We start from the raw sequence: 57,671 nt of genomic DNA on the forward strand, positions 1-57,671 counted from the left end.
CAGCAGGGCCCACAGCCCCACTATCTCGGGTGTCCACTCAAACTGGGGAACCTCACCCGATTCTCTACCGGCCGCGTGTAATACTCCTTATTCGCCTCCAACGCCACCCGCACATCCGCCGGAAACTCACTACGACTCCCCGACACCACACCTGCTGCGCCACCGGCTCGCCGCGCTCACCCCGGAGCAACATCTGCCACGCCCGCGCCCACTGCTCCAGATACGGGTCAAACCACACCCCCTCCTCCACCGACGCCCGCATCCACTCCACCTCAAAATCCCGCAACGCATCCAACAACCCCCGATCCCGAGCCACCAACCCCAACCACAACCCAGCCAACCAATCCGGCGCCATCGTGTACGGATTCGGACCCGACGACCCCGTCTCCAAATGCCGTCCCAACACCTCAAACGACAACCGAAGCTCACCCTTCGGCAACGACGCCCGCACAAGCTGCAACCGACACACCTCACACGCCGCATCCAACGCAGACCACACCTCCTCACCCACCACACCACCCGAACCCACCAACGACCACACACACAAATCGATCAACTCGACCTGAAGATCATGAATCCGATCACTATTCCACGGAAGCCCAAGACCCAACAGGTCCTCAACATCCTCTTGCGCCTCATTCCAGCGCCGCTCCACATAATCTTCGGGGCCCCACTCATGCCCCCGCTCAACATCCACGATATTCACCATCAGGCAGAATTCTCCTACCGCAATCGATCGCGACGATCGAACACCAACGCAGCCGGTAAATACTGCGACTGCACCCCCACCTCAAACCCCGAATCCACCGCCGCACACACCGGACCCAAAATCCGCCACGGCACAAACCCCTCCTCCGCACGCACCCGATTCTCCACCGGCCGAGTAAAGAACTCCTTATTGCCCTCCAACGCCACCCGCACATCCGCCGGAAACTCACTACGACTCCCCGACACCACATCCCACAACAACCGCACCGACGGAAACACCCGCTGCAACACACTCTCGGCCCCCGCCAACGGCGCCAACTCCGGATCCGTCAACCGCATCACCTCCACCACCTGCTGCGCCACCGGCTCACCCCGCTCACCCCGCAACAACATCTGCCACGCCCGCGCCCACTGCTCCTGATACGGGTCAAACCACACCCCCTCCTCCCTCGACGCCTCCCGCCACTCCGGTTTGAAATCCCGCAACGCATCCAACAACCCCCGATCCCGAGCCACCAACCCCAACCACAACGCCCCCAACCAATGCGGCGCCATCGTCCGCGGATTCGGACCCGACGATCCCGTCTCCAACGACCTCCCCAACACCTCAAACGACAACCGGCGCTCACCCTTCGGCAACGACGCCCGCACAAACTGCACCCGACTCACCTCACACGCCGCATCCAACAACGACCACACCTCCTCACCCACCACACCACCCGAACCCACCAACGACCACACACACAACTCAATCAACTCGACCTGAAGATCATGAATACGATCACTATTCCACGGCCGATCCAACTCCAAAGAAAACTCAAGCCCCCGACGCGCACCACCAATCCTCATCTGCACATAATCGGGATCCCACTCATGCCACCGCTCGACATCCACCATCAGCCAAAAACTCCATCCATTGAACTTAAATTCTTGCCGTTCGCTATCGATCTTATGTCAAACTCTCGGTGACGGTACCCCGAATACGATCCACTGGAATCCACGGTCGCCCGAACTAGTTCATAACGCAAATCCCCACTCTTGCTCGAGTTTCTAATCTTCTCTGCGAGCTCGAGCTGGTCTGCGTCACCGCTCTCCTTCATTGCGACTAGCACAGACTCCAGATACTCCTTTCGCCCCTGCTGATAATGCAGGTCGTCTAATCCGCGCCGGTGCCCCAGTTCCGCATGCGGCCCCTTTGCCTCCACCACGACCAAAATCGGGCCGGTGATTCCTTCCTCGTTCTTCACGCCTTCCCGCGGAGTAACCCTGAACACTCCATCGACACCTCCGGCACCCCGGGAACTGAGAGGCAGCAAGGTATCGACCTCAAACTGTCTGGCGCGGTATCGATTTGGGATTGCCTCCGCTGTCGCGTGCAGACCCGCCTTTTCGCCGGCGTCTGTCATGATCCGGAAAGCACTCTTTCGCTCAGCATCTGTCGCGTCCAGCTTGTTCAGAACGTGCTTCAGCTGAGCGCGCGCCCAATCCCGCAAGCGACGCAATTCGTCCGCCACCCGGTGAGCCCCATAGGTCACTTTCTCGTCGTAGGCCCCGTATGCGGCTTCCTCGACCTTGACCATCTTCTCGGTCGTGATCTCATCGTGCTCATCAAGCAGCGGAATCCGATCACCGTCCGCGTCCAACGCCCCCTTGATGTTTCGATCCCACCGCGGTCTCCCGTCGTGGTGGGTCCGATGGTAGTACTTCTCCAGGTACCGACGATCGGCAACTTTGTCGACAACCGACTTACCCGAGTGCTCCAGGCCATCGATCGGCTCCCTGGGATCTGTTTTTCCCCTGCCCGGAGCATCGGTCGGGTCCGGTTGCTCCGTGCCCGGGTCGTGCTCGCCGTCGCGAGGCTGACCGGGATCGCGGTGCGGACCGTCTACATCTCCCGCCCGCGCATTCTCGGCAGATCGATCTCCGTCCACGCGCTCCGTCGGTACGTCCGACTCGCCATCACGCGCGAGCCTTTCCGACGAGAGTGGCACGCCCGCGTCATCGCGCTCGCGAGAACGCCCTGCATGACCGTTGAGGTCGGCGTCGGCCTCAACCGCTGGTGCTCGCCTCGTGCCCGACCCGCCGCCGTCGTCTCGGGCCCGACGAGTCCCACTCCGCTCCCCGTCGTACTGTTCAGTGCGCTCGTCGTGTTCAGTGCGCTCGTCGTGTTCAGTGCGCTCGTCCCGGAATTCGCCCTGCCGCGGCCCCCCGCGCCTGGTCCCGACCAACTCGTGATCGCCAAATACCTTGCGGCCGCCCAACTCGGCTCTGGGATGCGTCAGTCGCGCGTCTTCGATTCCGACTGGTCCACGACCGTCGTGGTAGGCGGCGCCGAATTCCGTGAAATGACCCAGTCCGTCGGCCAAGCTCATCACCCGCTCACCGGCGGGCGCCGAGGGGTCCAAGACCACGTGCTCGCCGTCGAGACGTGCCACGGTCACCGCATGCAGATCGCCACCGGCCTCCGTGCGCCCCACCACTGTGGCCGATGCGTGCTCGCCCAAGCCGTGTAGCGAACCGGCGACCGAATCGACCGATGCGCGGTCGAATCCGTCCACCCCCAACCGATCTGCCAACTCGGAGGTACTGAGCCCCGCGAAGTCACTGCCTCGGTTTTCCGGTGCCACCGCCTCGCCCGACAACAACCCATCACGCACCGCGATCGCCTGGTCGCCGCATTGCTGACCGGACACATTGGATTGGTCCAGAACCCCGAGAGCACGGTCGGCTTCTTCCCGCGTCATCGACGATGACAGCGCCACCCGGTCCGGCACCCCGGAAGCGGCGTCGATGACGCCGACCTCCGCGGCATCGTCGATCCCCTCGGGCCGAATGCCCTCGGGTGCATTCGGTTCGGGATCGTGAGCGACAGCAGGATGTTCGGTGCGTGCGCCTCCCAGACGTGCTCGCACCGCATCGGTCAGCCGCGCCGCGCCGTGAAAGGCCGCCTTCACCGACACCGCACCCAACAACGACCCCGACACCGCCAGCATCGTGACCGCGTCCGGCGCCGGGTGCACGTCACCGCCGACGCCGACCGGCAGCCCCTCCGCGCGCGTCGTCATCGACGACATCACCTTCTGCGCCGCGTCATCGAAGCTCTTCAGCACCCGCGCGGGGGCCTCACGCGACTCCCGTTCCATCCGCTGGGTAGCCGCGTCATCGGCCACCCTGCGCGCGGTGGCGAGTTCTTCGGTCTTCTCTGTGCGGCCGCCGTCGTGCGACGTGGGCGGCTGTGCCGCATCGTCGGCGTCGCGATCGGGCACCACGTCCCCGTCGCCGTCACCCTCGGTACGCACCGGGCGCGAGCTCTCCGCCGGAGGCTCCGACGAGATGTGACCGGCACCGTCACGGTCGATCAGATGCGGTAGGTGCGCGGCATCATGCGGAAGTCCGTCAACGGCAACGATTTCCATCCGGACCGGCAGATCGCCGAACCGTGCGGTCACCACTCGCGCGGCTTCCGCCGAGGCAATGTCGGCTGCCGAATCCGGTACGTGGGAGACCTCGGGGTCGGCGGGCTCGCGACCGTGACGCCCGCCCGTCTGCTCGTCGCCGCCGTCGTGTGCGGTGAACCGCCGCGGCTCGTCCCCGCCACCGTGCTGATGCGTTGCGGACTCTCGCGTGTGAGCATCCCCGTCTGTCGGGCGGGTGGACCCGCCCTCTCGATCGGCAGGGCTCGAATCCGTTGCGCGCGCGGGTTCAGCCGTGCGCGCCGAATCCCCGGATCGGGAGGCGTCGGTCGTGGGACGCTGGGCCGGCGGCGGTCCGCCACGCTCACCGGACTCGCCCTCGCTGCCGCCGGTGGAACGACCCGACGATCCGGCGTCGGCGGCAGGCCGCGATACCCCGTCGGGCCCAGCCGACCGGATCGCGTCCGCGGTTGCCACCGTAGCCCGCGCGGTGACACCGCGCTCCGCGCCGATGCGCTCCGCTCCCCCGGCCGGTGCCGCGGCGTCTGCGCGCACCGCAGTCGCCGCGGTCAATGTCCTTGGCGTGCCAGCGCCTTCGGGTCGCGCGGTCACCGACGCACCCGACGCGGCGGGGTGCTCGGCGATCGCCGAGACCGTCGGCCTGCCACCGGCCGCGGCCGCGGTTGCGGCGCCCGTCGACGAACCCGTGCCCGCCGTCGGTGCCGCCGAATGTCCGGCTGCGGCAACGGGACTACCCGGCGCCGAGGCCGCTGCCGAGGGTCCCGCTGCGGTGGCCGCGGTCGTCGCGGGCGCATCGGCAGCCGTCGAGGGTGACACCGACTCTGGGTGCGCGCCGCCGACGGGCACTCCCCCGGTATCGGCCGCGACACTCGGCTCCGGTTGCAGCCCAACACTTCCCGCGCCATCGTGAGAGCGATCGGCAGAGCCGGCAACTCCGTCGACGGGTGAGGAGGATCCGTCGACATGTGTGTTTGCCTGCGGCGCCGTCGGTCCTGCAGAAGTGTCGCCTCCGCCGGGATGCGAGGTGTCGGCGAGCACCGGGGCACCCTGCCCCGCAGTCGCCTCAGTGGTGGTGGCGTCGGTGATCGCGCCGTCGGGGTGTCCGGCAGTTCCGTGCTCACCCAGGCCGTCTGCGGCGCCGGCCGTCGGAGAACCGCCGACCGTACCGGTGAACGTTTCGCGCCCGGCACCATCCGCGGCGAGTCCGGCACCCTCGGATTTCCCGGGCAGCGCCCCCATCAGCGACGACCCGAAAAAGCCTGCGGCATTGAAATGACCACCGGTCAACAGCATCGCGCCACTGTTGCCCGCTGCACCACTGACGTAACCGATCACCCCGCCGCGAGCGAGGATGGCACCCTTCGAGGTGCTCTCGGTGACCTGCCCGAACGCCCGGTCGGCGAACTTGCTCATCCCCACACTCGAGGCGCCACCGATCGCACCGCCGAGTGCGTAGGACTCGACCACCGAGCCGAGTTGTCGCACGTCGATTCCCGACCGGTGGCCCTGCGAGATCTGATAGCCCTGGATACCGAGTTCTTGTGCCGCGCCGAGGGCGGTCCACTTGAGGGTCTCGAATGCGATACGTCCTACGGTGGTTTCGATCAGCTTCTTGATCGTGGTCGCCGCAACGGTCTCGCCGATCTTCTCCACGATCTCTTTGAGGAGCGTGCGCTCCATGACGGCGATCGCAGCGCGGGTGATGGCCTCGATGATCGGGATCCCGGCCAGCGACCCGCCGAACGTCTCCCAGGCGTTGGCGAGCGCGATGGCAATCTGGATAGCCGCAATGCCCAGGGAGGCCAGGATGTTGAGCTTGGTGTATTGGATCTGGGTTCCCGTGGCCGAGGCCAGATCTCCCAAACCGTCCATACCCTCGGCCAGTTTGTCCACGGCGTAGTCGCCGGAGAACATCTTCGTGAACTGGTCTGCGATCGCCTGCGCAGAGGCGCCCTCGATGACCGACAGCGTCTCCTGGGTGACGGAGTCGAGATCGGGAATCAGATCCCGCAATTGGTCGGCGTGGGTGCGCCAGGTGTCGGCGATACGCCACATGGCGTCCTCGTCGCCCTGGGGCCACTTCTCACCGGCCAGATACGACACCCATTGCAACCATCCGGGAATCCCGATGGTCACGGTGCGCTCACCGGTAGGGCGGCCCCGGTCTCGCGGCGGTGGTCAGCGCTGAGGTTCACGTCCCGGCCGTGTCGCCGCCCTCGAGGTTGTCAGCGGTGTTCCGCAATCCCTCGGAGTAGGTGGTGAGCAGGTCGACCTTCGCCGAGATCGCTTCGGACACACCCTGCTTCTGCCCCAGATAGCCGCCGCCCGCACCGCCGGTGGCGAACTGGGTGCCGGGTTCATCGTCGCCCCACGGCGCGCCTTCGCCGGCCAGGCTGGACTCGAGACTCGACAACACCTCGCCGAGATTACTGCTCGCGGCGGCGAGATGCGCAGCAGCAGCACGCAATGCCGCGGGTGTGACTTCTAGGTCAGCCATGGTCGTTCCTTCGGGGTGTCGATGCCGGTGGACATCGCTGTGCGCCGGCCGCGGGCGGATGGGGTGTTCGTCGTCGGGTCACGTCCAGCGACCGACGCCCGGATGTCGGGCCGTCGACCGCTCGGCCGAGCCCGGTGGCGCCGTCGAGATCTGTTCGGGAGTGATCGCGAAATCACGCAAATCGGGTGCGCCGTCGATGACTTCGGACAGCGACGGAAGTGCCGCGCCCGCTCGTCGCACCGATTCCATTAGGGCTTCACCTTCACGGGCGACCTTCGCGGCGGCCTGTTGGGCCGCCTGGGTGACAAACCCCGACAGATCCTCGAGATCGTGATCGTCGAGGAAGTCGGGGTCGATCTCGGTCTTGATCACCACGCCTTGGGCGTTGACGTGCACCGTGACCGTCCGGTCGGCGACGGTGGCATGTGCCATCAGCTGGGCCCGGCGCCGCTGCACCTCCCGAATCGCGGTGAGTTGCTCTTGTGCGCTGGCCATCAGCTCGTGGAAATCGAACCCGAGTCCGTCGTCCGCCGTCGTCACACGTCCCCCAAGTAGGTGCTCTGCACAGTTGGCCGCAATACTTTCACAGGCGAATGACCGCCGCTAGCCGCCCGACACGCCAGACCCTACGATCACGACGTCCGACCACCACCGAACACGCGTCCCGAGGGAGACCCATGACCTCATCGCCGACCCCCGAATCCGCCGACGACGTGTCGCTGGACTGGGGTTTCCGTGACATGGGCGGCGATGCCGAGCCGCCGGCCGCCCGCGCGGGGGCCGACCGCAGCCCCGAGATGCTCCTCGGTGAGGTTGTCGGTGGAATGCATGACACGCTGCCGCCGGCCTGGTCGTTCTATATCGCCGAGATCGCCATCGCCGCCAACGAGCACCGCACCCGCGCGGCCGTCGAATTGCCCGACGGACGACTGCTGCCGCTCACCGTTGATCCGGCGGTGCTGCGTGCCGCCGCGGCACACCGCGAACTCACCGCAGGCGACGCGCCATGGATGTGGCTGCGGATCACCGAGCATCGCGGACAGCAACCACAGATCGCGGCATTCGACGGCTTCGTCGGCGCCCCGCCCGACCATCTGCTGTTCCCACCGGCCAGCTACCTGACCGACGTCAGCATGTCCGCCGGGGTTGCCACCCCGTTGTGGTTACTCGCACATGTCCACGCCACCGGCGCCCAGCTGCGTGCGGCGTCGGTGGCCGCCGAAGCACCGCCGGCAGAGTGCGTGCACCCTGCCGATGAATTGCCGCCGCTGCCCCTGCTGTGGCCGCGATTTGCCGCGCTGTCGGCGATCTTCGCCGCGGTCGATGCCTTCGACGGGCCGCGCATGACGAGCTCGGTCGGGATCTTCCGCGGCGAACTCGGCGGTTGCACGCTCACCCGACTGCCCCGCGGTCGAGCCGTGCTCTCCGGCGGCTCCGATCACTCGGCGCTGATGACCACCGCGTACCTCGGACATCTCGAACCACCCGACCTCTATCGCGGCGCGCCCGCCTGGGTCAGCAACATCGTCCTCGACGAGCGCGCGGCCGCCGGGATGCTGACCTTCTGCTACTGGTGGTCCGAGGGCCGGTGGTCCCGAGCGCACCTGACCGGCCCTCCGGAATGGACCCCGATCGCCGAGCTCACGCCTGCCGTCCCCGGGGTCTGGACCTCCACGACGACCGCAGAGTTGGTCCGCTCGACCTTGGCCCAGGCCGGCATCGAGGTGAGCGCGCAAGCCGCAATCGACTACGTCGGGCAGGTCGGCACCGGCGACATCCGCCCCGAGTTGCTGGCCTCGCTGCCGCATCCCCCGGCCTCGTCGGCGGAGGGATTCACCGTCCTCGATCTCGCCCAATCATGGTGACGCGTTGCGCCGCACAACAGCAGAACTGGATAGGGTGACCGCATGAGCACCGCCCACTCGGTATTCCCGCACGCGGGATGGGAGATGGTCTACGACCTGCGCGCCGCCGTCCGGGACGGTGACGTTGACGCGGTCTCCGCGCTGGTCGGGCAGGTCGACGTCGAGCAGGCTCGACAGTTGGGCATGATGGCACCCACCCTGCTCGCGCAGTACACCGGCGCCCATCCGTTGCCGGAGACGATACGACTGACCGCGCGCACCCTGCACCGTCACCTCGCGCGCTTCGACACCCGTCACGCGTTGACCGTCAATCACGTCGTCGACATCCTCGCGCCCCTACTGGCCGGAAATCCCTTGCCCGACTGGGTGGACCGACCGGTGATCCTCGCGACGCTGGTCGGATTTCTGATGCCCGACGGCGCCGCCGAGGACCGGCTACGCGACGACCTCGAGCCGGTGTGGGCCAGGGCGATGGAGTCATGATGCCCTCACCGCTGAGCTTCGACAGGGCATGGTCGGTCTTGACGCTCGTGAGTTCGGCTCGGGGGCAACGAGATCGGTGGCCGATCGAAGAGGACTTGCTGACCCTGCCCGACGAGGACGGCGAGGTGATGATTGCCGTCGCGATGACCGCTCTGCAGGTCCGCCTGCAACGCGTGTGCGACGGCAACCCGACGGAGAACCAGCTATGGCTCATCGCCGGGTTGCTCGAGCACCAACTGCTCCTACCGGAGGGCTACACGCGCGCACACCTCTACCGACTGCTCACGGCGATCGCCTCGCACGACGAGGCCGCCGTGACCAGCCCGGATGTCGTCGCGCTCCTCGAGCTGGTGTGGGGGCTCAAACTCCCGGCCGATCCGGAAGGAGCCCGAGAACAGTCACTGCGTAGGTGGCGCCACGACAACATCACTTCCGGCGCGGACTTCACCGGCGAAGACTTCGTGATGCTGATCCTCGGCTCCCTGGACCGGGCATGCCCCGAGGACTGGATCAGCTTCGAGGGCACGGTGACCATGGCGACGGGTCAGCTATTGGCCAACTTGTCCGTCACGACGCCGGCCGAATCCGAGGCGGTTTTCACCACACTCATCCTCATGCCCGACCTCATCGGATACCGCGAGGCGCATGGACTGTCATGGCTTGGGCACATTGAAGCCTCCGACACCGGTGCCGAGTTGGCAGTGATGAACCGCAACACGACGCCGCACCCCTCACAGTTGTTGCGTATCAGCGACTTCTATGCAGAGCTATCACCTGGACCGTTGGCCGAGGACACCCCCGGCTGGCTCCGCAGCTATCTGACCGAGGGCACCATCGATTACGGCTCGGGGCAACGGCCGGTCGCCGGGCCCGCCGAGGCACTCGACATCGTTCGGCGCAAGGCAGCCGAACGAGGTCTCGGGCCCCGGTTCAACACCCGCATGCTCGTCGCGGTGCGGCTGCCGGTCGGCTATCGGGTGTTCATGTACCAGCCACCGGACACCCCGTTCGATCAATTGATCGTCGGTTCACCACGGTTCTACGTCGGCGACGACTGTCGGATCTATCCCACGCGCGCAGGGCTCCCGGCACATTCCGACGAAGAGTTCCGCGTCGCCTTCGAACAGCGTCATGGCTACGACTCCACCACCGGCGACCCGTGGGTTCGGCCCGCCGCGATCATCGGCCCCCGGAAAGCCGGACTGAGGTGAGCGGGGTCGGTGTGTTCTCCGAGCGAGGATGGGATGCGGTGTACCGCATTCGGTCTGCGGTCAACGCCGACGATGCCGACGGCTTCGGCGCACTCTCGCAACGCCTCGACCCCGAAGTGGCGGTGCAGGTGACGATGATCGGTGAGACACTGCTGCGCGTCGCGCTCGGTGACGACCCGGCGGCGGCGACGCTGGCCGGCGCGGCAGCGACCGTCGCCCCGCATCTGCGGCGCTTTCTCGGCGCACCCACCCTCGAACCCGAACACGCAGCTAACCTCATCCGGACCGGTCTGCGTCTGCGTGATTGTCCCGAATGGGCTTCTCGCGCACAGACGATGATGTTCTTCTGCGGATTCCTCGCCCCCGTCGACGACGCCGACTTCCTCGACTTCCGGCTCCGCGCCGAGCCGGCATGGTCCGCCGCGATCGAAGACCACGTGCGGTGAGTGCCGTCATCGATCCGGTGGTCGCCGACCGATGGTTGCGAGAGCTGGCCGTACTGGCGGCGGGCTGCGCCCCGGGCGAGCGCAACGCGCGGTGGAACACCATCCGAGACCGCCACTCCCCCACAGATATCGATGAGATGCTGCAAGTCGCGATCCGCGCGGTGCGCGTGCGCATCGACGAACTACTCGATGGCCGGCCCACCGTCGAGGGCGTTCTGGGTATCGCGGCCATGAGCATGAATCGGGTCGGGCTCGACGACCCGGCACGCACCGGATCGCTTCTCGCCGGCTGCCTTCCCGGAGCCGGTCACACCATAGGAACCCTTGATGCCCAACATCTTCCGTGGCTGCTGGCGACCATCGGGATGCCAGCCGATCACGAAGAGCTCCGAGGTTGCTTCGTCGTCGACTGGCTGCGCACCCAGCGCGTCGACATCACCGAGTCGGCATCGGCACTTCGACAAGCGATACTCGACAGCCTCATCCGCGCCGCACCGCCCGGCTGGACGTCGATCACCGGAACCCTGTGCGCCGCAGCCGGAGCAGCCCGCGCCACGTTGCGGGTCACGCGCGCCGGAGGCGACGTCGGCATCTGCGCCCCGGTGCGGATACCCGCGCTGCACCGGCTCCGCACCCTCGACGCCGGCAACGGAATGCCCTGGTGGCGAGCCGAAGTCTGCATCACCCACGACGGCGGCACGTTCCTCACGACATCGCCCGAGATCGCACCACCGCCGGTGGACCTGATGCGTCCCAGCGATTATCGTGCCGACGCAGAGGTCAACGGAATCGACTTGCCGCCGTGGGCAGTCCGGTTCTGCGCCACCGGCGTCGTTCCTCCCGCCACCGCACCCGTACTCGCACCGGCCGCCGCGACCGATGCGGCCCTGATCTGGTTGGCCTGTCGGAACATCGAGGCCGACCCCCGACATCTGATGATCGAGCGGGTGGCCGCCGGATATCGCGTGCACGCCCGCGCCGGGCTCGACAGTCACGTCGTTCACGTCACCGATACCGGCGAGACGTCGGAAATGCCGTAGATGTCGGACCCGCGGACGGCTTGTGGACCTCGCGGCGCTGAATGCTTGGGACGCTGGTAATTTCGGCGCCGGTCGGAGAGGTGCGTTGGACACCCGAGACCACAGAATGCCGACGTGCTTGGGGGAATGTCATGACTGGTCCGTACCACGAACAAGGTCACGCCGCAGGACCGTCGACCGGATTCGGGCCCGCTCCCCAACCTCCACAGGGCGGTCCGGGCTGGGGACCTCACACCGGGCCGGGTGGTTCTGCGTGGCCTGCGCCGCAACATCCTAAGAAGAACCGGAAGCCGATCATCATCGGAGGCATCGTGGTTGCGGTGGCAGTGATCACCGCAGTGGTGGTGACGGTGGTGGTGCTGCTGATCGGAAGTGGCGGCGACCAATCCAGCAGTCACGATCGCGCCGAGTTGATGAGCGAGGTCACGATGGATGCGAAGTCCGTCTACGGCGCAGGCAACGTCAGCTCCATCACCTGCCCGCAACAACCACCCACCACGGTCGGGGCGAGCTTCACCTGCACCGCCGAGGTGGTCGGTGAGTCCGCGCAAACCATCAAGGTTCAGGTGACCGACGGCGGGTGGACCGTGTCCATGCGGCCGCTACGCCCTCACATCACCTACCCCAGCATGACGTTGCCGTCGAACTGAGTCACCTCAACGGCGACCTTCGTAGATCTTCCTGACGGCGGCGACGTAGGTGTCGAATGCCTTCGCCGTGCGCTCCGGAGTCGCTGAGACCACTTGTCTGGCAGCCCGGTTGACGATCAGGTCGCCATGGTCGCGAACGCTCACGATGTCGAAGGTGTGAGAACTGTCGTCGCTACGCCAATCAATGGCCGGGCCAGCGAGAATACCCACCGGAATGACGGCATCCAATCCGCCGGCGAACATTGTGGCCAATTCACGCTCTTTGGCCTGCTCGTCTGCCGTCGCGCGGCCTCCCGTGAACCGCCACTCACGCTGCGGTTGGCCGGGTACGACCGCCAGAGTGGCCGCGAGCGCTCGACCGACGTCCGACGAACGAACGGCACGCAACCCCACTTCACCACCAGCGTCTTCATCGACTCCCGGCTGTTGAGCTGCGATGCAGGCGATCTCACCACGGACACCGACGTGTAGGCGAATCGGAATCCTGCTCCGCGAGCCGAAGATCTCTATACGAACCTCGGGATTGGTCAGGGCCGTGAGCGCGGGTTCGTACCATTCGGTCAGTGTTCTGTGCGCCTCTTGGAGCGCAACAATTCGTTCGTCGGCGTATTCGCCCAGTGTGGTCGACGTCGATCGAACCTGCATCGGATAGGGAAGCCGGTCGTAGTGGAACTGCTCCCACATTTCTTTGAACGCAACCGGACTCATCCGCCACACCGCCGAGACCATCAGGCGCGTACCCCTCCGTCCGGACCGGGATTCTCGCCGTTGTCGCCCGTGGTTACGGGCGCTGCGTCGTCTTTGGCGACACCGACGATCGCCTCTCCATTGACACGTGTACGCAACGCCTTGAGTACCTTGTGGACTTTGTCTCCGCCACCACCCGCTCCTCGTCCTCCCGCGCCGGGCGCTCCTGCACCCGAGGTCCCCGTCCCCTGTGATGTTTGTGCGATGCCTGCGGCTGGACGCGCAGTCGTCGTTTGCTCAGATGAAGTGGTTCCGGCTTTGGTGGTGCGTTCCGTGGGCTTCTCCGGGGTCCCTCCGCCGGGCGCGCCACCGCCGCCTCCGGCGCCTTTACCAGCTCCACCGCCACCTTTGCCTGCGCCACCGCCCCCGGCGCCGGAGCGCAGTGCCGCCGGACTCACCATTCCGGAGAACCCCGATGCCTCGCCGGTTGGTGCTGTCGCCGAAACCTGCTGCGCTGCTTGTTGTACCGCCTGTTGCGCGGTCTGTTCGGCTTGGGAGAGCGCTTGCTGGACGCCTTGCGCTGCCTGCGAACCCAATGAACTCAATGCCTGGCCCGCGGTGTTCGCAACCTGTTGCATCGGATTCTCCGAACCCGACGCAGGGGTTACCTGCTGGCGTTTGATGTCATCGAGTGCTCGGTTCACAGCTTTGGAGACGTCCGGGTGCGGGGCCCCGCCTCCCCCGCCACCTGCTCCACCGCCTCCCCCGCCACCTGCACCACCTGCACCACCGCCCATGGGCCCACTGTCGAACCCGCCTGTCGGGTTACCACTGGCTGGGGCCATGGTCGGCATATTCTGTAGGACGGCATCGAGCGCTTGCGAGTAGTTGGTGGTCAACAATTCTTTGGCCTTCGTCGCGGCCGCATACGAATCGTCGAGTATCTTCTTCAAATCATCAAAAGGCGAGTTCTCGTCGCCGTCCATATCGGCGAACTTCCAGGTATAGCCTCCGGTATAAGTATTTTCTGTCACCACTTCGTCGTAGGAATAGTAGTTGCGAACTTCCGCCATCGATTCGTTGTTGAACTCGTGGTGTTGATAGCGCGACTCCGGTGTTTCCGGAAAGTTCGACACCACGAGGTCGAAATTCTCCGCGAGATGGGTCAGCCTGTCGGACAACGAACCGCCGAACTCCCGAATGCTGTGCGGGAACTCACCGACGAAAGAACTCACGGCGCCGTTGGCGGCAGATGCCGCATCACCCGTCCAATCACCACTGGTCACATCTGCGATGTTCTTCTTGTACGATTCCATCGCGTCGGCCCATTCTGAACCGAGGGTCTTCCAGCCGGCTGCAACGGCGCGCACCGTGCCCGCATTGAGGCTGTCCTTGACATCACGCATCTGCAAGAACGTCTTGGAGTCCCAATTCTCATGATTGACCTCCAACGATTGCGTGTCCGTCCCCGGCTTTCGCTGCGTCGCGTTCTGCAGCGAAATCAGGGTGTCGAGGGTGTTACGGACGGCCGTCGGAACCGACGGCACACTGATCGACGTCCGGGTCTCCTCGCCCACTACCTCGGCCCGTCGGCATCGCGCACGTGTTTGAGCGCGCTGTCGATCAGCAGCTTGGTGTCATCCACCATGTCCGACTGGTGGTGCCGTTGTGTATCCAGATCGGTCAATAAACCCTGCAGGCGTCCCTTGGCGCTCTGTCCGTCCAATGCCTTACCGAGCGCATCACCGAGATCGGGGACCAACGTCGACATGCTTTTTCCGAAGAAGTTCTTGATATCTGAAAGCGCTTGATCGACTTGGCCTTCGACGGCTGGGGACAAATGAAGCCCCAGGCCTTTGTCGTTGGCCATCTTGCCCATCTGGTTCTCGGTCACAGCTAACCCCTCCCCGTCGTCACATCATCAACTGGATCATCCCCGAACTCTGCGTCCGCGAGATGAACATGCCTCGTCCCGGCGGCATGGGGTGCGGCCGGAAGTTGCCCAGCAACGGACCTTCGTCTTTTGTACCACCCATGATCAGGCCGTTGCAGGACAAGTCCTTCAGGCGTCCGACAAACGGGTCATACAGGGCGCGGCCGGCTCCGCCGACCCGGCGCGTCACCACCACCCGCAGGCCGATGTCGCGGGCCTGCGGCAGGTAGGGCACCACGGGCGCCAACGGGTTGTTGGTGGCGGTGACGATCAGGTCGTAGTCGTCGATGAGCAGGTAGACATCGGGGCCCGACCACCATGAGCGCTCCTTGAGTTGCTGCTGGGTGACGTCGTCGGGTGGTAGGCGGAGTTTGAGCAGGCCGGCGAGATTGGCCATCATCTTGGTCGCCGAGTCCTCGGCGGTGGCGTAACCGCCGAGTTGCTCACCCTCCATCACACCGAGCAGTCCACGGCGGTAGTCGATCATGATGACCTTCGCCTCGTCTGGCGTGGCGTTGCGCACAACACCTTCGGCAATGCTGCGCAACAGGGTTGTCTTACCCGCCTCGGCCTCGGCGAACACGACGAGGTGCGCCTGCGCCTCGAAGTCCACGACGACCGGTGCGAGTGCCGCCTCGTCGATGCCGATCACGATGCGCGACTTGGAGAGCGAGCCCTCCCGCTCCGCGCGCGCGAGCACCGGTACCGGGTCGAGTCGATCGGGTAGCGTGCGGACCTGCGGTGCGCGCCGGGCGCCGTAGAATTCGGTCATCTGGGCGACCATGGTCTGCACCCCCTCGGGCAGGGAGTCCACCGACGAGTCGGAGTCGATGCGCGGCAAGCCGATCAGCAGGTGCAGACGCTCACGCCCGATCCCCCGGCCCGGCCGATTCTCCGGAATGGCCTCCTGTGCTTTGCGTCCCATCTCCGAGTCGGACGAATCACCGAGTTTGAGCTCGATGCGGGTACCGAGCATGTCTTTCACGTTCGCCCGGATCTCCATCCATCGCGACGCCGAAACGGCAAGGTGCACACCGTAGGACAGACCCTGCAGAGCGATGTCGACAAGTTGGGATTCCAGCGCCTCGAAGTCGCTGCGGACCGACGCCCATCCGTCGACGACGAGGACGACGTCTCCGTGCAGATCGGCGCTGAGCGGGTCCGCAGCACGCTCGGCCGGCGACAGGGCGGCTAGGCGCGCCTTACGTTGCCGGAAGTCCCGCATCGATTCGATACCCAACTCGCGGAAACGTTCTTCGCGCTCGCGCAGCACCGTGGAGACCTCGGCGACCGTGCGGTTGACCTTGTCGCGGTCCATTCGCCCGGCGACACCGCCGACGTGCGGGAGATTCTGCAAACTCACCAACGTGCCACCACCGAAGTCCAGGCAGTAGAACTGGAGTTGCTCGGGTGTGTGGGTCAGTGCGCCCGCGGCGATCATCGTGCGCAGCGCGGTGGACTTGCCGGACTGCGGTCCGCCGACGATCGCCACATTGCCTGCAGCACCGGACAAATCGATACTCAACACGTCGCGGCGCTGATCGTAGGGGCGGTCGAGGATGCCGATCGGCATCCACAGGGCCCCGTTGATGTTCGCCGGATCGCGCCAGTCGGGGCCGGGCAGCAACTCGTTGACCGCGGGACTGTCGTCGAGCGGCGGCAACCACACCTCGTGTGCGGGCCGTCCGTACCCCTTCAGCCGCGCGACCACCACATCGAGCAGCGAGGGCGTATTGCCGGTTTCGGCTGCCTTGAGTTCGGACTCGTAGCGGTCGAGGTCGGCCTGCTCGGCGGCGGTGAGCGTCGAAGACGCCTCGGACACCGCCGGTTTGTCCACGTGACCGACCGTGAACAGTTTGGGCGCAAGCGCTCCCAACTCCGAATGCCGAGCACCGCCGAGCTGCGCGCGGGGCTTCACATACGGCCCCGACACGTACGAGGTGTTGAATCGCTTGGGTTCGTCGGCGTCGGACTTGAGGAATGCCGAGCCCGGCACCGACGGCAGGTGATAGGCGTCAGGCACCCCGAGGACCTGCCGGGATTCGCCGGCGGAGAACGTCTTCAGACCGATCCGATATGAGAGGTGTGAGTCCAGCCCGCGAAGTTTGCCCTCTTCGAGGCGCTGAGAAGCCAGCAGCAGATGCATGTGCAGCGAACGGCCCAATCGACCGATCATCACGAACAATTCGGCGAAATCCGGCTTCTGGGACAGGAGCTCGGAGAACTCGTCGACCACGATGAACAATGCGGGCAGCGGGTCCAGGGGTGCTCCGTTGGCCCGTGCCCGTTCGTAATCGCCCACGTTGGCGTAGTTCCCGGCGCGACGCAGCAGTTCTTGACGTCGATTCATCTCTCCGGAAAGCGCATCACGCATGCGGTCGACCATGGTGATCTCTTCTTCGAGGTTGGTGATCACTGCCGCAACGTGCGGCGCCTGATCCAATCCGAGGAAGGTGGCTCCACCCTTGAAGTCGACGAGAACCAGGTTGAGCGCCTCCGGCGAGTGCGAGGTGATCATCGACAACACCAGCGTGCGCAGGAATTCCGATTTGCCCGAACCCGTTGCGCCGATGCACAAGCCGTGTGGGCCCATGCCGTACTCGGCGGCCTCCTTGATGTCGAGTTCCATGGGCTGACCGTTGGGGGTGATACCGATCGGAACGCGCAGGCGTTCGCGCGGCGAACGCGGCCGCCAGATCTCTTCGGGGATGATCTGGGCGGCGTCGGGGATCTTGAGCATCGCCATCAAGCCGGGATCGATCGCATTGCCACGGACCTCGGCCTCGAGGCTGACGATGTGCTGGGCGGCGTTGGCAGGCCGGTACCGCCCGATCCGCCGGGCGGCCGCCTCGGCCTCGGCGACGCTGAGCGAATCAGGCACCCCGAAGGTCTCCACCCCGGCCGGCCCGCGCGCTGCGATCGTGTCGGCGTCGACGAGCAACTGCAGGCCGCGTCGCGCCGCGAGTCCGTCCTTGGGCGCGTTGAGGTCGAGCACGGTGACCGACTCCAGGCCGGCCTCGGTGACCAGACGCTCGTCACCGGAGACGTAACCGTCGTCGAGCACCACGATCATCTGTTTGACCGTCTGATTCGGAGATGCGTTGCGCGAGAATCGTCCCCGCTCACTGAGCTCGGCACCCATCACCGCCTCGAACTTCGACAGCGACGAGAACACCATCCGCATCGGACCGATGCCGTCGACGTGGGCGGGATTCTGGGCCTGGGGCAGCCATTTGAGCCATTGCCACACCGCGCCATCGGGATTGGCGGTGACCACCGCGATCTGCAGGTGGTCGGGACTGTGGAACAGACAGAGCTCCACCACCATTGCGCGCACCAACGACCGCGTCATCGCCCGATCACCCTCGATGTTGATCGCCGGGAATCGCCGCAGGCTGACCGCGGTCGGCAACGAATGCACCACCGCATGGGTCCGCACGAATCGGCGCAACGCCACCGTCGAGACCGGTTCGAGGTCCTCGGTGGGGCCGGTCTCCGGTGCCAGCAGTCGGGTGGCGAGTCGCTGGGTGCCCACCCCGACCCGGGCATGACAGAAGTCGGCGTCGTCGGGACGCCGTTCCCACATGCGCCGCGATCCGGCCAAGTCGATCAGAATCCGCGGGTCCGGGTGCGTCCACTCGAGTGCCGCGCGCTGCTCCTCGCCGGTGGCGTCGACGTCCTCACGGAGATTGCCCAGGTATCGGAAGTAGTCCTTGCGTTCCTCGTCGAGTTCCGCGGCCGCCTTTCCGGCCCGCTGACTGCCGCCGCCGACGAACATGCCCACCATCGACATGACCATCATCATCGGGAACATCATCATCATCGGGTTGGTCGCAAGGCTGCGACCGCCGACGGTGAACATCAACGCGATCATCCCCACCACCGCGACGACCATCACCAGCGGCAACAGCTTCATCAGCAGATTGCCCGGGATGACACGCGGGACCTCCGGTGGCGCCTGCAGATCGACCTCGCCGCCCGGTGTCTTGGGCGCGGCGATCCGCGGCCGCCGCACAAATCCTTCTGTTCCCACGTACCCCTCGCTACCCAGGTGTCGATTCCCTGACCGAACTGAGGTCCTCCCCATCGGTACCTGCCAGTAATCTATGACGTTAGCGAAGCTCAGGGCCATCAGCCGAAAGGACCACTCGTCCAGATGACACTTCCCCCGTCGCTGCAGCCACTCGACGACCTCGAAGCGGAGTCCGCGAGTGAACCGGAACTGACCCGGGTGACCTTGCTCGTGGGGTCGTTGACCCTGGATGTCGGCGTTCCGGGAAATGTCGACATCCGGGCATTCATGCCCGACGTCCTGCGGCTGATCAACGATCGTCTCATCGCCGCCGCCCCCATCGACGGTGAACGCCTCGAACTCTTCGACGACACCCCGGGCCTGTGGACCCTGGCGGCACTCGGGCGCCCCGGCGTGGACGACACACACTCGCTCGACGAGGTCGGTTTCCGCGAGGGCGATGTCCTGTCGGTGCGCAGAGTCGGCGAACATCCGCCGACGATGCTTTTCGACGACGTCGAGGACGAGGCCGTGAGCAACGCGGCACACCTGCGCACACGAATGCCCGAATGGGGTACGGCACGACGACGGGTCGCCGCCTTCGGCGTCGCGGGCATCGCGACCATCGGCCTGCTGGTACTGCTTCTCGCCGGTGGGAATCCGCCGGTGTATGTGCCCGTTGCGGCCACGGCGTTCGCCGCGGGGCTCATCATCTTCTCCGCCTACACCGCGCGCGGCCTGTCCGACGAGTACGCCACCGGCGCTACCGTCGCATGCGCGCTGCCGCTGGTGTTCGCCGGCTCGTTACGGCTGTTACCCGGTGCGGTGGGGTCGGTGACCTTACCGATGGCATTCGGCATCACGGCACTGATCTCGTTCCTGGCGTTCCAGATCAGCGGGGTCAATCGCTCGCTACACGCCACGGTGATCACGCTGACCGTGTTCCTCGGCGTCGCCTCGGTGTGCTGGAACCTCTTCGACGTCACACAACGTCAGGTCGGTGCGGTGCTGACGGTGGTCGCGGTGATCGCGGTGTCGATCGCGCCCAGGCTGACCATCACGCTGGCCAAGCTGCCGGTCCCCCCGGTCCCCACCGCCGGTGAACCCATCGACGACATCGACACCCGGGGCGAGCCCACGGTGCACGGGGTCGACGCGGTGACCTCACGATCGGTACCGACCGCCGACGGCCTCAACGAACGGATCGATCGGGCCAACGCCTATCTGACCGGAATCCTCGTCGGCTCGGCGATCACCGTGGTCGTCGGGGTGTATCTCAGCGTGGACACCTCCACGGGTCACTTCTATTGGCAGGCAACGGTGTTCGCCGCCCTTGCGGCAGCAGTACTGTGCCTGCGCGGACGCACCCATCACGATCTGCGCCAGGCTGCGACGATGGTCGGTCTCGGCCTGCTCGCCGCACTGACCATCATCGTCAAATCCGTGCTGCTGCTCGAGGATTGGGCCGAGTACGGGTTCCTGCTGACCGTCGGGCTGGGGATACTGGTCTTCGCGGCCGGCGTCGTCGCCCCTCGATTCGAGTTCTCGCCGATCGCCCGACGCTACGTCGAACTACTGGAGTACCTGCTGATCGGGCTGATCATCCCGTTCGCCGCCTGGATCATGGGCATCTACGGCTGGGTGCGCGGACTCGACATCTGAGTGCTCACCCGCCGGCCGCGGCCGACGGGCTCGTCGGTACCGCGCCGGTGTCCCCGTCATACCCGCCGTGCGCGATGAGTGCCGCGTCGGTCGACAGGGTCGGTCCGGCGGGCAGGAGCGACACCACATTCCACGGCGCGAGCTGCGGCAGCGTTTGCTTGCCGTCGGCACTGCGGACACCGGAAACGCCGAGTGCATCGGCGGTTTTCGGGTCCGGGATCGGGTAGCGCAATCCGGTGTCGGAGATGTAGAACAGTTGACCGGCGACCCGTCCCTCACCCGCGGCCTGCACGTATTCGCCGGTGCCCGGGGGAATGTAGGCGGCGTCAACGGCCGGACCGTCGCCGTCGGCGCTGACGAGAGCACTGGGCTGCGCGTTCTCGCCGATGGGCAGCCGGTTGCCGACCAGTATCTCCACCGTGGGGCTCTGCGAGAGGCTCGGCGCCGACCAGTGGGTGCAGATCGTCGAGTAGCCGCCCAACGTGTACTGGGGCACCCGGGACGGATAGTCGGTGGTGTCGACGGGCAGCGCAGCGGACTGCGGTAGCGAATTCAGTGCGGCAGGCGGCATCTCGATGGCATCGCCGAGCAGGCCTGCGTTGCTGTAACGGATGATGTCGGCCGTGGCGTCGGAGACGGGGGCCACACCGTCGGAGAGCACCACGTACTGTCGTGTGCCGCCGGATTCGACCGACTTGACGATCGACCCGATCTCGACGGGCTCGGGAAACGACAACGACGACCGGCGACCGGCGTCGGGAATGACGATAGGACTGATCGGTGGCACCGGGCGGAAGGATTGAAGCAGCCCCGCCGAGGCGTGGATCATCGACGCGTCGGTGATCTTGAGAGCGTTGATCAGTACCGGATCGGTCGGATCGATCGGCGCGCGCTTGCCGTCGTAGAGCAGGAAGTGGTGACCGTCGGAGTCCTCGGCGATGGCAGCCGAACCGGCCGGGGCGACGCCGATGTCGGCGTTGAGGGCCGGCACCGAGGACAGCACGACGGTCTCGGTGCGAAACGGTGAGGTGTCGTCACCGGATCGGGTCTGCGAATCACACACCGACCAGTCCGAACGACTCAGATCGTCGGCCTTGGCGATCGAGGCAGGCGCGCCGATGATCCCGAGGGTGGGGCCCGCGGGCAGCGATCCGAAGTCGGAATCCTTGACCTTGGTGGGATTGTCGGGTTTGCCCGCAATCAGGCGGGCGGAGGCGAGGTTGAGCACGGGATGCAACTCGTTGTTGAACCGGACGTACAGCGCTCCCGAGGACTGCGAGGTGATGATCGTGGAGTTGCCCAGTGACGGTGACGGTTTGAAGATCGCCAACGCGGCGCAGGCGCCCACCACCAGCACGCAGATCACGAATCCGACGAGCATGGCCCGTACCTGACTGCGCATGGGGTCGTGGATCATCCGTGAATCCCGACGGATCAATGCGTGTTCGAGCCGCCGAAGCAGGAAACGGTATCCGTTGACCTGCGCCCGCGTCGTCAAGCGCGCCGGCATGAGACCCCCATCCGAACAACCGTATTCGCGTACACGATGCACCCACAATCGAGTGGCCAGGGTACCGTAGCCCGAAGTCGGGTGTCGTGGGCCGGTTGAGGCGCCCCGTCGTCGTTTGGGGGGAGGATCTCGTGGTGACAACGCCATCGACCACTGCGCCCGTCGCACAGGCCGATCCGCGCTCACAGATCGCGCCCGCGCCCGGGCACTCGAGGTTGCGGTCCTCGTCGCAGAGCGCGGTGCGACGCATCGCACCGACCTGGTGCGTCCTCGTCGTCGAGCTGATCGCGCTGGGCGCGCTCGTCGTCATCGCCACCACCGGCATCCCCTGGTGGATCGCCGCTCTCGTCGCTGTGCTGATCGCGGTGTGGTTCATTCCCGTGGCCGGGCACCCGGTGGCGCAGCGGGTGCGCGAGCGGGTGTCCTTCCGAATGTCGCACGACCGCAGGCGACGCCGCGCCCAGGCGGTCTCCGAGCCCTTCGACATCACCACCTCCGACGGCTCACAGTTCGGCCTGCGCTGGGACGGTGACGCTCTGGTGTCGATGCTCGAGATCGCCGAATCCCCGGAAGCACTGACCATTCTGGAACCGGGCGCCACCGTCGACGCCGTCTGCATCCCGGTGCGGGTTCTCGCCGAGAGCCTCCGACAGTTCGACATCACGTTGGCGGCCATCGATGTGCACATCAACGGCTCCCGGTCCCGCGGCAACAGTCGGGTGGCCGCGGTCTACGACGAGGTACTCGGCCCACTGCCGGCCATCGCGCACCGGTCGGTATGGCTCACCGTCCGCCTGGATCCCACATTGTGTCCCGAGGCCGTCGCACGACGCGGCGGCGGATCGACGGGCATCCTCAAAACCGCCGTCACCGGCACGCGACGGGTGGCCAATCGCCTGCGCGAGCACGGATTCGACGTGCGATCGCTGACCGCGGCCGAGATCACCCGGTCCATCACACATCTGTCCGACGGCATCGCACCGGAGACCGTCGAGGAGACCTGGGAGAACTGCCGGTCCGGCCAGATGCATCTGCGCAGTTACGGTCTCGAGCAACCGATCCTGACCTCCGCCGGTCTCGATCGGCTGTGGACGGTTCCCACCCACACCACGACTCTCGCGCTGTCGTTGCAGACCACCGAGGACACCGACCTCATCGAGGCCACGGGCCTGGTCCGCTTCGACACGATCGCACAGCCCGCCCGGGTCGATCTCGACGGGCTTTCCCCGCTGGGCGGACATCAGTTCGACGCGCTGATCGGCTCACTGCCACTTCCGCGCCCGCAGTCGGTGGGTGTCCGCGCAACCTACGGCAGCCCTGCCGATTTCGGTGAGCTGCGGCTCCCGGCATCGGGGTGCGGCCAACTCATCGGCGCCGATCCTCACGGACGGGCCGTCGCCCTGCCGATCTTCGGTCCGACCATCGATCGCGTGGAGATCGCGGGAAGCCTGCACCTGGCCCAGCAGGTGGTCTTGCGCGCCATCGCGCTCGGTGCGCGCGTGCTCGTGTCGACGCGACGCCCTGCGCACTGGCAGCAGATGGTGGCTGCGGTGGGCAACAACCACCTGCTGTGGGTCGCCGAATTCGACCGTGGCGCCATGCATGCCGGGGCCGAGGCCAACTACTCGGTGATCGTCTTCGACGGCACCCGCACGCGGCCGGTCAACTCCGGTGTCACCGCACTGGTCGTGCAGCCGATCGGGGCGCCGCTGTCGGACTCTGCCGATGTCACGCTGGCCCAACTCCATCGGGAATCCGACACGGTTCGTGTCACCACGCGCAGTGGGGCGGTCGTGGTGGAGATGGTGGCCGGCGATGACGAAATGGCTTACGTCGGCGCCTCATACGATCTGGACTGAGCACCGCACGGCCTCCAGCCGCATGGTGAGACAGCCGCAGGGTGGCACCGCCGACACGGGCGTCCGACACCGTGGTGTCGGACGCCCTGATTCGTCGATGTGTGGGTCTCAGCTGAACAGCGAGGCGTTCTTCGCGTCGAGCGCCTGCATCATCTGGTTCTGCTCACCCGCATGCTTGGTCGAGTCGTTCATGTTGTTGAACGCGTCGATGAGCTGCTGGTCGATCTGCGACTTGACGTGCTGCAGCGTGGTGGCCGCCTCGCCTTCGTAGATCTCGAGGAGCGAGTTGAACACCGCATTGATGTCGTCACGAACTTCGTTGGCCGCCTTCAGGTATGACGCCTGATCGCCGAGCGTGGTGTCAATCGAGCCGTGATTGTAGGTGATCTGTTGTGCCATGATGGTCTCCTGGTCGTGGGTGCCTGCGAATGGGAATACGGCTGCGGGTCAGTGCGAGTCGCCGGCAACCGCGTTGTTGATACCGGTCTCTGCGGCATCGACGGTGCGGTCGAGCAGCGCGATGATCTGGCCGAACTCTTCTTGATTGGCGTGGGTCTTCTGGAGATGCACGTGCGAGGCATCGCCCTGCCATGCACCGCCGGTCATCTCGACGTCGGCGTCCTGAAACTTCTGCAGAAGTTGCTTGGCATGATCGCGCTTGTCCTTGATGTCGGACAGCTTGGCCTTGGCCTCTTGCGGAGAGATCTTGAGTCCCATGTCATTTCCCTTCGATGGTGTACGTCGATGGGTGCCCGGTCGGGCCACCCCCTGTTGTGGTCTTCGTTGTCGTGACGTCGGTGTCCCGACTCCCGACATCAGTGACTGTTCGGCTGGTCGTCCCTCACCACCCTTCCGGCAGCAGGGACATCAACTGCGCAACCGCCTGTGCGATCCGGTGGTCGGAACCACCTTTGAGACTGCACCACAGTTGCCCGTCCGGTGAGGTGCTCGGCGCACTCAGCACACACCCGCGCGCCGCGTAGAACACCGCGAGGGCGCCGCCGGCGACGATGCTGCGGTCGACGTGCGGATCGAGTGCGGCAACCCGCATCTCCACGGCCGCACGGTAATCGGCGAGCACGGCGCCGAGCACGAGCGCGGTCCGCGAATCGGCGCCGAGCGCGTGTAGTTCGTCGGCGATCGGAGTCGCGGCGCGCAGGCCGGCGAGGTGCTCGGCGACGTCGACCGACGGTGCGCTCACCGAGCCGCAGTCGACGTCGATCGCCTTCGGCAACAATCGGGCGACCTCGGCGACCACCCGCTCGCTGCCCTCGGCCTCGAAACCGCGCACGCGGACGGTGTCGCCGCGGCGGGTGGCGACCACGTGAGATCGCTTGACTCGCAGCACCGATGCGCGGAGCAACCCGTCGGAGGTGATGATCCGGATCGAGAGTTCCCGCTCGGGGCGGCGCATCGTGGTCAGGACGTGGGCGAGGTCGGGATCGATCTCGCCGTCGACGATGAGCTCTCGATCCGACAACTGCCCGACGCACCGATCCCGGACACGTTGCAGCTCGCCCACCGTCGGTTGGGTCGGCCACAGCGCCAGCGTATCCGGCAGTGTGTCGACGCCGAGCCGATCGGCCAAGGTGAGGATCTCGTCGACGCTCAGCGCGTCATCGACGTCGAGGGTTGCCATACTCATCCGCGTCCTCCCCGTTCACCGATGACCGACGGCGACACCCAATCGTTGGACGAGGCCTGTTCGAGCCGGCTGCCGTCGATGTCGACCTCGTCGTCCGCGATCGGCGGTGCCGCCGTACCTCCGAAGGTCGAGGCGTCCGGACCCCAGCTGACACTGTCGACCGAGAATCCGCCCGCGCTCGACGCCACGACCGGCGACCAGCTCGCGGACCGCGACTCGCCGGCATCGGAGAGCGAGGCCGCAGGTCGGGCGGAGTCGAACTCCTTGTCGTCCCCGCCGGCGCGACCCATCGCCCCCATGGGTCCCATCGGCCCGGATGTCGTGGCGCCCGCCGAGGTTGCAGACGCGGCGACAACCCGCGAACCACGTTGCGAGGTATCGGAATTGATCGTCGGCGTGCCGAAGGCGCCCAAGGGCATCGCGGGCATCCCGCCACCGGCCCCGACGCCACCCGCACCACCGGCCGGGGCGCCGGCACCCGTGCCCTGGGTGGTGTCACCGTCTCCGGCGGCTCGCTCGGCGGCGGACTTTGCGATATTCGGTGTGGCCTGGGTGTCCCACGGCGCAGCCAGCGGGGTGACGGTGTGCTCGTAGCTGTTCATGATCGCGACCGCGTTCGCGGTGGCCGCCTGCACCGCGGCGTCCCCGGCTCCGAGTGCACCGACCACGAGCCCGTTCGGGTAGCCCTGCAGGGAACTCCCGATCGCGAAGGCCTCCTGCAGTTTCACCGCTTCGGGCACCGTGGGCATGGCCAGCACCGCCACGCCGTGCGCCACCGCGGCGGATTCGGCACGCCGCGCGTTGGCAGCGGCGTCGAGCGCGACGGTGTCGAGCCAGTGGGCGAACTCCTCGAGTTTGGCGTGCACGGCCTCCGATTGCTCCGAGCGCCAGGCCTCGTCGAGCTTCGCGAGCAACGCGCGGTAGTCCTTGGCGATGTCGGCGAGCTCGCGGGCAAGCCGTGACCAGGTCTCACCCGCCTCCCCCATCGGACCCGCACCGGCACCGTTGACGAGGTCATGCGCCAGCCGTCTCAGGTCACGCGAGGCCCAGACAACCCCCGTGAAGCCCACGTCGTCCCCTCCCCGTCGGTCGGTCCATGAACAATGTGCGAACAGTGAATGAACAGTGTTGTGACCGATGGCTTTTCGTCCACAACACGAGCGATCAGGTGGTGATGAACCCCTGGTCGGTGTCGGTATCGGCAAGCGAGGAGGACACCGTTGCGACGGCGTCAGAGATCTCTCGCAGTTCGGCGACACCACCGTCGCCGGCCTTCCGGAACGCCTGGTGCACCTGCCCCATGGTGGTCGCCGCGCGTACCGACACCTCGTCACTGCCCGCAGGCTGCGGCGTCAGTGAGGCATCAGCGGTGTTCAGCACGCCATTCAGTCGATCGGCGAGTTTGCCCAGTCGCCCGGCGACCTCGGAGATCTTGGCGGTGTCTGCACTCAGTTCGGTCATGAATCCTCCTGTGTTGTGGGTGTTCTGGTGAGATCGCGCCTCGCGAGACGTCAGATTCTCAGGTCGATGTCGGGGCGGGCCTCGGTGTCGTCGTCCTTTTCGCCGATCACGGCCGGCGCCACATCGGCGAAGTCCCCGACGATCTCGCTCCCGGATTCGGAGGTGTGCAGGAAGTCGGCGGCGGTGTGGCCACTGCCCGCACCCTTGCCCGCCCCGGCTCCCGCTCCGGCCGAACCCATTCCGCTCATCGGCGCGTAACCACCGTTGCCGGTGGTCGTGGCCGACGCGGTGGTCGCCGCGGCCGTGCGCTGTTGGCCCGAATTCGTTGATTCCTCGGTCGGCGGGGTGCCCGACGGTGCGGTTCGGCTGCTCGGTGGTGCGGAGACCGGCGAAACCCCGACACCTCCGCCCCCGCCGCCACCGGCACCTGTGGGCTTCGAACCACCACCGCCACCACCCATTCCGGCCGGACCGCCGGCACCGAGCCCGACGGGGGTTGCCGTCGTCGACGTACTGGTATCCGTGTCGGTGGACGTCTTGTGCTGGGCCTTGTCGATCGCCTCGCCGATCTTGGTCCCGGCCTGCACCGACGACTGCACGATCTTCTCCCCGGCGGAGAACACCTGCTCGACGACGCCAAATGCGGGTTGTATCAACCCGGTTCCCATCTGCACCATCGAGGAGAGCATCTCGGTGGGAACCTGCGGGGCGTTGGTCACCGACACCGGCGCACCGTCGGCGGCCACTTCGGCGGTGTTGACGGCCATCAGTCCCTTGTGGACGCCCATGACCGCGGTGGTACGGGTGATCGCGTCGGTGGCGGCCGCCACGGCCATCGCCTGTCCCCACGGTGTGACGATCTGCGGAAGCGCGACGGCCATGGTGGCCTCGAACTGCGAGATGATCTCCAGCAGATGCGCTTCGGTGGTCTTGGTGTCCACCCCGGCCTGCACCACGTTGCCTTTGATCTTGCCGGACTGGACTCCAACCTCGGTGCCGTCCTTGCCCAGTTGGGCCGTCTTCATCGCCGCCGCGTCGGCGCCTTCGCCCTGCCAGCCCTGCTGCATCGCGGAGATCACCGTCGGCAGTGACGACGCCACCGAGGAGAAGGCGCTGGTGATGGATTCGAAGATCTTGGTCGGGTCGAGAGCCTCGAACACCCCGCTACCCAACGTGCCGAGCGCATCGAGCACTGGCTGGATCAGTGCACCGCCGTCGATCGATGCCAGGGTGTTACCACCTGTGGGCAGACCGGGCAACGCCGGGAGCCCCGGAATCGGGCCGGGCGTGGGGATTCCGGGTGGCACGGGCAGACCCAGGCGACTCAGGATCTCACCGGTCGGGGTGTTCAGGTACTCGTCGAGGCGGCTTTCGATGGCACCGATCACCGGGCCGGGGTCGTACCCCGGCATCTGCGTCGCGGCAGCGGCGACGGCCTCGGTGGGACTCGCCACGCCCTCAGGCCTGCATGCCGTCGGCGAAGTAGGTACCGGCGGCCGCGCCCGTGGCGCCCGCCGACATCATTGCGTGCCCCGCCGACACCAGGAAGGAGGCGGCCAGATTGGATGCCTGCGCGGGCGCATAGCCGAGGAGGTACTCGACGCCGATCGGACCCACCGCCAGCGCGACCGCCGCGACCATGGCCTCGGCATCCGCACTCGAGGCCAGTGCGATCAGATCACTCGCCGACATATTGGCCGCCGCGAAGGTCTCGATCACCCCCGGCGTCACCGCCAGAACTCCGTTGGACATGTTTCGTGGACCCCCACACTGTGAAACCGATCGTTAGCAACTTGAACCAAGTCAATCAATGGATCACCACACGTGCAACCTCAACGCGGGTATGTCGTCACCATGAATGACTCGGACTCGTCGCCGCGTCGGATACTACGGTGTATTCGTGGCCGACGATGCGTCCTCAGCCCTTGTCGCGCAGGCTTTCCGGAGATGTCCGCGGTTGCGGATCGGGCAATTCCGACAAAGGTCGCCGAGGGGTCGCCGTTGTCCCGTCCCACCGCTCGAGTGGCTCGTTCTGATGGCGGCCGAATTGATCGGTGAACTCTTGAATCAGGGTGTTGCGGCGGTGTAGTGAGGCGCGCGCGGCGTGCTGTGCGGTCTCGACGATCAACGCAGAAAGCGACGAATCGGTATGCCGTGTGATGCCGGGCCCCAGCCACAGCCCCGTCATCGCGCCGACGCCGTCGACCTCGACGGTGACGACCTTGTCCGGGCTCGACACCCTGACGCGAATGCCGGCGGTCTGTGCCTGCAGCGACTCCATCAGGTCGCGTTGTTTCTCGATGCGCGCGAGCACCGAATTCGCCAGCGTTCTCATACCGGCCTCAGCCATCCGTCACCGGACTGTTCGTCCTGGGCACGCTCGTTGAGTTCTTCGAAATCGTGCAAATCGTCCTCGGTGGGCAGTTGCGCATACCGGATGACCTGCGGATCAGTGCCCTGCTCGACGAGTTGCCGCCGGATCTCGACCTGCGCGCGCATCGCCGCAAGCCTGCTCAGTCGCAGGATCTCGTCGGCGAGCGCCTGGGGGTCGCCCTGAAGCTTGCGCGGGTCGATGCGGAGTGCAACCGGCAGTCCCACCTGGGTTGTCCGCACCGCGACGGCACCCGAACGGGACTGTGCTGCCGACATCATCGGCGGTGGCAGAGCCATCAATCCTCCCATTCACTAACATGACGCAACAACACCCTTGCGCACGGCTCACGATACAGTCGGCTGAGGTCAGGACACGCGCCGCCGAAGGTGCGATGCGTCGAACGGGGTACAGATGTTTGCAGACGATCACGGGGAGTCACAGACCCCTTCGTGGCTGTCGGGCTCCCCGGACGACGACGCAAATACCCTTGGCAACAAGCGATCCCACACAAGAGCGGCCACCAGCGACGCCGCGTCCGAGACCGACGCCACGCCGGGCGAGACCGTGAGTCCGACGGTCGGCGCCGTCAGTTCTCGAGACGACCCCACCAGCGCCGACTTCAATCCCTTCGCGGGGATTCTCGGTGGCGCGAGCCCGCTGACATCGGCGGGTCCGGGTTCTACCGACGACGTCGACGACGAGGACAACCCGCTGTTGGCGGCGTTCGGCGCCCGGCCGGGTGGCACCGCCGTCACCGAGGAACCCGCACCCTCCGAGAGCTCGTCGCGCCAGGCCCCACTGCCGTCCGAAGACGACCTCGGCTTGGGCGCCATGTGGATGCCGTTGGCCTCGCCCGCCGGCGAAACTGCCGAGACCGATGATCCGCAAACCGACGGCCCGCGTCATGCGGCGGACGGCCCGGATGACGCCGCGGCCGACTCGGATGATCTCGACGAGATCGAAACCCGTGCAGCACAACTCCTCTCACGACTCGGACGTACCCAGCCGGAACCGGAACCCCACCCGGAGTTCACCATCCCGACGCTGTCCGACGAGTCCATCGACGAGCCGTCACACGATGTCCCGATCGGCGTGGACGACCCGCCGATCCCCATGAACAGCGACATCACAGACGGCGAGGTCTCCGCGTACGACGAAACCTCCACAGGCAGTAACTATCTCACGGACGACGAGATACCCGCCGCCGGCAGCCCGACCCCTATCGACACCGGGCTGCCGACACCACCCGAGGACACGCGGGGTGACGCCTCGCCGGACGACGCAGATGCCACCGATCCGCATGTCGCCGATGCGATGACGGTGCGTCATCCGATCACGTCACCGCCCCTGCAGCCCCAGCCCGTACCTGCACCGACGCCCGAACCGCGGCGTCGTCGTCGGCCCGCACGACCGCCGTGGCAGCAAGACCCCATGGGAATGGCCGCACCACCTTCGGACCCAACAGCTTTGGGCTCGATACCACCGGGCTCGATACCCCCCGGCTCGATACCACCGGGCCACACGGCACAGGCGCCGATACAGCACGTGCCCATGGAGTACGGGCCTATGGAGTACGGACCTGCGAACAGTGGGCCGACGAACCCTGAGCCCGTGGACCAGCGTCCGACACCACCCGCGCCACCACGTGCTCCCGCGGTTGAACCGCGGGCCGAGCAGATGCCGGTCACCCCGGTGCCGTATCCCGCTGCGCCACAACCCTCTGCATCACAACCACCTCTGCCGCCGCACCCCGCGCCGCCGACCACCGATCCCATCGCGCCTCTTCCGCGCCACGCCGAGCCCATTCCGCAGGCACCGTCCTCGCCGCCTGCTCCCACCCACCAACCACCACCATCGCCGTGGCCCGGACATCGTCCACCCGCTCACCAGGCCCCCGCGCCGCCACCCGCGCAACACTTTTCCGGGCAATACCCGGCGCCCCAGTATGCCCCGGCCTCACCGTATGCCCCTGCGCCACCATTTGGCCCGGGGCCTGCACCTGCGCATCCATCGAATCCGTTGCGGCCGCCAGCCGCGGTACCGTCGTTGGACGAGGCGCACCAGCGTGATCGCAGAAGCGAAGCCCCGCAGGCCGGTTGGCGCCGCGCCGTGTTCACGGTGTCCTCGGGGCACGTCAATCCCGGCGAGTCACGGGCGGCCCGGCGGCGTCAGCAGCTGATCGATCAGATCCGGCGACCGATCAACGGCGACTTCCGGATCGCCATGCTGTCGATGAAAGGTGGGGTGGGCAAGACCACCACCACGGTGGGGCTCGGCTCGGCGTTGGCCGCGGTGCGCGGAGATCGGGTGATCGCGGTGGACGCCAACCCCGACCGCGGCACTCTCGCCGACCGGATTCCGGGCCGGACCTCGGCCAACGTCCGCGACCTGCTGAACATGGGCCCCATCGACCATTACGCCGCGGTGTCCAACCTCACCTCCACCTCTCCGAGTCGCCTGGAAGTCCTTGCCTCCGAACAAGACCCAGCTGCCGCCACCGCCTACGACGAGGCCGACTACCGGCGCACGATCGACACACTGCAGCGTTACTACAACATCATCCTGACCGACTGCGGCACCGGGATCATGCATTCGGTGATGGGTGGGGTCCTCGACCTCGCCCACGCCATCGTCCTCGTGACCACCCCGGCGATGGACGCCGCGCGCAGTGCCTCGGCCACCCTCGACTGGCTCAATTCCCACGGGTACGGGCGCCTGGTGCACGAGGCGCACGTCGTCCTCAGCTCGTCCCGCCCGCAAACCGGCCAGGTGAATGTCGACAAGATCGTCGATCACTTTGCCGCACGTTGCAATTCGATTCACCTGATCCCCTTCGACCAGCACCTCGCCGAGGGTGCGGCGATCGACTTCACACACCTGCGGGCACCCACTCAGCAGGCGTTTCTCGAGCTGGCCGGAAATGTGTCCAACAGCTTCGGGATGGTGCGTCGCCACCCCGAGATCCGATACCGACGGATGGAAGTATGAGCCAGAACACACGCGATGCGCAGCGGGTCTTCGACGCCGGGGTGCTGTCCCTGGGGATAGCGATCGACGGGCTGCAGACCGAACGGGACGTGACCTACGCCCTTCGGGCCTTCACCCGCGCCACCGAACGGGACCCCGACATGTGCGATGCATGGCTGGGGCGCGCCGCATGCGGCGAGGTCACCTCGGAGGTGCGCTACAACCTCTATCGGACCTCCACCACCACGCTGTTCCGTGAGCAGCGCCGACTCGGTCTGGCACCACGGGAATTGGGCGGACGCTTCCAGACCGGGCTCTACATCGACTATCCGCTCGCGGGTTTCACCGAGATCTGGCTGGCCTACGCCGCCGGGCTGATCGACGACGGCGAGTACGGCGAGGCCGAGGGCGCGCTGGACACCCTGGCCCGGTATCGGCCGAACATGCCCGAACGCGACCGGTATTCCGACGAGATCTGCGCCTACCTGCGCGGCATCCTGCATTTCACCACCCAGCGATGGCCCGATGTGCTTGCCGCCCTGGATAAGTCGGCCTCGTTCGGCGACGAGTACATCAAGTGCGGAGCCGATCTGATGGTCGGTTCTGCCTGCGCCCAGCTCGGTCTCTTCGGCGAGGGTATCCGCCGACTGGAGTCCGCTGCGGAGGGCCCGATCCCCGCCGCCGTCACCGACGCCGAGTTCTGCCGCGGATTGACGTTGCGCGAGATGGGTCGCGAAGAGGACGCCCGCGCCATCTTCGAACGCATCTACTCCGAGAAGCCCGACTTCGAGGCCAATGCCGCTGCGCTCAACGACCCCAAGTACCGGCTGGTGATCACCGACCGCGCGACGATCGAGTCCCGCACGGACCGTTGGGATCCGAACTCCGCCCCCGATCCGAAGCTACGGGTGTCGGCCGAACAGGCCGATCGCAGCGCGAAGCTTCTCGCCGAGGCCCAGGAGGAGCTCGCCGCCCAGATCGGGCTCGATGAGGTCAAGATCCAGGTCGCCAAGCTGCAGTCGTCTGCCAAGATCGCCAAGGTTCGCGCCGAGAAGGGGCTGGCAACCACCTCGCGCAGCAACCACCTTGCGTTCACCGGTCCACCCGGCACCGGCAAGACGACCATCGCACGTGTGGTCGCCAAGATCTATTGTGGGCTCGGCATTCTCAAGACGCCCACGGTCATCGAGGCCAAACGGGAGGACTTCGTCGGTCAGCATCTGGGCAGCACGGCACTGAAGACGTCGGCACTGATCGACACCGCGATGGACGGGGTGCTGTTCATCGACGAGGCGTACACCCTCATCCAGAGCGGGCTGTCCGGCGGCGACGCGTTCGGCCGGGAGGCCGTGGACACGTTGCTGGCACGGATGGAGAACGACAGGGACCGCCTCGTCGTCATCATCGCCGGATACGACGGCGAGATCGATCGCTTTCTCGCAGCCAACGACGGCCTGGCATCGCGGTTCGCCAAACGAATCCGCTTCCCGTCCTACACCCCGTCCGAACTCGGCCAGATCGCCCGGGTCATCGCCAAGAACCGGGACTCGGTCATCACCGACGAGGCACTCGACGATCTGATCGCCGCATGCGAGCCGCTGTTCAACTCGGAGTCGGTCGATCAGAGTGGGCTACCCCGCCGCACCATCGACCGGGCGGGCAACGGCAGATTCGTGCGCAACATCGTCGAAGCCGCCGAAGAAGAACGCGAGTACCGACTGTCCGAGGACCCCGGCATCGACTTCGACGACCTCGACGCCGAGCACCTGATGCAGGTGGAGGCCACCGACATGCGTGCGGCCATCAACACCGTGTTGGGCAACCTGGGCCTGGGGAACTTGGGCCTGGGGCGCGTCGACACCGGCTCCCAGGTCTGAACCGCCCCGGCGACAACACCGTCGAGAAACGACAGCGCCCCACCTGCGAGCAGGTGGGGCGCTGTCGACCGTGGAGCTGCCGGGAATTGAACCCGGGTCCTCCGTCGGGTTGGCGGGGCTTCTCCGTGTGCAGTTCACTGGGTCTCTACTCGGATCTCCCGGTCACGTGAACAAGCCGAGATGACGATCCCAGTCGCTGTTGGTTGTCCCCTTCGCACCCGCGACCGGTGCGAACGGTGAGCTCCCAAAGATGATGCCGGCACCGGACTTGGGAGCAGAGTCCGGGCCGACAGACTACGGGCCCGCTGTCAGGCAGCGAGGGCGTAGTCGCGCTGATTCTTATCGGCGCTTAATTGGTTGCCGCGACGCTTATACGGTGGTCTCTGGCCTGCACCGACACGCTTCCCCCGCCTCGGCGTACAGAGTCGAAACCGATCAGCCCCGAGACAGGTGCCCTCCGATTTCTCGGCGAGCAGTTCATTGTAACAACCCGACGCGCGTGGTTCATTCCCATTTCCGTCGGCGCCCGCCCGGCAGTTACTCGCCCGCATCCTGTCCTCGCGGGAACCGTCACTGGATCGACAGCACGGCGGTGTCGTCGACGCCCACGGGCACCGACAACTCGCCGCCCTCCGCCTGATACCGGCGCCCGGTCCATGCGTCGACCCCCGACACCGACGAGTCACCGCTCAGACCGAGGCTCGACAAGCTCACCGTCAATGTGCGGGGATGGTCGGCACGGTTGGTCAACGAGACGACGAGGCCCTTGGAACCCAGAGCGCGGCTCCATATCTCCGGGTTGTCGCCGACCATGGCGCCGGCGCGCACGCGCTCGTCCTGATCGATGCCGATGATGGCCTCGTTGGCGAGGACGTCGCGGGTACGGATGCTCATCGCGGTGAGGTCGTTGCCGGCCATCAGCGGGGCGGCCATCATCGCCCACATCGACATCTGGGTGCGCTCCATCGCCGGGGTCAACGCGTTGCCGACACCGACGACGAGCATGTCCATGTCGACGAAGCTGCCGTCGGCAACCCGTGCGCCGATCGGGGCCACGGCGTCGATGATGTCGCGGACCCCCTGATACCCCGAGGCCGGTGTCGCATCGGCACCGGCCGGCCGAGTGGTCCACACCGGCGAGATGTCGTTGGTGGCACGTGTCATGGTTGCCACACCGCCCCAATCGAATTGGGCTCCGGGCACCGATCCGGCGATTCCGCTGTTGGGGTTGATGCTGTACACCATGGGGCGTCCGGTGGATCGGATCGCGTCACGCATCGCGGTGAACGAGGCGACCTGGTCGTCGTGCGCCGAGTCACCGGAGCACCAATCGTATTTGACGAAATCGGCACCCCAGGAGGCGAAGGTGCGCGCGTCGGTGAGCTCGTGACCCCCACTGCCGGCGGTACCCGGATAGGTTCCGCCGAACTGCGCGCACGTCTTCTCCCGTGCACCGGCGTAGATCCCGAACTTCAACCCGCGGGCGTGCACGTAGTCGGCGAGCGCGGCCATCCCGGATGGAAAGCGCACGGGGTCGGCGACGAGTTGCCCGCCGGCGTTGCGGTCGGGCGCCATCCAGCAGTCGTCGACGACGACGTAGCGATATCCCTTGGCCGCCAGGCCCGAGGACACCAGGGCGTCGGCCTGCGCGCGCACGATCTGCTCGGTGATGGTGCAGCCGAAGCTGTTCCAACTGTTCCACCCCATCGGCGGGGTGGCCGGCAGTCCACCGATCGCCGGACCGTCACCGCCGATGCGCACGGTGTCGTCTCCCTCGGGCGTGCAACCGAGCGCGAGCACAACCAGGGTCACGATCACGACAGCTGCGCGCGGCCACCGGTGCGACATCCTCCGGCGCGAGTGCGTCGAGGTCGGCCTCACGCAATCACATGCCCTTGACGCGGCGGCCGATCTCGCGGGCGACTTCGCGTTGCGCGGTGCGCCGCGCGATGTCCTGGCGCTTGTCGTGTGCCTGCTTACCGCGGGCCAGTGCGAGTTCGACCTTGGCCCGCCCGTCGCTGAAGTACATCGACAGCGGCACCAGGGTCAGGTTACCGTCGCGGATCTTGCCGACGAGGTTGTCGATCTCACGACGATGCATCAGCAGCTTGCGATTCCGTCGCGGCGCGTGATTGGTCCACGACCCACTGCCGTATTCGGCGATGTGCAGTCCACGCAGCCAGACCTCACCGTCGTCGATGGTCGCGAACGCGTCGACCAAGGAGGCCTTGCCCTCCCGCAGACTCTTGACCTCGGTGCCGAGCAGGGCGATGCCAGCCTCGTAGGTGTCGAGGATCGTGTAATTGTGTCGCGCTTTGCGATTGGACGCGATCAGATTGCGCCCCTTCTCCTTGACCATGTCGGCCGTCTCACCTCCTTCACTCGCGAACGTAGACACGCAGCGTGACATATCCGGTCACCGCTGCCAACACAATTCCGCCGATGACGAGCCACGGCGAGACGAACAACACGTCGCCGATCGTCACCCGGGGCACGATGTTGACCCCGTACAAACCGGCCAGGGCTCTGTCGAAGAAGAAGAGTTTGGCCAGGAACAACCCACCGATCGCGAGCAACGACCCGATGAACGCGGCCAGCATCGCCTCGAGGAGGAACGGCAGCTGGGTGTACCAGCGGGTCGCGCCGACCAATCGCATGATCGACACCTCGGTCCGCCGGGTGAACGCCGCGATCTGCACCGTGTTGACGATCAGCAGGATCGCGGCCACCGCGAGGATCGCGGCCACCGAGAACGCGGCGTTGCGCACCCCGTCGAGCACCCCGAAGATCCGTTTGACGAGTTCACGTTGATCCAGGGCGCCCTCGACGCCGAGGTCCTGGCGGCCCGAGAAGGCGTTGTAGACGTCGTCGAAACGATCTGGATCCGACATCCGGACCTTGAACGACGCCTGCGAGAAGGTGTCCTGGGTGATCTGATCGGCGATCTCCGGCGAGGTCTCCTCGAACATCTCCTTGGCCTGCTGATAGCCCTCTTCGGGGCTGACGTAGGTGACCGATCCGACGCCGGGCTGCTTCTCGAGGTCGGCGCGCAGCGTGGTGCACGGGGCGTTGCGGCAGTTGGCGTCGGCCTTGGAGACGTCCTCGTTGAGGAAGAACTGCATCTCGACCCGGTCGAGGAAGATCTTCTGGCTCTTGTCGGCCATCTGGATCACCAACAGCCCGCCGCCGAACATGCCCAGGGTGATCGCGGTGGTGATGATCATCGCGACCGTCATGGTCAGGTTGCGGCGGAAGCCGTTGAAGACCTCGCTGAAGATGAATTGAGCTCGCATGGCTGCTCGGATGTCCTTCTGGTCGTGGGGGCTCGCGCGGATGCGCCGACGGTTCTCGGCATCGCGTGCACGCGAACCAGATCGGCACTTGTCGCTCAGCCGATGCCGTAGACGCCTTGCTCGTCGTTGCGGACCAGCCGCCCGTTGTCGAATTCGAGGACCCGACGGCGCATCGCGTCGACGATGTGCCGGTCATGGGTGGCCATCACCACCGTCGTGCCGCGCCGGTTCACCCGATCGAGGACGTCGACGATCTCCTCGCTGGTCTCCGGGTCGAGGTTTCCGGTGGGCTCGTCGGCCAGCAGCACCAGCGGCCGGTTGGCGATCGCGCGGGCGATCGCCACACGCTGCATCTCACCGCCCGACAGCTCGTAGGGCATGCGGTCGAGCTTGCCTTCCAGACCCACGTAGTCGAGGACCTCGGGCACCACCTTGCGGATCATCGACGGCGGTTTGCCGATCACCTCCAAGGCGAAGGCGACGTTGTCGGCGACCGACTTCTGTTGCAGCAGCCGGAAATCCTGGAAGACGCAGCCGATCGACTGACGCAGTTTGGGTACCAGACGGCCCTTGAGGGTGTTGACGTGGAAGTCGCCGACGTAGACCTGCCCGGAGGTCGGCTTGTCCTCTTTGAGCAACAAGCGGAAGAAGGTCGACTTCCCCGATCCGGAGGGCCCGATGAGGAACGCGAACTCGCCCTTCTCGACCTCGAGGGACAGCTCGGACAGAGCCGGCCGCGAGGAGGCCTTGTACTTCATCGTGACGTTGTCCAGCGTGATCACAGGGAGCCAGTGTAACGACGACGCCTGAGAGTCCCGTTCAGGCGGACGTGCGGCGCGTTGACCTCGCTCCCGCGCCGGTCGGTCGCACGTCTCAGCGCGTCGGCACGGAGGTGGTGGTCGTCGTCTCCCAGGGCAGCCGGAAGCCGGGGATGAGACCACCGCTCGGCGCCGAGGACTGTCCCGTCGACGACTCCTCCCCGGCACCGGGCGCACCGGGCGCGCCGGACTGCACCGACGACTCGCCCGAGTCCGACGACGACACCGACGACGAGGTCGTCGACGAATAGCTGGTCGTCGGTTCCCGATAGGTCGGCTCGCTCGTGCGCACCACCTGCCGGCCGGTGGACGGCTGCTCCGGCGGGGCGTAGCGCTGCGAGGTGTACCCGTACATCACCCAGCACGCCACGAACAGGACCACCAGGATCGCCGTGCCGGAGCGCACGCGGGTGCCCTTGATGTGCTTCCAGTTCCGGTCGCGCCAGCCACGGCGATGCGACGTCGCGGGCGTGGGATCGGTGACCGGGCGGGCACCGGTGTCGGACTCGGCGTCGTCGTCGGTGACGATCGGGATCTGGTCGGTGTCGACGATGGGGTCGACGGGGGCATGGGTGCGCCTGGTCGCAGCCGGCGTAGCGGGTGGTGTCGTGGCGGGCGGTGGTGTCGTGGCGGGCGTCACCGCGGGCCGCGCGGCGTCGTCCGGCAACAGGTGGCGGGGCTCGCCCTCACGGGCGGGCGTCGAGTCACCAGGCGTCTTACCTGGTGGCGTGTTCTCGGGCGTCTTGTCACCGGGCAGTTCTCGATCGGCCATCAGGCTCCCCCGTCCCGGTCGGTACGGCCGTCGGTGCCGGGCACGCTCACGGTGTCGGCGAGTGTCGCCGGCGGGGCGGCACCGGACTGGGCGTCGTGCCCGGCGGCGACGGTGATGCCCTCGGCGGCGAGAGCGCGCACGATCGACACGCGCAGCGCCCGGCTCACCTCGAACTGTTTGCCGGGCAGCGTCCGCGCGACGATGCGGACGGTGATCGCGTCCAGTTCGAGGTCGGTGACCCCGAGTGACGACGGTGTGTCGAGGAGCAGGTCGTGCCAACGCGCGGTCGCGTAGAACTCGCGGCCCACCCGGTCGAGGGTTTCGTTGACGAGTCCGATGTCGGCCTTGGCCGGCACCGGGACGTCCACCACCGCCCGCGCCCAGTCCTTGGACAGGTTGGTGGCCTTGATGATCTGGCCGTTGGGCACGGTGATGACCTCGCCCTCGCTGGTGCGCAGTTTGGTCACGCGCAGGGTGACGTCCTCGACGGTGCCGTCGGCGTTCTGGCCGCCGGTGACCATCAGACTCACCACGTCGCCGTACCCGTATTGCTTCTCGGCGACCACGAAGAACCCTGCCAGGATGTCCTGCACCACGCGCTGCGCACCGAAGCCGAGGGCTGCACCGATCACTGCACCCGGGCCGGTCAGGCCGGTGATGGGCACGTTGAGGATCACCAGGAAGCGGATCAGCACAATCGCTATGACCACGACGATCAGCACCCACGCGACCACGTCGACCAGGGCCCGACGATGTTTGGTGTCCTCGGTCTGGACGATCAGGTCGCTGTTGTGGAAGCTGCTGTCGACGCGCGCGGCGTACTTGGCCGCCGACCATCGGATGAGACGGATGACGATGAGTCCGCCGAGGACCCACGTGACCATCTGCAGCCCGTTGGTGACCAGCCAGACGTAGATGGACCCGATGAGCTGCTCGGTCGCGTTCTGCGGACTGGTCGCAGCAAGGACGTGATGCGGACTCGCCGCCGCGAGCAACTCAGGCCTCGACATCGGCCATTCGCCAGCGGATGCCCGCCTCGATGAACTGGTCGATGTCGCCGTCGAGGATGGCAGTCGGGTTGTTGCTCTCGACGTTGGTCCGCAGGTCCTTCACCATCTGGTACGGGTGCAGGACGTAGGAACGCATCTGGTTGCCCCAGCTCGATCCGCCGTCGCCCTTGAGCGCGTCGAGTTCGGCGCGCTCCTCCTGACGCTTGCGTTCGAGGAGTTTGGCCTGCAGCACCCGCATCGCCGACGCCTTGTTCTGCAACTGACTCTTCTCGTTCTGGCAGGTGACGACGATGCCCGTGGGCAGGTGCGTCAGACGCACCGCGGAGTCGGTGGTGTTGACCGACTGGCCGCCGGGGCCCGAGGATCGGTAGACGTCGACCTTCAGTTCGTTCTCGTCGATGTCGATGTGGTCGGTGGTCTCCACCACGGGCAGCACCTCGACCTCGGCGAAGGAGGTCTGCCTGCGGCCCTGGTTGTCGAACGGGCTGATCCGGACGAGTCGATGGGTGCCCTGCTCGACCGAGAGGGTGCCGTACATGTAGGGGGCCTTGACGGCGAAGGTCGCCGACTTCAGGCCCGCTTCCTCGGCGTAAGACGTGTCATAGACCTCGACGCCGTAGCCGTGCTGCTCGGCCCACCGCACATACATCCGCATCAACATCTGGGCCCAGTCCGCGGCGTCGACGCCACCGGCACCGGATCGGATGTTGACCAGTGCGTCACGCGCGTCGTACTCGCCGGCGAGCATGGTCTTGACCTCCATCGCGGCGATGTCGGTCCGTAGCGAGGCCCGTTCGGCGTCGGCGTCGGCCAGCGCGCTGGTCCGTTCCTCACCCTCCTCGGACTCGGCGAGCTCGTAGAGCACCGGCATGTCCTCGAGCCGTTGACGCAATTCGGTGACCCGTCGCAACTCCGACTGGGCGTGGGAGAGCTCGCTGGTGACCTTCTGCGCGTGCTCCTGGTCGTTCCACAACTCGGGGTCGGAAGCCTGCATCTCGAGCTCTTCGATCCGACGGCGCAATTCGTCGACGTCGAGCACCTTCTCCACGGTGGTGAGGGTGGTGTCGAGGGATTCGAGATCTGCGGTCACGTCGGGATGCACGGTTATTCAGGGTACCGGCTGGGACGCGCCGTCAGGACGTCGGCGGCGGCATCTCCCCCGGGACCTGCGGCTGCGGCGGGAGTTCACCGAAATGCCAACTGGTCTCGGCCTTGCCCGGCTTGTAGACCACCGGGTGTTCGGAGCCGATCTGCGGCCACGGTTGGCCTTGTTCGAGCACCATCGTCCCGTAGACCTCGGCCGGTCGGGTGCCCGGACCGACAATGGTGCCCGACACGGTGCAGAACGCCTCGCCCTTGCTGTCAGCCTCGGGACGCTCGCTGACCCCGGTGAGGGTCATCGTTCCCTGCACCAGGCCGGTACCGCCGCGGGCGCTGCCTCCGATGCCGCCGACCCGGCGGCCACGCATCTGCATGATCATCGCGACGGCCATGACCGCCAGGAGGATGGCGATCGTGACGGTGATCCACATGACGGCCACCCTACCGGGCCCGGCCTCCGCGTTAGGCTTTCGCGCGTGACCTCCCACCCCGTTCCCGAATACGACGATTCCGACCTCGGTATCGCGCTATCGCTGGCGATCGCCGCCGACGATCTCACCATGGCGCGTTTCGGGGCGCTGGACCTACAGGTGTCGCAGAAACCCGACCTCACACCGGTCTCCGACGCCGATCTGGCCTGCGAGGAGATGATCCGCGAGCACCTGTCGCGCCGGCGTCCCGACGACGTCGTACTCGGCGAGGAGTTCGGTGGCGAGGCGACGAGATCGGGACGCCAGTGGGTGATCGACCCGATCGACGGGACCAAGAACTTCGTGCGCGGTGTTCCGGTGTGGGCAACGTTGATCGCGCTGCTCGTCGACGGCGTTCCGACGGTCGGTGTAGTCTCGGCGCCCGCGCTGCGTCGGCGTTGGTGGGCAGCGCAGGGCCAGGGCGCGTTCGCGGAGTTCGACGGCCGCACCCGGTCGTTGTCGGTGTCGGGCGTCGCCGACGTGGCCTCGGCGAGCCTGGCGTTCTCCAGTCTGTCCGGGTGGGCGCAGGCAGGCATCCGCGACAAGTTCATCGCACTCACCGACGAGGTGTGGCGGGTGCGCGGATACGGCGACTTCTACAACTACTGTCTCGTCGCCGAAGGTGCTGTCGACATCACCGCCGAGCCCGAGGTCTCACTGTGGGATCTCGCGGCCCTCGACATCCTCGTCCGAGAGGCCGGTGGACGCTTCACCGCGCTCGACGGGACGCCCGGCCCCCGGGGTGGCAACGCGGTGGCCAGCAACGGACTGCTGCACGACGCGGTACTCACCGCGCTCGCCGCGGACTGAGCCGGACCCGGGCGGGTCGGACGCACCTGTCCAGTCGACGAGTTGCCGACGAAAGTGCTTCGGGGACTCCTCTGTTCGACCTAGCGTCGACAGGAGACCCGCACCGACGTCAGGAGTTCTCCATGCCCGGCTTCCCCGCCCTCACCCACGTTGCGATCACCGTCGCCGACCTCGAGATCAGCCGGTCCTGGTACAGCCGCCTGTTCGGCGCCGAGCCCGTCCTCGAGGAGGACGAGGAGTCCGGCGCGTTCCACCACGCCGTGTACGCCCTCGACGGCGGCACGCTGTTCGGTCTGCACACCCACACCGACTCGACGCCGTCGGAGGTGTTCAGCGAGAAGCGCACCGGACTCGACCACGTAGCGTTCGCGGTCGGACAGGACGACCTCGAGCGGTGGCGCACCCGGCTCGACGAGCTCGGCATCGCCCACGGCGGCATCAAGCACGCGGCGTACGGGTCGGGCATCTCCTTCCGCGACCCCGACAACATCGCTCTGGAGTTCTTCGCCCCGCCGGCGTAGATCGCGTTGGTCGGCCCGGTCGAGTTCGGTGACGAAGCCGGGCCGGCCGTTTCGGGCTATACCGGGCGATCGTCGCCGCGGAATGGCGTGCGCCGTCGCAGCACCGTCGAAACTCTAACGGCCCGTGAATGATCGAGTGAACACAGATGCTAATGACGCCGTGCACACCGAGGATCACTGTGGACGGGCGGGCTGTCGGCGTTCCGTGCCGAACACCGGTCAGCGGTACCCACCCCGCAGAGCGTGTCTCCCAATTCCTCTGCGATGGATTTGCGGAGGAGCTCTTTCGTCCCAATGGTCGAGGTGCCAAGGAGCGTTAGTGGCGTTCCCTTTCTCCCGATGGTCGAGGTGCCGAGGAGCGTTAGCGACGAGCGTTTCTTCCGGTGGTCGAGGTGTCGAGGAGCGTTAGCGACGAGCCTCGAGACCTGTTGCACCGCTGCTGGTTTCCGACCCGGACCGAACAATGCGACGGTCTAGAGTCCGTGGTCGCCGAGGAGTTGGGCGAGTCGGGTGTCGACCGGCGAATTCGGGCCAGGGTCAGGGTGGAGGATTTCGACGAGGTCGTAGTAGCCGTGTCCGATCGGGACTCGGCTGCGTCGGATTCGGTTGGTGGGCAGCATCGAGTCCCGGTCGTCGCGTGTGGCGAGATCGGTATCGGCAGCGGCCCTACTTGATGGTGGGTCGGGTGGTGGATGCAACTCCGCGCGGAAACGCGCGAGTGCCGCGGTGTAGGTGGCCCCGACATCCGGTAGCGCGTTGGTGCGTTTCGGGTTCGGTTCAGCCGCCCCGACCGGGGTGTTTTTGCGCCACCAGCACCGTCCGGCCCACGGCCCGTCCCGATAAATCCCGGTCGTGAATTGTCCGGGTTTGTCACCGACCATCCGGTTGTGTTTCCCACACGCGGGGGCGAGGTCACCGATGTTGGTGAGCCCACCTTTCGCATGATCTTTGGTGGCGTGATGAATTTCGACGTGCGCGGCAGGTTGAGTGCACCCGGGAAACGAGCAGTACTCGCCACCGTCTTTGGCGAACAACGCGATCCGCTGGCCTTGACTCGCCAACCGCGCCCGCCCCAAATACAGGGGAAGACTGGTGTGGTCGTCGAATACCGCCAGCCACGGCTGGCACTGAGCTGCCAACGCGATCACATCCCGGATCGGGAGCAGGGTGCCGGTCGCCGTGACGCCCATCCCGGTCTGCGCAATCAACTCCGACAGCGACGCTTTGATGATCAGATGCGGTGGCAGCCCGCGATGCGACTGCGGGCCGAGACCGACATCCAGTCCGGCGCGCAGGACCGCCTCCAACGCGTCATGGTTGCGTTGGACCTGATCGCGGTGATCGCGGGCTGCCGCGGCCGCCACCTGTTCGGGATCAGCGTCCTCGCGACTCCCGGTGGGGGACTCCGGATCGGCGGGGTTGTTCATTCCGGGGGCCGCCCACGCGGCGAGTACCGCTTCGAGGTGCGCGGTCAAGGTCGGGGTCATCTGCCCCGACAACCCGCTCATTTTCTGCGCGTCTTGCCGGCCGATGCGGATCTGGCGGCGGCGTTGCCGATCCGAATCGTCGGTCAGGTGGCCGTCGGGGTCGAGGTGCGCCAACACCCGTGCCCCCAAAATCCGCAAATCAGACGGGGTGTGGGTGCGGGCGAACCCGGCCATCGTGGCGTCGGCCGACATTTTCTCGTCGAACGGCACTGCCGCGGGAATGCGGTCCAACACGTCGATCACCACCGCCGCATGCGACGAGCCGGCCGCACCGGACGCCATCGCCTCGGCCAGTGCCGGATATTTGGGGGCGGCGACCTCACCGGTGAAGGTGTGGAACGTGGCGGTCGCTTTCAGTTGCTTCCACCGCCGCCACGGTTCCGAGATCCGCAACAGGCCGATCATGGCGTCGGTGATCGACCCGAACCCGTACTCGCGGGCCAGATGGCGGTCGGAGAATTCCACAATCTGCCGATCCCCCTGAACGGTGACCCGGGTGATCAACTGTTCGGTGGACTGGGCGACCGCGACCAGGTCGTCGTTGGACAGGCCGGTCAAATCATCGGTGGCCAGCGAATCGACCACACGGTGGGCGAGGGCGAGTTTCTGGGCGGTCGACAACCCCGACACGTCGGGGAACGCGGTGTCGACCATCATTTCTCACCCCCCAGTGATAGCGAACACGTGTTTGCGTGATGTTGTGTTCGAGTGTATGCCGGGTTTGTCGGGTTGGCAAGGGGTTGTCGAAAGTTTTTTCGGGTGAGTCTCGGTTGGGTTCCAGCGTCGGTTCGGCTCGGTCTCGAGGCTCGGCGCCTGGGGCGCCTCGCACCTCGACCATCGATCGGTGAAGGACCTTGGGCGCCTCGCACCTCGACCACCGATCGGGAAGCGCCTCGACCACCGATCCAGACCGGCTCCCACCGGTTGTGCCAGTTGAGGATGCGCTCGGGGATGCACCGAATACCCTCTCGCGCAACAGATTCCGGCTACGTTCTCGGTGGAGGCTACAGCAGCGGCGCTGCAGCCGCCCTCGGGGCGTTGCCCGTGCATCCCGCTTTGCCGCCACGATCGCCTTGGGGCTCGACTTCCCCGCGGTGTCGGTCGCCGACATGCGGGACCGGCTGAAACGCGACGATGTGCCGTCAACTGCACATCTTTCAGAACTCGGCCGCGGACTCCTGATCGAGTACGGCGAATTCGGTTGCCGCGTCCTTCATCTCGCTCAATCGTGAGTAGTGGATGCCGGTCCCCGCGTCGGACAGGATGGCCTGATGGATGGGCACCGCGACGCGTGGCGCCATGGCACGCAGGTAATCCACGGACTCACTGAGTTTCATCCACGGCGCCGCCGACGGCAGCGCGAGGACGTCGACATTCTCGAACGGAATGTAGAACGAGTCGCCCGGGTGCATGAACCGCCCGGCGCCCTGCGACGAGTCGAGGACGTAGGCGACGTTGTCGATGACCGGGATCTCCGGATGGATCACCGCATGCCGGCCGCCGGTCATCCGGGCGGTGACCGCGCCGATGTCCACCTGCTGCCCGGGGTGCGCCGGGGTCCACTCCCCCGACGAGTCGGCGTCATTGAGTTGCCGGGCGGTCTGCGGATCGGCGTATCGGAGGGCCTGCGGATTGGCCGCGATGAGATCCGGCAGCCGCGCGGGGTCACAGTGATCGGGATGTTGGTGGGTGATCAGGATCGCGTCGAGTCCGGTGATGCCCTCGAAACCGTGGGAGAAGTTTCCCGGATCGAACAGGATCTTCGCCCCATCGAGTTCGACCAGCAGACACGAATGACCGAAGTGCGTGAGTTGCATGCCTCCACTGTGCTCCCGGCGGCCTCATGTGTCAGCGAACCGCTTCATAACCCCTGGTCGCCCCGGCACGCACGGCCGGCGAACGAGTCCCGGCGAACAAACACGTGACATTCTTCTTACCCATGAGTAAGATCGGTTCTTACCGCCGGGTAAGGTATCCCGGAGCCGTACCGCCCCACCCAGTCAACCACTGCGAGAAATGGTGAACATGTCTACTCACACCGAACCCCGCGACACCTCCGCCGTCGGGAAGACCCGTCATCCCCGCAACTTCATCGGTACCGCGATGCGCGTGCTGACCACGGTCACGGGCTCGGAGTTCGCCGAGAAGTACCAGATCCGTGAACCCATCAACCGGATCGCGTACCAGGCGACCAAGACCGGGTTCCAGACCCTCGGCGCCGCCAACCGCGCCTTCTCGAAGGTGCAGGGCGGGTCGGCTCCGGCCAAACGGCTGACGACCACACCCAAGGGCTACTTCAATCTCACGCCCGACGACGAACAGCAGATGATCGCCGAGACGGTCAAGGAGTTCGCCACCGAGATCCTGCGTCCGGCCGCCTACGACGCCGACGCCGCGGCCACCGCGCCGGAGAGCATCGTCAAGCGCTCCGCGGAACTCGGCATCACCATGATCAACGTCCCCGAGGAACTCGACGGCGCGGCCACCGAGCGCGGGGTCGTGACCAACGCGTTGGTCGCCGAGGCGATGGCCTACGGCGACATGGGTCTCGCGCTGCCGCTGCTCGCCCCGAGCGGTGTGGCCACCACGCTGACGAACTTCGGCAGCGACGGCCAGCAGAAGACCTACCTGCCCGACTTCGCCGGTGAGAACGTCCCGCAGTCGGCGGTCGTGATCGCCGAACCGCGCCCGCTGTTCGACGCATTCTCGTTGCAGACCAAGGCAACCCGCGTACCCAGCGGCTACCGGCTCAACGGCGTGAAGTCGTTCGTACCCGCCGCGGGGTCGTCCGAACTGTTCATCGTCGGCGCGCAACTCGACGGCCGGCCCGCACTGTTCATCGTCGAATCCGATTCCAAGGGCCTGATCGTCGAGGCCGACCCCGGCATGGGTGTGCGCGCCGCAGGCATGGGTCGACTGCTGCTGCAGGACGTCGCGGTGCCGGAGTCGGCGCTGCTCGGCGAAGGATCACCCGATGCTGCCTTCGCGGCGTATCGCGATGTGGTGCGGTTGTCGCGTCTGGGCTGGTCGGCGCTGGCCGCCGGAACCGGTCGGGCCGTGCTCGACTACGTCATCCCCTATGTCAACGAGCGTGAGGCGTTCGGCGAGCCGATCTCCAACCGCCAGGCGGTGGCCTTCATGGTCGCCACCATCGCCACCGAGCTCGACGGCATCCGTCTGGTCACCCTGCGCGGCGCCTCGCGCGCCGAGCAGGGCCTGTCGTTCGCCCGCGAGGCCGCCCTGGCCCGCAAGCTCACCATCGACAAGGGCCTACAGATCGGTCTCGACGGCATCCAGCTGCTCGGCGGCCACGGCTTCACCAAGGAACATCCGGTCGAGCGCTGGTACCGCGACCTGCGTGGCGCGGGTATCGGCGAGGGCATCGTCGTCCTGTAAGGCGACCCGGGAATCGAGGACACAGTCATGAGCATCAATCTGGAACTGCCGAAGAAGCTCGGCGTCACCATCGATCAGGCCCATCAGGCCGCGGCGGAGATCTTCCGTCCCATCTCGCGCAAATACGATCTGCGCGAACACGATTACCCGGTCGAGCTCGACACCCTGGCGAGCCTGTACGACGGTCTGGCCGAGACCGGCCAGGCCGGTGCCGGCGCCGATGCCGGCCGGAGCAAGGACAAGGGCAAGGAGCGTCCCGAGGGCGTCGTGGTCAACGGCGGCAACATGCAGTCGGTGGTCAACGTGATGGAGACCTCCTGGGGCGACGTCGGCCTCATGTTGTCGATTCCCTATCAGGGACTGGGCAATTCGGCGATCGCCGCGGTCGCGACCGACGAGCAGCTCGAGCGCTTCGGCAAGGTGTGGGCGGCGATGGCCATCACCGAGCCCAGCTTCGGCTCGGACTCGGCCGCAGTCACCACCACCGCCACCCTCGACGGCGACGAGTACGTCATCAACGGCGAGAAGATCTTCGTCACCGCGGGCTCACGCGCGAGCCATATCGTGGTGTGGGCGACCGTCGACAAGAACCTCGGCCGCGCCGCGATCAAGAGCTTCGTGGTGCCGCGCGAACATCCCGGTGTCGAGGTGGTCCGGTTGGAGCACAAGCTCGGCATCCGCGTCTCCGACACCGCGGTGATCCGGTTCGAGAACTGCCGCATCCCCAAGGAGAACCTGCTCGGCAGCCCCGAGGTCGACACCAAGAAGGGCTTCGGCGGGGTCATGCAGACCTTCGACAACACGCGGCCCCTCGTCGCGGGAATGGCCGTCGGGGTGGCGCGGGCCGCACTCGAAGAGCTGCGTCGCATCCTCGAAGACGCGGGCATCGAGATCGACTACGATCGTCCCGCCGCCGATCAGCATGCCGCCGCAGCCGAATTCATCCGAATGGAATCCGATTGGGAGGCAGCGTATCTGCTGACCATGCGGGCGTGCTGGATGGCCGACAACAAGCAGCCCAACTCGCTGGAGGCCTCGATGGCCAAGGCCAAGGCCGGCCGCACGGGTACCGACGTCACCAACAAGGCCGTCGAATTGGCCGGTACGCCAGGCTATTCCGAACGCCTGCTGCTCGAGAAATGGGCCCGCGACTCGAAGATCCTCGACATCTTCGAGGGCACCCAGCAGATCCAGCAACTCATCATCGCCCGCCGGGTGCTCGGCAAGAGCAGCGCCGAACTGAAGTGAGTCGCACCGGCCGATGATCTCCCCGGCCGGCATTGAACACGAGATCGCCCCGCGGACACCACGTCCGCGGGGCGATTCCCGTCGGTGCGGATGTGTCGGTGTCCGTCGCAATGTCGGTCCGGGAGGACGCGAACCGGCTCACACCTCGGGCAGCGGCCGCCCGGATTGCTCCGACCACACCACCGGATCCTCGCGCAGCAGATGCGCCCGACCCTTGCGACGGTATCGCCAGATCTGCAGGGCGCCGACGCCCCACAGCAGGTACTGCGCCGACATCGCCGCGGTGAACGCCTCGGGCGGATAGCCGGACGCGCCGTCGGGGGTGCGCCAGTCGAGGATGATGCCGATCATCGCCATCAGCAGCAGGCTCGCGAAGAAGCCGCCCTGGTTGATGATCCCGGTCGCGCTGCCGACGCGTGAGACGGGATTGGAGGTGCGGCCGAGATCGAAGCCGATCATCGACGCCGGACCACCCATGCCGCACACGATGACCAGCAGCATCAGCAGCCAGAACGGCGCAGAACCGGGCCAGGCGAGCACAATCGTCCACATGCCGGCGATGGCGCCGACGACGCTCAGCACCAGGGTCGACCGGTGCCAGGGATGCCGCGTGATCAGCGCGGCGAAGATCGGTCCGAAGCCGATGATCGAGCACACCATGATCGTCAGCAGGGTGCCTGCCGCGCCCGCGCCCTGCCCCTCGCCCTCGACGAAAAACGGGAATCCCCACAGCAATCCGAGGACGGTGGCACTGAACTGGGTGGAGAAATGCATCCAGAATCCCAGCCGAGTACCTGGATGACCCCAGGCCGCGGCGAGAGTGGCACGGATACCGGCGAACCCGAGCAATGGCCCGGAGGTGGTGCGCGCCTGCGGGGAGTCGCGCACCACGATCGCCGCGATCACCAGCAGCACCGCACCGCAGGCGGCGGTCACCAAGTAGGCGTGCGTCCACCCGAGATTCGACAGCGCCCAGGTCATCGGGACCGCGGCCGCCACCGCGCCGAGTTGGCCGAGTACTCCGGTCAACTGCGTCATCAGCGGGATGCGCCGCACCGGGAACCACGAGGTGACCAACCTCAGCACGCACACGAAGGTCATGGCGTCGCCGACCCCGACGAAGAACCGAGAGCCGAGCGCCCACACGTAGGTGTCGGCGAAGGCGAAACTCAGTTGCGCCAGCGTCAGGATCAGGGTGCCGGTGAGCAGCACCCGGCGCGGGCCGAACCGGTCGACGAGGAGCCCGACCGGGATCTGCATCAGCGCGTACACCAGCAACTGCAACACCACGAACGTCGACAACGCCGACGCCGAGATGTGAAAACGGTCGGCGGCGAGCAGACCGGCGACCGCCATCGACGACCGATGCAGAACGGCGATGAAGTAGACGGTCACCGCGACCGTCCACACCACCATCGGGTGCCCGACACGGGCGGGTGCGCTCACCGGACCGACCTCCTCTTGCTCGACACACCATGGTGCGTCATCGGTACCGGTGAGCACCGTGCGGGTGGACATCGCACGGGTGAGCGTCCCGCGCGGGTGCGAGAAACGCTCAGCCGTTGATCACCTGCGGCACCGAGACACCCTTGAGACCCTCGACGCCGAACTCCAATCCGTACCCGGACTTCTTGACACCGCCGAACGGGATCATCGGGTGCACGCCGCCGTGCCCGTTGATCCACACGGTGCCGGCCTCCAGACGACCCGCGATCGCTCGCGCGGCGTCGGCATCACCACTCCACACCGAGGCGCCGAGCCCGACGTCGAGGCCGTTGGCCAGTGCGACGACCTCGTCGACGTCTGTGTAGCGGATGATCGGCAGCGCCGGACCGAACTGCTCCTCGGTCACCAGCGGATTGTCGTTGTCGATGTCGGCGACCAGGGTCAGCGGGTAGAAGTGGCCGGGGGCGTCGGTGTCGGGGTCACCGCCGGTGAGCACCTTCGCGCCGGACTCCTTGGCTGCCTCGACGAGCCGGGCGACGATGTCGAACTGCGCGCGGTTCTGCAGCGGACCCAGCACGTTGTTCTCGTCGAGGCCGCGGCCCATCGGCATCTGCCCGGCGACCTCGACGAGCGCGGCACACACGTCGTCGTAGACGTCGGCGTGCACGTAGAGCCGTTTGAGTGCCGCGCACGTCTGGCCGGTGTTGATGAAACATCCCCAGAACAGGTCCTGGGCAATGGCTTTCGCGTCGACGTCGGGCAGCACGATACCGGCGTCGTTACCGCCGAGTTCGAGGGTGAGGCGTTTGACGGTGTCGGCCGAACTCTTGATGATCGCCTGACCGGTCCGGGTCGAACCGGTGAACATCACCTTGTCGATGTCGGGATGGGACGACAGCCTGGCCCCGACCTCACCCTCGCCGGCGACCGGGATGAGCACGTCGGCGGGCAGGACGCCGTTGAGGACCTCGATCAGGGCGAGCACCGACAGCGGCGTGTACTCCGAGGGTTTGACGACGGCGGTGTTGCCCATCCGCAGGGCCGGGGCGACCTGCCAGATGGTGATCATCATCGGCCAGTTCCACGGGCCGATCGCACCGACGACTCCCACCGGGCGGTAACGCAATTCGGCGTGGGTCTCCTCGTCGTCGACGACCGTCTCGCCCGGCCGTGCGGTGGCCGCGGTGGCCCGCAGCCACGCCGAGCAGGCACCGACCTCGAAGCGCGCGTTGGGACCGTTCAGCGGTTTGCCCTGTTCGCGCGAGAGGAGTTCGGCGAGGGGTTCGGCGGCCTCCTCGATGGCGTCGGCGGCTTTGAGTAGCAACGCCTTCCGCTCGTCGTCGGAGCGCGCGGCCCATGCCGGTTGTGCGGCCCGGGCACGGGCCACGGCGACATCGAGATCGGCGACGGAACCGAAGGCGACCGCGCCGACGACCTCACCGGTCGCGGGATCAAGGATCTCGCGACCGGCGGGATCGGTGACGGAGTGCAGCAAGCTGTCATAGGTTGTGCTCATGATGATTCTCTTTCCTGATCGAAATCTGTTGACACTCAGTCGTCGAAGGCTGTGAAACTCAGTCGTCGAAGACGACCACTCCGCGGATGTTGCGGCCGGCGTGCATGTCCTCGTACGCCAGCGCGACCTCGTCGAGCGTGTACTCGCGGGTGATCAGCTCGTCGAGTTTGAGCTGACCCGCCCGGTACATACGCGCGAGATTGGGGATGTCGCGACGCGGATTGGACTCGCCGAACAGCGAGCCCTGCAACCGCTTCTGCATGAGAGTGAGATCACCGAGCAAAATGGGTGCACCCGCCACGGTGATGTTGCCCAGACCGGTGAGAACCACGGTGCCCGCCTTGCGGATCGAGTCCAGCGCCTGCGCCACATCATCTCCGGACACCACGCCGATGGTGATGATCGTCGAGTCGGCGCCCTGCCCATTGGTCACCGACCGGGCATACTCGGTGGCCTCGGCCAACGTGGTGTAGAAGTGCGTGGCGCCGAACAGTTTTGCCTTCTCCTCCTTGGCCGCGACCGGATCCACGGCCACGACGCTGGTGGCCCCGGCGTGCGCCGCACCCTGCAATGCGTTGGCACCGATCCCACCGATGCCGACCACGATGACGGTGTCACCGGGCTGCACGCGAGCGGAATTGACCGCCGATCCCCAACCGGTCGGCACCCCACAGCTGAGCAGTGCCGCCTGTTTGAGCGGAAGGTCCTTGTCCACCTTGACCACCGAGGCGACCGACGCGGTGGTGTACTCGCTGAAGGTGGAGATACCGCACTGCTGCCCCACCGGTGCGCCGTCGAGTTGCATCCGGAAACTCCCCGGATCCTCCGCGCGATCACCGGAGAGCAGGGTCGCGCCGAGGTCGCACAGATTGGACAGTCCGCGAGCGCAGAATTCGCACTTCCCACACGCCGGCAAGAACGAGAACACGACGTGATCACCGATCTCGAAACCCGGCGTGTTCGGGCCGACAGCCGAGATGATGCCCGCCCCTTCGTGTCCGCCGGCAAATGGGTAGATGCCGACCGGAATGTCGCCGGTGGCGGCGTGGTCGTCGGAGTGGCACAGACCGGCCGCGACCATCTTGACGGTCACCTCGTTCTGGCGTGGCTCGTCGAGGTCGAGGGTGACGGTCTCGTAGCGTCCGGGCGCCTCACGGAGAACGGCGGTGCGAGTGGTGAAGGACATCGGTGTCTTCTTTCGTCGGGGATGTGTCAGAAGCTCAGAGGATCAACAACTGTCGGCGATCAATAGCTGCTGGGGTTCGGTTCGCCGTTACCGATAAAACCGGCGGCCAACCCCTCCGACCCGCGGGCCAGCAGCGCGGCATCGGCGCCGACGAGCACGAACGTCGCGCCCGCAGCGACGTAGGCGCGGGCCTGGTCGGCGACGAAGGCGTTGACACCGAACGGTTTTCCGGCGGCACGCACTCCGTCGAACGCCGTGTGCACAGCGTCGACGACATCGGGATGGGTTTGCGCGCCGAGCAGACCCATCGACGCCGCGAGATCGCTCGGACCGACGAACACACCGTCGATACCCGGTGTCTCGGCGATCGCTCGGGCGTGCTCGACGGCCTCGATGCTCTCGATCTGCACGAACACCGACACGTGATCGGCGCCGTCGGCGAGGTAGTCGGGCACCCGATTCCACCGGGCAGACCGTGCCAGAGCACTGCCGACACCGCGCCGACCGACGGGCGGATACTGTGCGGCGGCGGCGATCTGTCGAGCCTGCCCGGCGTCGGAGACCATCGGTACGAGGATGTTCTGCGCACCGAGATCGAGAACCTGTTTGATGACGACGGCGTCGCCCACGGGTACCCGCACCATCGGCGTACACCGATAACCTGACACTGCATACAGCTGTGCGAGAACCGATTCGAGGCCGTTGGGAGCGTGTTCCATGTCGATCAGCAGCCAGTCGAGGCCGGAACCGGCCATGATCTCGGCGGCCACCGGTGAGCCGGTGGTGATCCAGCCGCCGTAGAGCGCGCGATCGGCGGCGGCGAGCGCCTCGCGCATGGTCGGCCTCAGCTGAATCGGCATGTCACCGTCCCCATCCGGCCGTAGTCGGCGAGCACCGTGTCGCCGGCATGTACCCACATCGGACGGGTGAACGAGCCGGCGAGCACGATCTCCCCCGCCTCCAGCCGATCCCCATGCGCGGCAAGCTTGTCGGCGAGCCACGCCACGCCGGTGGCCGGGTGGTTGAGCACAGCGGCGGCCACACCGGACTCCTCGATGGTCTCGTTGCGATACAGCAGCGCCGACACCCACCGCAGGTCGATCTCGTTCGGCTTCATGGGGTTTCCGCCGTAGACCATGCCGCCCATGGCGGCGTTGTCACTGATGGTGTCGACGATGGTGCGACCCGCCATCTCGATGCGGGAGCTGAGGATCTCCAATGCCGGCACCACGTATTCGGTGGCCCGAAGCACGTCGAAGATCGTCGCGTTCGAGCCGTCGAGCGCCGACCCGAGCACGAATGCCAACTCCACCTCGATACGGACGTTGGAGAACCGGCCGTGATCGATCACCGAGCCGTTCTCGAACACCATGTCGTCGAAGATCGCGCCGTAGTCGGGTTCGGTGATACCGGTGGCGACCTGCATCACCTTGCTCGTCAGGCCGATCTTGCGTCCCACCGGACGACGCCCGGCGGCGATCCCGCGCCGGCGCCACTCGTTCTGCACCGCATAGGAATCCTCGACGGTCATCTCCGGGTGGCGTGCGGTCAGCAATGGGATCGTCGTCCGATCCCGTTCTGCGGCAGCGAGTTCGTCGGCGATCTCGGTGATCGTCTGGGCGGACAGCATCAGAGCTGTGCACCCAGCTTGTACTCGCCCTGCTTCCACTCGGGCATCTGTCCCTCGTCATCCTTGCGGGTGTAGGAGAAGCCGTCGGCGCCGATGGTCACCGCCATCTCCGAGTCGTCGGTGCGGGTGAGCACCGGCTGCGGGTTGCCGTCGAGGTCGAGCACCAGCGAGGCGTCGGTGTACCAGCTCGGCACCACCGGGTTGCCCCAGAAGTCGCGGCGCTGGTTGTCGTGGACATCCCAGGTGACGACGGGGTTGTCGGGGTCGCCGGTGTAGTAGTCCTGGGTGTAGATCTCCACCCGATGACCGTCCGGGTCGCGCAGGTAGAGGTAGAACGCATTCGACACACCGTGGCGGCCGGGACCGCGTTCGATCGCGTCGGAGCGGCGCAAGCCGCCGAGCTTGTCGCAGATCGCCAGGATGTTGTGCTTCTCGTGGGTGGCGAAGGCGACGTGATGCATCCGCGGTCCGTCGCCACCGGTGGCGGCGGTGTCGTGCACCGTCGGCTTGCGTCGCATCCACGCGGCGTACACGGTGCCCTTGTCGTCCTGGATGTCCTCGGTGACCCGGAAGCCCAGATCCTGATAGTGGCGGACCGCGCGTGGCACATCGGGGGTGACCTGGTTGAAGTGGTCCAGACGCACCAGCTCGCCCGGACAGTGCAGGTCGTAGCGCCACGACATCCGCTCGACGTGATCGGTCTGGTAGAAGAACTCGTACGGGAACCCGAGCGGATCCTCCACGCGCACCGAGTCGCCGATGCCCTTGACGAATCCCTGCGCCCGACGTTCCACGCGGCAACCGATCTCGGTGTAGAACGCGACCGCCTTGTCGAGGTCTTCGGGACTGCGTACCCGGTAGGAGAAGACGGCCACCGCGGCCACCGGACCCTTGCGGAGCACGAGGTTGTGGTGGATGAACTCCTCGGTGGAGCGCAGGTAGATCGCCTCGTCGTCCTCCTCGGTGACATAGAGCCCGAGGATGTCGACATAGAACTGACGCGATGCGGCCAGGTCGGTGACGACGATCTCCATGTAGGCGCACCGCAGGATGTCCGGCGGCGCGGACTGCGGGGTGGAGACGGGATTGTCGGAGCGGATGGGGGCTTCCTGCGAGACGTAGTAGCCCGACGAGGTCAGGGTCATCTCTTCGCGAGCGGTCATGGGTGGCGTCCTTGCCTGGGTCGAGAGGGGTTGGCGGATCGAGGAGTCGGGAACGAAAGCTTCTGGTGCGGTGGGGATTACTGCTTGCCGAAGGTCGGGTTGTGGACCTTGCCGAGGGTGATGTGCACGGCCTGCTGATCGGTGTAGAAGTCAATCGAGCGGTAGCCGCCCTCGTGGCCGAGGCCGGAGGCCTTGACACCACCGAACGGGGTGCGCAGATCGCGGACGTTGTTCGAGTTGAGCCACACCATGCCGGCCTCCACGGCCTGCGAGAAGTTGTGGGCCCGCTTGAGGTCATTGGTCCAGATGTAGGCGGCCAGACCGTATTTCACGCCGTTGGCCAGCGCGAGAGCTTCCTCGTCGGAGTCGAATGGGGTGATCGCGACGACCGGACCGAAGATCTCCTCCTGGAAGATCCGCGCATCGGGGGCGACGTCGGCGAACACGGTGGGGGCCACGAAGTTGCCGGTGTCGAAGCCCTCCGGCCGACCACCACCGGCGACGAGGCGTCCCTCGGACTTGCCGAGTTCGACGTAGCTCATCACCTTCTCGTAGTGCTCGGGGTGCACGAGCGCACCAACCTCGGTGGTCTTCTCGTGCGGATATCCGACGACGACCCGTTTGGCCTGTGCCGCATACCGTTCCACGAACTCGTCGTAGACCGAGCGCTCGACGAGGATGCGACTGCCTGCGGTGCAGCGCTCACCGTTGAGGGAGAACACACCGAAGATGGTGGCGTCGATCGCGGCGTCGAGGTCGGCGTCGGCGAAGACCACCGCCGGACTCTTACCGCCCAGTTCCATGGACAGGCCCTTGAGGTACGGGGCCGCGTTGCCGAAGATGAGCTGCCCGGTGCGACTTTCGCCGGTGAACGAGATCAACGGCACCTCAGGGTGTTTCACCAATGCGTCACCGGCGTCCTCACCCAATCCGTTGACGAGGTTGAACACGCCCTGCGGCAGTCCTGCCTCCTCGAAGATGCCGGCCCACAACGACGCCGAGAGCGGTGTGAACTCGGCGGGCTTGAGCACCACGGTGTTTCCGGTGGCCAGCGCGGGACCGAGCTTCCACGACTCGAGCATGAACGGGGTGTTCCACGGGGTGATCAGACCGGCGACGCCGATCGGCTTGCGATTGACGTAGTTGATCTGCCTACCGGGCACCTTGTAGGTGTCGTCGGACTGGGCGACGATCAGGTCGGCGAAGAACCGGAAGTTCTCCGCGGCGCGGCGGGCCTGACCGAGGGCCTGGGTGATCGGCAGCCCGGAATCGAAGGACTCCAGTTCAGCCAGCCGCGCATCACGGGATTCGACGATGTCGGCGATCCGGTGCAGTACCCGCGCACGTTCGCGCGGCAGCATCGTCGGCCACGGGCCGTCGGTGAAGGCGGCACGTGCGGCGGCCACGGCCAGATCGATGTCGGCCTTCTTGCCGGCAGCGGCCTGCACATAGGTCTCGTTCGACACCGGGTCGAGGACATCGA

Annotated in this window: 50 protein-coding genes and 1 other RNA gene (1 of these 51 running past the window's edge); 14 read left to right on the plus strand and 37 right to left on the minus strand. The window is 66.5% G+C overall.

All coding sequences use genetic code 11. The features are described from left to right. Window positions 1–64: 64 nt before the first annotated feature. The 5 genes from P3L18_RS21510 to P3L18_RS21530 all read right to left on the minus strand — a co-directional run bounded on the left by P3L18_RS21510 (window position 65) and on the right by P3L18_RS21530 (window position 7,179). Window positions 65–709 carry an immunity 49 family protein gene (locus P3L18_RS21510; protein WP_276115183.1) on the minus strand — a complete coding sequence of 215 codons (645 nt, stop codon included), beginning with the start codon at window positions 707–709 and terminating at the stop codon, window positions 65–67. 14 nt (window positions 710–723) lie between these two features. Continuing rightward, a complete protein-coding gene (locus tag P3L18_RS21515) occupies window positions 724–1,449 on the minus strand; it encodes an immunity 49 family protein (protein WP_346348446.1) in 726 nt (241 codons plus the stop codon). A 155-nt stretch (window positions 1,450–1,604) separates the two neighbouring features. Next, the gene (locus P3L18_RS21520; RefSeq protein WP_276115184.1) at window positions 1,605–6,278 is read right to left on the minus strand and encodes a hypothetical protein; all 4,674 of its coding nucleotides are present in this window, start codon (window positions 6,276–6,278) and stop codon (window positions 1,605–1,607) included. A 55-nt stretch (window positions 6,279–6,333) separates the two neighbouring features. Continuing rightward, window positions 6,334–6,639 carry a hypothetical protein gene (locus P3L18_RS21525; protein WP_079930479.1) on the minus strand — a complete coding sequence of 102 codons (306 nt, stop codon included), beginning with the start codon at window positions 6,637–6,639 and terminating at the stop codon, window positions 6,334–6,336. A gap of 78 nt (window positions 6,640–6,717) precedes the next feature. Continuing rightward, window positions 6,718–7,179 (minus strand): YbaB/EbfC family nucleoid-associated protein, encoded by a 462-nt coding sequence (locus P3L18_RS21530; RefSeq protein WP_079930480.1) that lies wholly within the window; start codon window positions 7,177–7,179, stop codon window positions 6,718–6,720. Window positions 7,180–7,316: 137 nt separating this feature from the next. On the opposite strand from P3L18_RS21530, the gene P3L18_RS21535 reads away from it, so the two are divergent. From P3L18_RS21535 to P3L18_RS21560, 6 genes are all read left to right on the plus strand, one after another. After that, on the plus strand, window positions 7,317–8,504 hold the full coding sequence (locus tag P3L18_RS21535) for a hypothetical protein (protein ID WP_079930481.1): 1,188 nt from the start codon (window positions 7,317–7,319) through the stop codon (window positions 8,502–8,504). Window positions 8,505–8,546: 42 nt separating this feature from the next. Next, the gene (locus P3L18_RS21540; RefSeq protein WP_276115185.1) at window positions 8,547–8,987 is read left to right on the plus strand and encodes a hypothetical protein; all 441 of its coding nucleotides are present in this window, start codon (window positions 8,547–8,549) and stop codon (window positions 8,985–8,987) included. Then, on the plus strand, window positions 8,987–10,198 hold the full coding sequence (locus tag P3L18_RS21545) for a hypothetical protein (protein ID WP_253194025.1): 1,212 nt from the start codon (window positions 8,987–8,989) through the stop codon (window positions 10,196–10,198). Before P3L18_RS21540 ends, P3L18_RS21545 begins: the two co-directional genes overlap by 1 nt. Continuing rightward, window positions 10,195–10,644 carry a hypothetical protein gene (locus P3L18_RS21550; protein WP_079930484.1) on the plus strand — a complete coding sequence of 150 codons (450 nt, stop codon included), beginning with the start codon at window positions 10,195–10,197 and terminating at the stop codon, window positions 10,642–10,644. Before P3L18_RS21545 ends, P3L18_RS21550 begins: the two co-directional genes overlap by 4 nt. Continuing rightward, window positions 10,641–11,684, plus strand: a complete 1,044-nt coding sequence (locus P3L18_RS21555; RefSeq protein WP_079930485.1) for a hypothetical protein — start codon at window positions 10,641–10,643, stop codon at window positions 11,682–11,684. Before P3L18_RS21550 ends, P3L18_RS21555 begins: the two co-directional genes overlap by 4 nt. Before the next feature lie 320 nt (window positions 11,685–12,004). Continuing rightward, window positions 12,005–12,334: a DUF4333 domain-containing protein gene (locus P3L18_RS21560; protein ID WP_231386633.1), complete on the plus strand. Its 330-nt coding sequence runs from the start codon at window positions 12,005–12,007 to the stop codon at window positions 12,332–12,334. 6 nt (window positions 12,335–12,340) lie between these two features. Here P3L18_RS21560 and P3L18_RS21565 read toward each other — a convergent pair whose 3' ends face one another. The 4 genes from P3L18_RS21565 to eccCa are packed head-to-tail and all read right to left on the minus strand — an operon-like array spanning window position 12,341 to window position 18,987. Continuing rightward, on the minus strand, window positions 12,341–13,042 hold the full coding sequence (locus P3L18_RS21565) for an ESX secretion-associated protein EspG (protein ID WP_253194027.1): 702 nt from the start codon (window positions 13,040–13,042) through the stop codon (window positions 12,341–12,343). 20 nt (window positions 13,043–13,062) lie between these two features. Next, window positions 13,063–14,598, minus strand: coding sequence for a hypothetical protein (locus tag P3L18_RS21570; RefSeq protein ID WP_276115186.1), 1,536 nt, complete (start codon window positions 14,596–14,598; stop codon window positions 13,063–13,065). Further along, window positions 14,598–14,915: a hypothetical protein gene (locus P3L18_RS21575; RefSeq protein ID WP_014360752.1), complete on the minus strand. Its 318-nt coding sequence runs from the start codon at window positions 14,913–14,915 to the stop codon at window positions 14,598–14,600. The genes P3L18_RS21570 and P3L18_RS21575 overlap by 1 nt, the downstream gene beginning before the upstream one ends. 19 nt (window positions 14,916–14,934) lie before the next feature. Then, complete coding sequence (gene eccCa / locus P3L18_RS21580; RefSeq protein ID WP_079930488.1) at window positions 14,935–18,987, minus strand: type VII secretion protein EccCa; 4,053 nt, start codon at window positions 18,985–18,987, stop codon at window positions 14,935–14,937. A gap of 123 nt (window positions 18,988–19,110) precedes the next feature. Here eccCa and eccD point away from each other — a divergent pair, with 123 nt between their 5' ends. Further along, the gene (gene eccD / locus P3L18_RS21585) at window positions 19,111–20,628 is read left to right on the plus strand and encodes a type VII secretion integral membrane protein EccD (protein WP_006372856.1); all 1,518 of its coding nucleotides are present in this window, start codon (window positions 19,111–19,113) and stop codon (window positions 20,626–20,628) included. Window positions 20,629–20,632: 4 nt separating this feature from the next. Here the strand turns inward: eccD and eccB are convergent, their stop codons facing one another. Continuing rightward, the gene (eccB, locus tag P3L18_RS21590; RefSeq protein WP_276115187.1) at window positions 20,633–22,138 is read right to left on the minus strand and encodes a type VII secretion protein EccB; all 1,506 of its coding nucleotides are present in this window, start codon (window positions 22,136–22,138) and stop codon (window positions 20,633–20,635) included. Window positions 22,139–22,272: 134 nt separating this feature from the next. Between eccB and eccE the strand changes: the two genes are divergently transcribed. Next, window positions 22,273–23,997 (plus strand): type VII secretion protein EccE, encoded by a 1,725-nt coding sequence (gene eccE / locus P3L18_RS21595; protein WP_276115188.1) that lies wholly within the window; start codon window positions 22,273–22,275, stop codon window positions 23,995–23,997. A gap of 108 nt (window positions 23,998–24,105) precedes the next feature. Here the strand turns inward: eccE and P3L18_RS21600 are convergent, their stop codons facing one another. From P3L18_RS21600 to P3L18_RS21640, 9 genes are all read right to left on the minus strand, one after another. Continuing rightward, window positions 24,106–24,396: a hypothetical protein gene (locus P3L18_RS21600; protein ID WP_006372859.1), complete on the minus strand. Its 291-nt coding sequence runs from the start codon at window positions 24,394–24,396 to the stop codon at window positions 24,106–24,108. A gap of 48 nt (window positions 24,397–24,444) precedes the next feature. Then, entirely contained in the window at window positions 24,445–24,714 is a 270-nt protein-coding gene (locus tag P3L18_RS21605) for a hypothetical protein (RefSeq protein WP_006372860.1), read from the minus strand. Window positions 24,715–24,838: 124 nt separating this feature from the next. After that, window positions 24,839–25,642 carry an ESX secretion-associated protein EspG gene (locus P3L18_RS21610; protein ID WP_253194029.1) on the minus strand — a complete coding sequence of 268 codons (804 nt, stop codon included), beginning with the start codon at window positions 25,640–25,642 and terminating at the stop codon, window positions 24,839–24,841. After that, window positions 25,639–26,712: a PPE domain-containing protein gene (locus P3L18_RS21615; RefSeq protein WP_079930494.1), complete on the minus strand. Its 1,074-nt coding sequence runs from the start codon at window positions 26,710–26,712 to the stop codon at window positions 25,639–25,641. Before P3L18_RS21615 ends, P3L18_RS21610 begins: the two co-directional genes overlap by 4 nt. A 94-nt stretch (window positions 26,713–26,806) precedes the next feature. After that, window positions 26,807–27,103 carry a PE family protein gene (locus P3L18_RS21620; RefSeq protein WP_276115189.1) on the minus strand — a complete coding sequence of 99 codons (297 nt, stop codon included), beginning with the start codon at window positions 27,101–27,103 and terminating at the stop codon, window positions 26,807–26,809. A gap of 50 nt (window positions 27,104–27,153) precedes the next feature. Continuing rightward, on the minus strand, window positions 27,154–28,557 hold the full coding sequence (locus P3L18_RS21625) for a hypothetical protein (RefSeq protein WP_276115190.1): 1,404 nt from the start codon (window positions 28,555–28,557) through the stop codon (window positions 27,154–27,156). A gap of 4 nt (window positions 28,558–28,561) precedes the next feature. Then, window positions 28,562–28,855, minus strand: a complete 294-nt coding sequence (locus tag P3L18_RS21630) for a hypothetical protein (protein ID WP_006372865.1) — start codon at window positions 28,853–28,855, stop codon at window positions 28,562–28,564. 166 nt (window positions 28,856–29,021) lie between these two features. Continuing rightward, window positions 29,022–29,438, minus strand: a complete 417-nt coding sequence (locus P3L18_RS21635) for a YbaB/EbfC family nucleoid-associated protein (RefSeq protein WP_079930497.1) — start codon at window positions 29,436–29,438, stop codon at window positions 29,022–29,024. Beyond that, window positions 29,435–29,773, minus strand: a complete 339-nt coding sequence (locus P3L18_RS21640) for a DUF2694 family protein (protein WP_079930498.1) — start codon at window positions 29,771–29,773, stop codon at window positions 29,435–29,437. Before P3L18_RS21640 ends, P3L18_RS21635 begins: the two co-directional genes overlap by 4 nt. Window positions 29,774–29,888: 115 nt before the next feature. On the opposite strand from P3L18_RS21640, the gene P3L18_RS21645 reads away from it, so the two are divergent. Further along, window positions 29,889–32,465: an AAA family ATPase gene (locus tag P3L18_RS21645; RefSeq protein WP_276115192.1), complete on the plus strand. Its 2,577-nt coding sequence runs from the start codon at window positions 29,889–29,891 to the stop codon at window positions 32,463–32,465. Next, window positions 32,462–34,321, plus strand: coding sequence for a type VII secretion AAA-ATPase EccA (gene eccA / locus P3L18_RS21650; protein WP_276115193.1), 1,860 nt, complete (start codon window positions 32,462–32,464; stop codon window positions 34,319–34,321). The genes P3L18_RS21645 and eccA overlap by 4 nt, the downstream gene beginning before the upstream one ends. Window positions 34,322–34,389: 68 nt before the next feature. On the opposite strand, the gene ssrA is transcribed toward eccA, so the two are convergent. The 9 genes from ssrA to P3L18_RS21695 form a co-directional block, all read right to left on the minus strand. Next, window positions 34,390–34,764, minus strand: a transfer-messenger RNA (tmRNA) gene (gene ssrA / locus P3L18_RS21655). Window positions 34,765–34,891: 127 nt separating this feature from the next. After that, the gene (locus P3L18_RS21660; protein ID WP_276115194.1) at window positions 34,892–36,169 is read right to left on the minus strand and encodes a glycoside hydrolase family 27 protein; all 1,278 of its coding nucleotides are present in this window, start codon (window positions 36,167–36,169) and stop codon (window positions 34,892–34,894) included. A 37-nt stretch (window positions 36,170–36,206) separates the two neighbouring features. Beyond that, on the minus strand, window positions 36,207–36,680 hold the full coding sequence (gene smpB, locus P3L18_RS21665; protein WP_006372871.1) for an SsrA-binding protein SmpB: 474 nt from the start codon (window positions 36,678–36,680) through the stop codon (window positions 36,207–36,209). A gap of 19 nt (window positions 36,681–36,699) precedes the next feature. Continuing rightward, entirely contained in the window at window positions 36,700–37,614 is a 915-nt protein-coding gene (gene ftsX / locus P3L18_RS21670) for a permease-like cell division protein FtsX (protein ID WP_006372872.1), read from the minus strand. A 95-nt stretch (window positions 37,615–37,709) separates the two neighbouring features. Next, window positions 37,710–38,396 (minus strand): cell division ATP-binding protein FtsE, encoded by a 687-nt coding sequence (gene ftsE / locus P3L18_RS21675; RefSeq protein ID WP_006372873.1) that lies wholly within the window; start codon window positions 38,394–38,396, stop codon window positions 37,710–37,712. Between the two features lie 91 nt (window positions 38,397–38,487). Beyond that, a complete protein-coding gene (locus P3L18_RS21680) occupies window positions 38,488–39,204 on the minus strand; it encodes a hypothetical protein (protein ID WP_265076735.1) in 717 nt (238 codons plus the stop codon). Then, on the minus strand, window positions 39,204–40,214 hold the full coding sequence (locus P3L18_RS21685; protein WP_276115195.1) for a mechanosensitive ion channel family protein: 1,011 nt from the start codon (window positions 40,212–40,214) through the stop codon (window positions 39,204–39,206). Before P3L18_RS21685 ends, P3L18_RS21680 begins: the two co-directional genes overlap by 1 nt. Further along, complete coding sequence (gene prfB, locus P3L18_RS21690; RefSeq protein WP_014360767.1) at window positions 40,201–41,316, minus strand: peptide chain release factor 2; 1,116 nt, start codon at window positions 41,314–41,316, stop codon at window positions 40,201–40,203. Before prfB ends, P3L18_RS21685 begins: the two co-directional genes overlap by 14 nt. Before the next feature lie 31 nt (window positions 41,317–41,347). Next, on the minus strand, window positions 41,348–41,746 hold the full coding sequence (locus P3L18_RS21695) for a hypothetical protein (RefSeq protein WP_208791983.1): 399 nt from the start codon (window positions 41,744–41,746) through the stop codon (window positions 41,348–41,350). Window positions 41,747–41,791: 45 nt separating this feature from the next. On the opposite strand from P3L18_RS21695, the gene hisN reads away from it, so the two are divergent. After that, window positions 41,792–42,595, plus strand: coding sequence for a histidinol-phosphatase (gene hisN / locus P3L18_RS21700; protein WP_276115196.1), 804 nt, complete (start codon window positions 41,792–41,794; stop codon window positions 42,593–42,595). 122 nt (window positions 42,596–42,717) lie between these two features. Beyond that, window positions 42,718–43,116 (plus strand): VOC family protein, encoded by a 399-nt coding sequence (locus P3L18_RS21705; RefSeq protein ID WP_006372879.1) that lies wholly within the window; start codon window positions 42,718–42,720, stop codon window positions 43,114–43,116. 473 nt (window positions 43,117–43,589) lie between these two features. On the opposite strand, the gene P3L18_RS21710 is transcribed toward P3L18_RS21705, so the two are convergent. Both P3L18_RS21710 and P3L18_RS21715 read right to left on the minus strand, forming a co-directional pair. Then, window positions 43,590–45,257, minus strand: a complete 1,668-nt coding sequence (locus P3L18_RS21710) for an HNH endonuclease signature motif containing protein (RefSeq protein WP_276115221.1) — start codon at window positions 45,255–45,257, stop codon at window positions 43,590–43,592. Between the two features lie 503 nt (window positions 45,258–45,760). Continuing rightward, window positions 45,761–46,420: an MBL fold metallo-hydrolase gene (locus P3L18_RS21715; RefSeq protein ID WP_079930508.1), complete on the minus strand. Its 660-nt coding sequence runs from the start codon at window positions 46,418–46,420 to the stop codon at window positions 45,761–45,763. 208 nt (window positions 46,421–46,628) lie between these two features. Here P3L18_RS21715 and P3L18_RS21720 point away from each other — a divergent pair, with 208 nt between their 5' ends. Both P3L18_RS21720 and P3L18_RS21725 read left to right on the plus strand, forming a co-directional pair. Then, a complete protein-coding gene (locus P3L18_RS21720; RefSeq protein ID WP_276115197.1) occupies window positions 46,629–47,999 on the plus strand; it encodes an acyl-CoA dehydrogenase family protein in 1,371 nt (456 codons plus the stop codon). 27 nt (window positions 48,000–48,026) lie between these two features. Next, window positions 48,027–49,247, plus strand: coding sequence for an acyl-CoA dehydrogenase family protein (locus P3L18_RS21725; protein ID WP_276115198.1), 1,221 nt, complete (start codon window positions 48,027–48,029; stop codon window positions 49,245–49,247). Window positions 49,248–49,385: 138 nt separating this feature from the next. Here the strand turns inward: P3L18_RS21725 and P3L18_RS21730 are convergent, their stop codons facing one another. From P3L18_RS21730 to hpaE, 7 genes are all read right to left on the minus strand, one after another. After that, a complete protein-coding gene (locus P3L18_RS21730) occupies window positions 49,386–50,693 on the minus strand; it encodes an MFS transporter (RefSeq protein ID WP_276115199.1) in 1,308 nt (435 codons plus the stop codon). A 109-nt stretch (window positions 50,694–50,802) separates the two neighbouring features. Beyond that, window positions 50,803–52,209 carry an aldehyde dehydrogenase family protein gene (locus tag P3L18_RS21735; protein WP_276115200.1) on the minus strand — a complete coding sequence of 469 codons (1,407 nt, stop codon included), beginning with the start codon at window positions 52,207–52,209 and terminating at the stop codon, window positions 50,803–50,805. Between the two features lie 58 nt (window positions 52,210–52,267). Next, complete coding sequence (locus P3L18_RS21740) at window positions 52,268–53,395, minus strand: NDMA-dependent alcohol dehydrogenase (RefSeq protein ID WP_276115201.1); 1,128 nt, start codon at window positions 53,393–53,395, stop codon at window positions 52,268–52,270. Between the two features lie 59 nt (window positions 53,396–53,454). Then, window positions 53,455–54,255, minus strand: a complete 801-nt coding sequence (locus tag P3L18_RS21745) for an HpcH/HpaI aldolase/citrate lyase family protein (protein WP_276115202.1) — start codon at window positions 54,253–54,255, stop codon at window positions 53,455–53,457. After that, window positions 54,240–55,025 (minus strand): 2-oxo-hept-4-ene-1,7-dioate hydratase, encoded by a 786-nt coding sequence (hpaH, locus tag P3L18_RS21750; protein ID WP_265076738.1) that lies wholly within the window; start codon window positions 55,023–55,025, stop codon window positions 54,240–54,242. Before hpaH ends, P3L18_RS21745 begins: the two co-directional genes overlap by 16 nt. Next, window positions 55,025–56,188, minus strand: coding sequence for a 3,4-dihydroxyphenylacetate 2,3-dioxygenase (hpaD, locus tag P3L18_RS21755; RefSeq protein ID WP_006372888.1), 1,164 nt, complete (start codon window positions 56,186–56,188; stop codon window positions 55,025–55,027). The genes hpaH and hpaD overlap by 1 nt, the downstream gene beginning before the upstream one ends. Window positions 56,189–56,265: 77 nt before the next feature. After that, window positions 56,266–57,671, minus strand: partial view of a 5-carboxymethyl-2-hydroxymuconate semialdehyde dehydrogenase gene (gene hpaE / locus P3L18_RS21760; protein ID WP_014360777.1) — the 3' portion only. It continues 112 nt past the right edge of the window; the window shows 1,406 of its 1,518 coding nt (coding positions 113–1,518); the start codon falls outside the window, past its right edge — the gene reads right to left on this strand; it ends in the stop codon at window positions 56,266–56,268.

The sequence above is a fragment of the Gordonia sp. N1V genome (assembly GCF_029269935.1).
In the GTDB taxonomy this organism is placed as follows: Bacteria; Actinomycetota; Actinomycetes; order Mycobacteriales; family Mycobacteriaceae; genus Gordonia; species Gordonia polyisoprenivorans.

Excerpts from the sequence above, each read along its gene's own strand:
- P3L18_RS21510 (WP_276115183.1), bottom strand. The coding sequence starts at position 709 with ATGGTGAATATCGTGGATGTTGAGCGGGGGCATGAGTGGGGCCCCGAA.
- P3L18_RS21525 (WP_079930479.1), bottom strand. The coding sequence starts at position 6,639 with ATGGCTGACCTAGAAGTCACACCCGCGGCATTGCGTGCTGCTGCTGCG.
- P3L18_RS21535 (WP_079930481.1), top strand. The coding sequence starts at position 7,317 with ATGACCTCATCGCCGACCCCCGAATCCGCCGACGACGTGTCGCTGGAC.
- P3L18_RS21540 (WP_276115185.1), top strand. The coding sequence starts at position 8,547 with ATGAGCACCGCCCACTCGGTATTCCCGCACGCGGGATGGGAGATGGTC.
- P3L18_RS21545 (WP_253194025.1), top strand. The coding sequence starts at position 8,987 with ATGCCCTCACCGCTGAGCTTCGACAGGGCATGGTCGGTCTTGACGCTC.
- P3L18_RS21565 (WP_253194027.1), bottom strand. The coding sequence starts at position 13,042 with ATGAGTCCGGTTGCGTTCAAAGAAATGTGGGAGCAGTTCCACTACGAC.
- eccD (WP_006372856.1), top strand. The coding sequence starts at position 19,111 with ATGACACTTCCCCCGTCGCTGCAGCCACTCGACGACCTCGAAGCGGAG.
- eccB (WP_276115187.1), bottom strand. The coding sequence starts at position 22,138 with ATGCCGGCGCGCTTGACGACGCGGGCGCAGGTCAACGGATACCGTTTC.
- P3L18_RS21600 (WP_006372859.1), bottom strand. The coding sequence starts at position 24,396 with ATGGCACAACAGATCACCTACAATCACGGCTCGATTGACACCACGCTC.
- P3L18_RS21605 (WP_006372860.1), bottom strand. The coding sequence starts at position 24,714 with ATGGGACTCAAGATCTCTCCGCAAGAGGCCAAGGCCAAGCTGTCCGAC.
- P3L18_RS21610 (WP_253194029.1), bottom strand. The coding sequence starts at position 25,642 with ATGAGTATGGCAACCCTCGACGTCGATGACGCGCTGAGCGTCGACGAG.
- P3L18_RS21620 (WP_276115189.1), bottom strand. The coding sequence starts at position 27,103 with ATGACCGAACTGAGTGCAGACACCGCCAAGATCTCCGAGGTCGCCGGG.
- P3L18_RS21630 (WP_006372865.1), bottom strand. The coding sequence starts at position 28,855 with ATGTCCAACGGAGTTCTGGCGGTGACGCCGGGGGTGATCGAGACCTTC.
- P3L18_RS21635 (WP_079930497.1), bottom strand. The coding sequence starts at position 29,438 with ATGAGAACGCTGGCGAATTCGGTGCTCGCGCGCATCGAGAAACAACGC.
- P3L18_RS21640 (WP_079930498.1), bottom strand. The coding sequence starts at position 29,773 with ATGGCTCTGCCACCGCCGATGATGTCGGCAGCACAGTCCCGTTCGGGT.
- P3L18_RS21645 (WP_276115192.1), top strand. The coding sequence starts at position 29,889 with ATGTTTGCAGACGATCACGGGGAGTCACAGACCCCTTCGTGGCTGTCG.
- eccA (WP_276115193.1), top strand. The coding sequence starts at position 32,462 with ATGAGCCAGAACACACGCGATGCGCAGCGGGTCTTCGACGCCGGGGTG.
- P3L18_RS21660 (WP_276115194.1), bottom strand. The coding sequence starts at position 36,169 with ATGTCGCACCGGTGGCCGCGCGCAGCTGTCGTGATCGTGACCCTGGTT.
- smpB (WP_006372871.1), bottom strand. The coding sequence starts at position 36,680 with ATGGTCAAGGAGAAGGGGCGCAATCTGATCGCGTCCAATCGCAAAGCG.
- ftsX (WP_006372872.1), bottom strand. The coding sequence starts at position 37,614 with ATGCGAGCTCAATTCATCTTCAGCGAGGTCTTCAACGGCTTCCGCCGC.
- P3L18_RS21680 (WP_265076735.1), bottom strand. The coding sequence starts at position 39,204 with ATGGCCGATCGAGAACTGCCCGGTGACAAGACGCCCGAGAACACGCCA.
- P3L18_RS21685 (WP_276115195.1), bottom strand. The coding sequence starts at position 40,214 with ATGTCGAGGCCTGAGTTGCTCGCGGCGGCGAGTCCGCATCACGTCCTT.
- P3L18_RS21695 (WP_208791983.1), bottom strand. The coding sequence starts at position 41,746 with ATGTGGATCACCGTCACGATCGCCATCCTCCTGGCGGTCATGGCCGTC.
- P3L18_RS21705 (WP_006372879.1), top strand. The coding sequence starts at position 42,718 with ATGCCCGGCTTCCCCGCCCTCACCCACGTTGCGATCACCGTCGCCGAC.
- P3L18_RS21710 (WP_276115221.1), bottom strand. The coding sequence starts at position 45,257 with ATGGTCGACACCGCGTTCCCCGACGTGTCGGGGTTGTCGACCGCCCAG.
- P3L18_RS21715 (WP_079930508.1), bottom strand. The coding sequence starts at position 46,420 with ATGCAACTCACGCACTTCGGTCATTCGTGTCTGCTGGTCGAACTCGAT.
- P3L18_RS21720 (WP_276115197.1), top strand. The coding sequence starts at position 46,629 with ATGTCTACTCACACCGAACCCCGCGACACCTCCGCCGTCGGGAAGACC.
- P3L18_RS21725 (WP_276115198.1), top strand. The coding sequence starts at position 48,027 with ATGAGCATCAATCTGGAACTGCCGAAGAAGCTCGGCGTCACCATCGAT.
- P3L18_RS21735 (WP_276115200.1), bottom strand. The coding sequence starts at position 52,209 with ATGAGCACAACCTATGACAGCTTGCTGCACTCCGTCACCGATCCCGCC.
- P3L18_RS21740 (WP_276115201.1), bottom strand. The coding sequence starts at position 53,395 with ATGTCCTTCACCACTCGCACCGCCGTTCTCCGTGAGGCGCCCGGACGC.
- P3L18_RS21745 (WP_276115202.1), bottom strand. The coding sequence starts at position 54,255 with ATGCCGATTCAGCTGAGGCCGACCATGCGCGAGGCGCTCGCCGCCGCC.
- hpaH (WP_265076738.1), bottom strand. The coding sequence starts at position 55,025 with ATGCTGTCCGCCCAGACGATCACCGAGATCGCCGACGAACTCGCTGCC.
- hpaD (WP_006372888.1), bottom strand. The coding sequence starts at position 56,188 with ATGACCGCTCGCGAAGAGATGACCCTGACCTCGTCGGGCTACTACGTC.